Below are 56,338 nucleotides of genomic sequence, written 5' to 3'. Positions count from 1 at the left end.
GTCCCCGACCGGCGTCCGCGTACCGACCACGGTCTTCGCGCCCATCACCATGAACGACATGCAGGCGCTCATCGTCAGCGATGCCTCGGCGAGCGCGCGCGCACCGGCTTCGAGCGTGGGTTCGGCGGAAGCGCAGCCGTTGATGAACACGACGGGCGGCGCCCCGAGCCCGGCCAGCGGCTGAAGCGCGTCCATGTCGATGAGCTTGCGGTTGTGCACCATGAGCCCGGCCGCCCCGGAGGCCCCGGACACATGCCCCGAGTAGTGGAAGAGGTCGTACGGCTCCTCGTCCTCGGCCAGTTCCTGGATCACTCGCGTCAGGGTGGCGTCCCGCCCGGTGAGCACCGTGCACGCGACCCCGTGCCCGGTCAGCCAGCCACTGATCCGCTCGCTCTCCTCGCGGGCGGACGGCAGATCCCCCAGCGTGTCCCCGACGATCAGCGCCCGCCGCACCTGAGTGCACTGCCGCCCGCCCACCACCGGCCGGCTCACGACGGAACGCCGCCCCAGCTCGTGCACGAGCCCGAGGAAACTGTCCCCGTCGTGCAACAACTCCCAAGGAACCAAAGACTCGTTGGTGCTCACCAGGAGCGGCCCGCTCGACTCCTTCAACTGCCGCACCATCTCCGGCCCACCGGAACGCGGAAACAGCGAGTCGAAAAGAAGCCGCCCCTTCTGCTTGAGCACCCGACCGAGCGCCGTGTCACCGTCCCCGGCGTTCTTGAGCGCCTCGTCGATCTCCTTGCACAGGTCCTTGACCAGATCCTGGCTCACATCGACGGCATGTTCCTGCTCCAGCGGCCCCACCACGGAACCCCCGCCGGACTTCAGCCCGTACGAGTACTGCGTGCGCCCCGGACCGTGCGCCGAGGTGCGCACGTCGAGGGTGGTCATCAGCCGTCCCGCCGGTGCAGGTCCAGAAAGCGCGCGATGGCGTCGCTCTGCGCCCGGTCCGACGGATGGGTGATCTCCAGGCGCTGGTCCCCGATGGTGATGACGACGGACGGTACGACGTCGTCCGCCCCGGCGGTGACAGCCCGCCGCGCCGCCGACTCCCGGCGCGCGGCCAGCCAGCCGCGTACCGTCTCGATGATCGACACGACGTTGACCGCGCCGCCGATGATCAGCGTGCACACCTCGACCAGCTCGGCGACGCGCTGGTCGGAGGCGGGCGCCGTGAGCCGCACCCGGTCGACACTGGCGGCCCCCGCGGCCGTCAGCGCCTCGACGAGAGCGGCCAGATCGGGCTCCGGATCCGGCCCGTGCAACGCCAGTTCGATCGTGGAGCCGGCGCCGACCGTGGGTTCTGCCGCCACAACAACCTCCTGTGCCCTGTGGGCAGCGGGAATCTAGTCCCACCAGCCTCGCACCGGGAGCGGCGGCAGACCATCACGTCAGGGCAATTGCCCCTGCCTCAGTGACAGTTGACCCAAGTCCTCACCGGTAGTTCACGAACTGCAGGGCGAAGTCGAAGTCCTGGCCCTTGAGCAGCGCCTGCACGGCCTGCAGGTCGTCCCGGCTCTTCGAGCTGACGCGCAGCTCCTCGCCCTGGACCTGAGCCTTGACGCCCTTGGGGCCCTCGTCGCGGATGATCTTGGCGACCTTCTTGGCGTTCTCCTGGGAGATGCCCTCCTCGATGGAGGCGAAGATCTTGTACTCCTTGCCGGAGAGCTGCGGCTCTCCCGCGTCCAGCGCCTTCAGCGAGATCCCGCGCTTGACCAGCTTGGTCTGGAAGACGTCGAGGATCGCGTTGACGCGGTCCTCGGAGTTGGCCTCCATCAGGATCTTCTCGCCGGACCACGAGATCGAGGCGCCGACGTTCTTGAAGTCGTAGCGCTGCGAGATCTCCTTGGCGGCCTGGTTGAGGGCGTTGTCGACCTCCTGCCGCTCGACCTTCGAGACGATGTCGAAACTGGAGTCGGCCATGTCCTGTGGCTCCTTGTGTTCGGGGTATCTGTCGGGCGTGCATCGGGGTCTGAAACGGCCTGCGCGTACGCGCGCCCCGCACCCGCAAAGCCTAGCCACCGCCCCGCCCCCGGGTCCCGATCAATCGGGTGGCGAAGCACCCCCGTCCATCAGGTATCGTTTACGTCGTTGCCGAGGAGCACCGCCCACAGCGGAGATCCAAAGCGACAAACCCATGGCGGTGTGCCCGAGCGGCCAAAGGGAGCAGACTGTAAATCTGCCGGCTCAGCCTTCCCAGGTTCGAATCCTGGCGCCGCCACTGGAAGGCAAAAGGTCCCTGACCTGCTGATACAGCAGGTCAGGGACCTTTTCTTTTGCTCTCACGGCAGGGTGGGACTGTCTCACTCTCTCTCGGCTTCGAACGCTCCGTCTCGAACTGCGTGGACGGCGCGTGGACGGGGTCTCCCCGACTCCTCAGCCCTGCCGGTTCAGGCGAGCGGAGATCTTGGCGTTCGCGGCCTCATCTCCGTCGGTGAGGAACTTTGCGTACACCCGGAAGAGGACGGCGACGCTGTGGTCGGCGCGCTTGGCTACGAGCTGGGGCTCTACGCCAGAACTGAGCCACGTGGATACCGCAGCGGGGCGAAGGTCGTACGGACGCTTCGCGAGAGTGGAAGCGCGCTGTGCGGGTGTCAGGGCCCGCTGGTGGGCCTCCGCCCAGACTTCCCAGTACCCGGTGTCCTGGATCAGCCCGCCGCGACTCGTACGGAACAGGCGGCCGTCAGGAGCGGCGCCGTACGCCGTGACGTGCCAGCGCAGGAGTGCGACCAGCTCGGGCGGGATGGGGACTGTCCTCACGGTCTTCCGGGGCCGATGCTTCAGGCCCCGCTTGTCGTGGGACTCGCCGGTATCCGTCCACGCGGACCCCGAGCGCGTTGTGGAAGATCGCGCGTTTCCGGCGAATGGATGACGCAGCGGCGGTTGCGCCGTCCAGCTTCTTGGTGAGGGCGTCCAGGGCGGCCCGCACCTTCATCCGGTCGTCGAGCGCAGACGTGGGCAGGGACTTCCGCTCGAACCAGGCGAGTGTCTGGCCACCTCGGGTGGCGGCTCCTCCTTCCAGCGGTTCACGTTGAAGGCCCAGCTGTAGAGCGCCGTCCGGACGACCTGGGCTTCAGGCATACCCCTTGGTGTCCTTGACCAGCGCGGGCGTGACGCTGGCCATGGCTTGGGCCAGCGTCCGTCGCGTGGAGCCTGGGGAGTGGGTCCACTTCATCTCGATGTACCGGCGGGCGTGCTCGTACCAGGTGATGTCTCGGTCCTTGGTGACCAGCGACTTGGGCAGCCCGCTGTCCACCTCGAACGGCTCGCCCTCGCGGGCTGCGGTGATGAGCTGGGCCCGGCGGCTCTCTGCCAGGCCCAGCGTCAGGACCCTCGAAGCGCAGGGCGTGCGCAAGCTCGTGCTCGTCAACGCCCACGGCGGCAACTATGTGCTCTCGAACCGGAGTCATTGGCTTCCCGTCGTACGCAACCGCAGCGAAGGGGCAGGCAGTCTTGGCGAGCCTGGTGGAGGACTTCGCGGCTCATCCCGACGCGCTCGGAGAGGAAATGCTTCCCGATGAGGGGGCACATCGCGAAGAGCTCGGGGGCGAGAAGCGCATGGCCCTTGAGCACGAGGACGGCATCGTCTGGACAGAGGACGCGGAGAGGATGGACTACGTCCGACAGTCCGTTGACCTGTTCGCTACTACGCGCCGCAAGCCCGTGGCTTGGAACGGGAGTGGTCGCAGGGTCGGTTATGCCGTACTGAACCCCGATGCGCCGAGTGGAGATGAGCCCGGCAGGTTCGCCCGGCGGGTCTTCTGGGTGAAGAACTACGACAGGTCCGAGCAGCCGAAGGGCACGTACAGGGACCATGCTCCGAGCGAGGCTGTTGACCCACGGACGGTAGCTCCGGGCGTCTGGGGCGAACTCACTGAACGCGCTTGGGGCTCGCCGCTCTCCGAGGAGTAGCGATTTATCCGGGAGCCAGGGCTCGGCAAAGAGGAAGGCCGCGTCGCCGGGCTCGCGCTATCGCCGGGGCCATGGACATGGCTCTGGTCACGGACTGGGCAAACGTGTCCCGCGGCTTCATGGGACGCGTCACGATCGCTTGCGTGCCTGTTTTCAAGCGACGCCCGAAGCAGCTGGGTCGTCACACTCCGAATCTGTGGCCGATGAGGTGGGTTGTCCCCCTTGCCCTGAGCTTCGTGGGAGCGCTTGCCTACGGCCTTTTCCAGGGCGTTGATGCGCTCCTCTCCGCAGAGGCTGGCAAGGAACCAATCAACGTCCAGGACGTCATCAAGACGACGGTGACGGTTCTGACGTTGGTCGGTGCTGTCCTCGCCGGCCTATACGCGTACCGCAAGCAGTTGCTCGATGAGGGAGCGTCCCATCGTGCCGACGCAGCGCAGCTTGCGGAGCGGTACACCACGGCGGCCGAGCAGCTCGGTCACGAGCAGGCCGCGGTCCGTCTCGCTGGTGTGTACGCGATGGCACGCCTGGCCGACGACTGGCCCGAACAGCGGCAGGTGTGCATCGATGTGCTGTGTGCCTACCTTCGGATGCCCTACGAGACGGATCCGACGGCACCGGGGTTCATGAAGGGTGAGCGGGAGGTCCGCCTCACGATGATCCGCACTATCCGCGATCACCTCCAAGATCCCGCCGCCGGGGTGACTTGGTGTGGGAGTGGCTTGGATTTCACGGGAGCCGTCTTCGACGGTGGTGACTTCAACGGTGCGGTGTTCTCCGGGGGTGTGGTTCGTTTTGACGGTGCGGTGTTCTCCGGCGGTGTGGTTCGTTTTGACGGTGCGGTGTTCTCCGGCGGTGTGGTTCGTTTTGACGGTGCGGTGCTCTCCGGCGGTGTGGTTCGTTTTGACGGTGCGGTGCTCTCCGGCGGTGCGGTTCGTTTTGACGGTGCGGTGCTCTCTGATGGCCGGGTTAGCTTCGATGGCGCGACGTTCTCAGGCGGTGCGGTCCGCTTCGACGAGGTGGTGTTCTCTGGCGGCGCGGTCTACTTCGACAATGCGAGGTTCTCTGGCGGCAGGGTGTACTTCGGTAATGCGATGTTCTCTGGCGGCAGGGTGCATTTCGGCGGTGCGATGTTCTCCGGCGGCAGGGTGTACTTCGGTGGTGCGGTGTTCTCCGGCAGTACGGTCTACCTAGGGGGCGCGGTGTTCTCTGGCGGTACGGTCCACTTCGACGGTGCGGTATTTTCCGGCGGTCCGGTCAGCTTCGTAGGCGCTACAGCGACCGGCGGGCAGGTCCATTTCGCGCACGTACGTGTCCAAGCTGGCACTGCCGTCGACTGGGGACCCTTTCCGGCGATTCCTGTGAACCAGCCCTGACTAGGCATAGTCCTGCGGGTGGTCCCCGACTTCCTTGGACGAGACGTGGACGGTGCGGTCTAGCCGCGGTGACAGTTGACGTGTCTTCGCAGGTCGGACGCCGTATATTCGGTCAAACCCCGGAGGGCTGTAAATCTGCCGGCTCAGCCTTCCCAGGTTCGAATCCTGGCGCCGCCACTGGACCGAAGGGGTCCGTGACCAGCAAATACGCTGGGAACGGGCCCCTTCGGCGTTACCTGGCTACGCGTGATCGTTCAGCGCAGCCTCGATCCGGGCGTTGGCCGCGGCCGCCGCACCCGTGGCCGATCGGCGGGGTCTTTCGCATGGCCGCCGCACCCGTGCACCTCACCTGTCGGCCGCATGAGCCGCTGTCACCCGATCAATCGGCATGTTCAATTCATTCAGATTGCGTCAGGTTCCGTACGTTATCGGAGGCATATCCCGCATCGCCTTCGTCCGGGAGGAACCATGAAATCAGTCCTGCGCGCCGGCCTCGCCGCCATCGCCGCAACGCTGCTCATCGGCACCACCACCGCGTTCACTGCGCCGAGCAACGCGAGTGCGGCACCCGTCGCACCCGCAGCGAAAGCGAACAGTGGAGGGATCGCAACGCTGAATACGCCTGTCAACCTGCCGAACGGCGTCTGGACCGACACCCCGCTCGAGGTCACCCTCCCCAAGCGCGGCACGTACGAACTCGACGCGAACGTCCGCGGACGCCTCGCAGGCAATCCGGCCCTCAACACGTCCATCACCGCGCGGCTGTGGGACGTCAACTCCGGCGCCGAGGTGTCGCAGAGCGAGCGGTTGGTGTACCAGATCATCAACCTGAACGCGGGCGAGGCCACGGCCGGCGGCAACCAGACCGCACCGATCAGCGAGCGGATCAGTGTCACCAAGCCGACAACGATCCGACTGCAGGCTCGACGGCTCGACGCCGTCGGGGCCGCCAGCATCGCGCAGATCTACTCCGACGGCTTTGGCTACACCTCTCTCCGCTACGAGCGGGTCGGTTCCTGACGGCGTCCCTTTCGGAGCGGTGTCGGTCATCAACTCGGGGAACCCCCTCCGCGCTGTGACTTCACAGTGCGGAGGGGGTTTCTTCGTATGTACGGACAATGCGTGCCGCAGACTGGGCGCATGTCGTCCCGTCGCAGGAACTGCCCCGAGTGCCGCCGTGAGATCGCCGTCGTGGCCGGCCGGTACGCCCGGCACGACCCGCCCGGCGCCCGCGCCGCCGGCGAACTCGTGTCCTGCCCCGGCTCCCGCCGCCCCGCCCAGCTCGGCGCCGTACAGCCCTCCCTCGACGGCTACACGGTCCCGATGGTCCCCGGCCAGCTCCCCCTCTTCTGACGATCGGCCCGTTCAGTTCCCCGCGACCGACTTCACCGCCACCGACACCGGCGCCGACCCGGAGACCAGTTCAAGCGTGAGCCCCGCCGTGGCCGGCGTCTCCACCAGTTCCGCCAGCACCGCCGCCACGTCGTCCCGCGGCACCGGCCCCCGCCCGGTCGACGCCTCCAGGCGTACGAGGCCCGTGCCCGCGTCGTCCGTCAGCATCCCGGGACGCAGGATCGTCCAGTCCAGGCCCGACCGGCTCCGTACGGACGCGTCCGCCTCGCCCTTGGCCCGCAGGTACACGTCGAAGATGTCGTCGCCCTGGTGAGCCGGGTCCGCGCCCATCGACGAGACCACGATGTAGCGCCGCACCCCGGCCCGCTCCGCCGCGTCCGCGAACAGCACGGCCGCGCCCCGGTCCACCGTGTCCTTGCGTCCCGCCGTGCTGCCAGGGCCCGCCCCGGCAGCGAATACCGCCGCGTCCGCACCCGTAAGAAGCCCCGCGACGTCCTCGACGCTCGCCGATTCCAGGTCGCACACCAACGGCTCGGCCCCCGCCTGCCGCAGGTCGCCCGCCTGCTCGGCGCGGCGGATGATGCCCGCGACCTCGTCCCCGCGCGCGGCGAGCAGACGCTCGAGCCGCAACGCGATCTGACCATGACCACCAGCGATGACAATGCGCATATTTCGACCGTACGCCGCACCGTGCCCCCTCGCCGCACGACGCACGCCGACCAACCGGTCAGCTATATATGACACACCATCAAAGCTGGCCAGCAGTAAGGGACTTACCCCTCCCGCTCGCCCTCTCCCTTGGCCACCCGCCCCTGACGCGGAAGATCCAGCGCCGCCGCGGAATCGCAGTACTCCCGCACCGCACTCGTGCGCGCCACCACCCGCCCCCGATGCATCACGATCCGGCTGTACGCGAGCGACAGCGCCCCCGCCAGCCGCTCACCTCGTACGGCGATCAGCTCCGCCGGAAAGCCCGCCTCCACCCGCACCTCCGGCAGCCCCAGCGCCGCCCGCGCCTGCCCGCTCACGCAGTCGTACGCGTCCTCCGCGCGAAGCCCGAAGCGCGAGGCCAGCAGATACGCCGCCTCCAGCGGGTCACCGCGCCCCACCGGGTTCGCCACGTCCCGCAGCGCCCCGCTGCCCGCCGCGACCCGCACCCCGGCCGCACGCAGTAGCCGTACGGGAGCGGTGTCGCGCCCGTCGACGCCGGCGCAGCCGCCCTGCGGCAGGCAGACCACCGTGACTCCCGCGGCGGCGAGCTGGTCGGCGGTGCGCGCGGCGACCTCGCGCGGCACCCGCCCGAGCCCGCCGCACGGCCCGATCGTGACCCCGGGCCGCAGCCCGCCCGCCATCGTCGCGATCCGCCCGAGCCGCGCAGGATCGCGCCCGTCCGTGTGCAGGTCGACCGGGCAGCCGTGCTCCGCCGCGATCTCCAGGACCGCCTCCACGTAACCGGTCGGGTCCGGGTCGAGATCCGGGCACCCGCCCACGACGGAGGCGCCCATCTTCACCGCGTCCCGCAGCATCGCGAGCCCGTCGGCCCCGGCCAGGCCCGTCAGTAGCCGGGGCATGGCGACCGCTCGCAGATCGGTGAGCCCGCGCAGCGACCGCCGCGCCTGGAGAACCGCCTCCAGCGGACCGAGCCCCTGCACGTCCCCGATGCGCACGTGCGCGCGCTGCGCGGTGGCGCCGTGCCCGAGCTGCAGCAGCGCGGCCTCGGTCGCCCGCCGCTGCACGTCGGGCCCGTCGTACGAGACCGGACCCTCCGTCTCCGCGGACAGCGCGGTGTCGGCGTGGGCGTGGGGTTCGGCGGGGGCGGGGAGCAGCAGGAAGCCCGCGAGGTCCACGCGCGCGGAGCGGGCGGTGAGGCTGCCGGCCGTACCGACCGCCTCGATGCGCCCGTCGGCGAGCCGCACGTCCACGGTCCGGCCGTCGGTGAGCCGGGCGCCGCACAGAAGAAGGGCGGTGCTCTCGGCGGTCGAGTCGTTGCCGGGGGAGTGGGGGTGCTGCGGCTGGCTGTCGGGCATCGCGCTCCTGGTGCTCGGGGCGTCCGCGTGGGCGGGTGGCGGCCCCGGCGGGGGACGTACAAGATCACGCAGCGCGGGTCGAGCCTAGAGCTGAGGCACGCGCGCTTCGAGGAGGAGCGCAATAGTCGTACCGGGGTCGCGCCGCGGTGCTGATGGGGCGGATGTTGCCGCCAGTCGAGGGGTGCGGCTCTGCCCGTGGAACGTGGCGGCGAAACGGATTTGGGCGATCGGCGGGCGAGCGTGTAATGTCTTCATCGCTCGCCCCAATAGCTCAGTCGGTAGAGCGTCTCCATGGTAAGGAGAAGGTCTACGGTTCGATTCCGTATTGGGGCTCTGGTGAAGGGAATCCCGCCTCCGGGCGGGGCTACCAACATCAAAGCGGTGTAGCTCAGTCGGTAGAGCAAGCGGCTCATAATCGCTGTGTCACCGGTTCAAGTCCGGTCACCGCTACACACAGTAGCCGATTGTGGGGTCGGTCCTCCGGTCGGCTACTATTTGTGCGTTCATCCGTCAATCCGTCCGTCCAAGGAGCACTCACGTGGCTGCCACCGACGTCCGCCCGAAGATCACGCTGGCCTGCGTGGAGTGCAAGGAGCGGAACTACATCACCAAGAAGAACCGGCGTAACAACCCGGACCGTCTTGAGATGAAGAAGCACTGCCCGCGCTGCAACCAGCACACGGCGCACCGCGAAACGCGCTGACTCAGGCTCGTACACGAGGCCGTCCCCTTTATTGGGGGCGGCCTCGTGTCGTTATCGCGTATGTGCCGCCGGCCGTAAGATCCGGCAACATCCGGCAGTCCGGCAACGATCCGGAACAGCGCAAATCCAGGAGGTGCCGAGTCCATGGCGCTCGACCAGTCCTTCGTGGGACGGTCCTACCCGCCCACCGACCCCTATGAGGTCGGCCGGGAGAAGATCCGTGAATTCGCGGAGGCGGTGCGGGACGCCAATCCCGCCTACGTCGATCCGGAGGCGGCCAAGGCGCTCGGCCACCCCGATGTGATCGCTCCGCCGACTTTTGTGTTCGCCATCACGTTCAAGGCCGCCGGCCAGGTGATCGCGGACCCGCAGCTGGGTCTCGACTACAGCCGCGTCGTGCACGGTGACCAGAAGTTCGCCTACACGCGCCCCGTGCGCGCCGGCGACCGGCTCACCGTCACCTCGACCATCGAGGCGATCAAGTCCCTCGCGGGCAACGACATCCTGGACATCCGGGGCGAGGTCCACGACGAGGCGGGCGAGCACGTCGTGACCGCCTGGACCAAGCTCGTGTCCCGCGCGGCCGAGGGGGCGTGACCATGACGACGACCATCCAGTACGCGGACGTGGAGATCGGCACCGAGCTGCCGGCCCAGACGTTCCCCGTGACGCGCGCCACGCTCGTGCAGTACGCGGGCGCCTCCGGTGACTTCAACCCGATCCACTGGAACGAGAAGTTCGCGGTCGAGGTCGGGCTCCCGGACGTCATCGCGCACGGCATGTTCACCATGGCCGAGGCGATCCGCGTCGTGACCGACTGGGTCGGCGACCCGGCCGCGGTCGTGGAGTACGGCGTGCGCTTCACCAAGCCCGTCATCGTCCCGAACGACGACAAGGGTGCCGAGATCCAGGTCAGCGCCAAGGTCGCCGCCAAGCTCGACGACGGCCGCGTGCGCGTCGACCTCACGGCGACGAGCGCGGGCCAGAAGGTCCTCGGGATGTCACGCGCCGTGGTGCAGCTCGCTCAGTAATCGGAGTACGAGCTCGCTCAGTAATAGGTGTACGAGAACGGCCCCGCCACGACCGGCGGGGCCGTTCTCGTACTCTTGAGCCCGTGCAGGAACTCCACGACGCGCCCCTCGCCCCCCTGACCACCTTCCGTCTCGGCGGCCCGGCGACCCGGCTGCTGACGGCGACGACCGACGACGAGGTGATCGCCGCCGTCCGCGAGGCCGACGCGAGCGGTACGCCGTTGCTGATCGTCGGCGGTGGCAGCAACCTCGTCATCGGCGACAAGGGCTTCGCCGGTACGGCCCTGCGGATCGCCACGAAGGGCTTCACCCTCGACGGCACGAGCCTCGAACTGGCGGCCGGAGAGGTGTGGACCGACGCCGTCGCCCGCACCGTCGAGGCCGGCCTCGCGGGCGTCGAGTGCCTGGCCGGCATCCCCGGCTCGGCCGGCGCCACGCCGATCCAGAACGTGGGCGCGTACGGCCAGGAGGTCTCGTCGACGATCACCGAGGTGATCGCGTACGACCGGAAGGCCGACGAGACGGTCACGATTCCGAACGAGGAGTGCGCGTTCTCGTACCGGCACAGCCGTTTCAAGGCCGATCCCGAGCGGTTCGTGGTGCTGCGGGTGCGGTTCGGGCTTGAGGACGCGGGCGGCATGAGCGCCCCGATCAAGTACCCGGAGACGGCCCGCACGCTCGGCGTCGAGGCGGGCGACCGGGTCCCCGCCGCGCTCGCCCGCGAGACCGTCCTGAAGCTGCGCGCCGGGAAGGGCATGGTGCTCGCCCCCGAGGACCACGACACGTGGTCGGCCGGGTCGTTCTTCACGAACCCGATCCTCACCGAGGACGAGTTCGCTGCGTTCCGCGTGCGCGTGGCGGACCGGCTCGGGCCCGACGCCAAGGCGCCAGCGTTCCCTGCCGGGGAGGGCCTGACCAAGACCTCCGCGGCCTGGCTCATCGACAAGGCCGGTTTCACCAAGGGCTACGGCTCCGGGCCCGCCCGTATCTCCACCAAGCACACGCTCGCCCTCACCAACCGGGGCGAGGCCACCACCGACGACCTGCTGGCCCTGGCCCGCGAGGTCGTGGCCGGAGTCCAGGACGCGTTCGGCGTCACCCTGGTCAACGAGCCGGTCACGGTGGGCGTGAGCCTGTAAGACGAGCCTGTGAGGACGGCCAAAGATAGCCGCTAGTACGCGACCCCCACCCCCTGCTTCACGGTGGCCGGGGCGTCGATCATCGCGAGCATCGCGTGGGCCACGTCGGCCCGCGAGATGCTGCGGCCGCTGCGCGGATTCCCGCCGACGACGGTCCGGTACGTGCCGGTGACCGGCTTGTTCGTGAGCTTGGGCGGGCGTACGGACGTCCAGTCCGTGGCGCTGGCCGCGAGTTCGGCCTCCATGGCGCGCAGGTCGTCGTACACGCCCTTGAGCACGGAATTGATCACGCCGAGCATGGCGCGGTCGACGAGCGGTGAGTTCGCGGGCTCGGGGCCGACCGGTGCCGCGCTGACGACGAGCAGGCGTCGTACGTCTTCTGCCTCCATCGCGCGCAGCACCGAGCGGGTCAGTTCGGTCGTGATGCCCGCGTCCGTGCGCTTGCGGGCGCCGAGTCCGGACAGGGTCGCGTCGCGCCCGGCGACGGCGGGGCGCAGCGCCTCCGGATCCCGTACGTCCGCCTGGAACACGTCGAGACCGTCCCCCGTAATGGTGAACCTCGCGGGGTCACGGACCACCGCCGTCACCTGATGTCCCGCTGCCAGGGCCTGTCGGACGATCTCCTGCCCGATGCCGCCCGTCGCTCCGAAAACAGTGAGCCTCATGGCACACCCTCCTAGGGTGGGTAAGTGTTCACTCACCTCTAGGGTGAGTGGATACCCACCTGCCCGTCAACCTTGGCTGGAGCCCGCATGAATCAGAAGCCGGCCCGGGTCCGCATCGTCGACGCGGCCCATGAACTCATGCTGAGCATCGGCCTCGCCCGCGCGACCACCAAGGAGATCGCCAAGGCGGCCGGCTGCTCGGAAGCCGCGCTCTACAAGTACTTCGCGAACAAAGAGGAGCTGTTCGTGACCGTTCTGAGCGAACGGCTGCCCAGACTCGGTCCCCTTCTGACCGCACTTACCGAGGAGCCGGGCGCGCGGACCGTCGAGCAGAACCTCACCGAGATCGCCCGCGAGGCCGCCCTCTTCTACGAGCAGACCTTCCCGATGGCCGCGTCCCTGTACGCGGAACCCCAGCTCAAGCGCCGTCACGAAGAAGCTCTGCGCGAGCTGGGCGCCGGCCCCCACCTGCCCATCCAGGGCCTCGACGCCTATCTCAGGTCCGAGCAGGAAGCCGGCCGCGTCCGCCCCGACGCCGATACCTACGCCGCCGCGTCCCTCCTCCTCGGAGCCTGCGCCCAGCGCGCGTTCGCGTACGACATGGTCCCCGGCCGCAAGCCCCCGACGCCGGTCGACGAGTTCGCCGCGTCGCTGGCCCGCACCCTGCTCGCCGGGATCGCGTAGGGATCACATAGAGTCCCGACGTTTTCACGGAGGGAAATTCCATGCGGTGGGTAAGTGGGCGGCGTGCCGCCATGGCGGTACTGGGCACGGCGCTGGCCGGAGCGCTCGTCACGGGATGCGGCGGCAAAGACGTGTCCAGTACGGACGCCAAGCACGACGCGCCCGAGCGTTTCGCGAACTCGGCGCAGCTGCCCGAGTACCTCGCGGCCGACGGCACGACCGTCGTCGTCGGCTCCGCGAAGGCCGACACCGTCGTACGGCTCTACGAGGACCTGCGCTGCCCGGTGTGCCGGGACTTCGAGGAGGAGGGCGGCGCCGGGGCCCTGCGGAAGATGACCCTCGACGGCGAGGTCAGGACCGAGTACACGCTGGCGTCGTTCCTCGACGACCGGCTCGGCGGAAAGGGCTCCAAGAAGGCGGCCAACGCGCTGCGGGCCGCCCTCGACCAGGGCAAGTTCGTCGAGTACCACGACGTCCTCTTCCACGAGCAGCCCGAGGAGTCCGTCGACGGGTACACCGACGCCTTCCTCCTCCGCATGGCCTCCCGCGTGAAGGGGCTGCGCGGCGACGAGTTCGACACGGCGGTGAAGGACATGAAGTACGGCTCCTTCGTCACCGCGTCCGAGAAGGCCTACGAGCAGGACAAGGTGTCTGGCACGCCGGGCTTCGCCGTGAACGGCACCTTGCTCGGGGACGACATGCGGGGCGGCATGTTCGACCCCAAGTACCTGCCGGTCGTGGTCGCGATGGCCTCCGCGAAGCAGTGACCCGAGGTCAGGGAGCGGCGGTCAGCCAGTCGTCGACCCCCGACAGCAGCTTCGCCTTGATGTCCTCCGGCGCCGCCGAGCCGCGCACCGACTGACGCGCCAGCTCGGCCAGTTCCGCGTCGGTGAAGTCGTGGTACTGGCGCGCGATCTCGTACTGGGCCGCCAGACGCGAGCCGAACAGCAGCGGATCGTCGGCGCCGAGCGCCATCGGCACCCCGGCCTCGAACAAAGTGCGCAGGGGTACGTCCTCGGGCTTCTCGTAGACACCGAGCGCGACATTGGAGGCCGGGCAGACCTCGCAGGTGACCCCGCGCTCGGCGAGGCGCCGCAGCAGGCGCGGGTCCTCGGCGGCCCGCACCCCGTGCCCGATCCGCGAGGCGTCCAGGTCGTCCAGGCAGTCGCGCACGGAGGACGGCCCGGTCAGCTCGCCCCCGTGCGGCGCCGCGAGCAGCCCGCCCTCCCGCGCGATGGCGAAGGCCCGGTCGAAATCCCGCGCCATGCCACGGCGTTCGTCGTTGGAGAGCCCGAAGCCGACGATGCCCCGGTCCGCGTACCGCACCGCGAGGCGGGCCAGCGTGCGGGCGTCCAGCGGGTGCTTCATCCGGTTCGCGGCCACCAGCAACCGGATCCCGAGACCCGTGTCCCGCGATGCGGTCTCGACGGCGTCCAGGATGACTTCGAGCGCCGGGATCAGCCCGCCGAGCCGTGGCGCGTACGACGTCGGGTCGACCTGGATCTCCAGCCAGCCCGATCCGTCCGCGAGATCTTCGAGTGCGGCCTCCCTGACCAGCCGCTGGATGTCCTCGGGCTCGCGCAGGCAGGCGCGGGCGGCGTCGTAGAGGCGCTGGAAGCGGAACCAGCCGCGCTCGTCGGTGGCCCGCAACTTCGGCGGCTCGGCCCCGGTCAGGGCGTCGGGCAGCCTGACCCCGTACTTGTCCGCGAGTTCGAGCAGGGTCGTGGGCCGCATCGACCCGGTGAAGTGCAGATGCAGATGGGCCTTGGGCAGCAGCCTGACGTCACGTGGTACGCGCTCCATCCAAGGATCTTGCCGCACACACCCGCCGCCCGGGAAGCGCCTTTCCACGTTCGTGCCCTCGTCCGAACGAAGAAACGGACGAAAAAGCGGGCCGCCCCCGGAAGACCCCGGGGACGGCCCGCTCACACGCGTGTGGCGCGTCAGTCGCGCGCCTCGGCGAGCAGCTTCTGGATCCGCGAGACACCCTCGACCAGGTCCTCGTCACCCAGCGCGTACGACAGCCGCAGGTAGCCCGGCGTACCGAACGCCTCACCCGGGACGACCGCGACCTCGGCCTCCTCCAGGATGAGCGCGGCCAGCTCGACGGAGTCCTGCGGACGCTGGCCGCGGATCTCCTTGCCGATCAGCTCCTTGACCGACGGGTACGCGTAGAACGCGCCCTCGGGCTCGGGGCAGAACACGCCGTCGATCTCGTTCAGCATCCGCACCATCGTCTTGCGGCGGCGGTCGAAGGCCTCGCGCATCTTCGCCACGGCCGTCAGGTCACCGGAGACGGCGGCGAGCGCGGCCACCTGCGCGACGTTCGACACGTTGGACGTGGCGTGCGACTGCAGGTTGGTGGCCGCCTTCACGACGTCCTTCGGGCCGATGATCCACCCGACACGCCAGCCGGTCATCGCGTACGTCTTGGCGACGCCGTTCACCACGATGCACTTGTCGCGCAGCTCGGGCAGGACCGCCGGCAGGGACGTGAACTTCGCGTCGCCGTAGACCAGGTGCTCGTAGATCTCGTCCGTCATCACCCACAGGCCGTGCTCGACGGCCCAGCGGCCGATCGCCTCGGCGTCGGCCTCGCTGTAGACCGCACCCGTCGGGTTCGACGGCGACACGAACAGGACGACCTTCGTGCGCTCGGTGCGCGCGGCCTCCAGCTGCTCCACCGAGACCCGGTACCCGGTCGTCTCGTCGGCCACGACCTCGACCGGCACGCCACCGGCGAGACGGATCGACTCGGGGTACGTCGTCCAGTACGGAGCCGGGACGATGACCTCGTCGCCCGGGTCGAGGATCGCGGCGAAGGCCTCGTAGATGGCCTGCTTGCCGCCGTTGGTGACCAGGATCTGGGAGGCGTCGACCTCGTAGCCGGAGTCGCGCAGCGTCTTCGCGGCGATCGCGGTCTTCAGCTCGGGCAGACCGCCGGCGGGCGTGTAGCGGTGGTACTTCGGGTTCTTGCAGGCCTCGACGGCCGCTTCGACGATGTAGTCCGGGGTCGGGAAGTCGGGCTCACCCGCGCCGAAACCGATGACCGGGCGCCCGGCGGCCTTGAGGGCCTTGGCCTTGGCGTCGACGGCGAGGGTCGCGGACTCGGAGATCGCGCCGACACGGGCGGAGACCCGGCGGTCGGTGGGCGAGGAGGGAGGAGTTGCAGCGCTCATGAAACCCATCGTTCCAGACAGGAAAGCCGCCCGGCACGCAGGTTTCACGGACCGGACGATCCGGCGTTGATCCACTCAAGAACGTTGTCTGTTCGACGGAGGGCCGCGGACCACGTACACTCACTGCTCGTTGGCCCTCACAGGCCGCGCCCTTACGGCTCACGACGTGCAGCCGGAAGGATGCGGTACGTTGGGGAAGACAAAGGGTCGTAGCTCAATTGGTAGAGCACTGGTCTCCAAAACCAGCGGTTGGGGGTTCAAGTCCCTCCGGCCCTGCTACACACTCCTTCGCCAGGACGTGTGCGCATGTACGTACTGCAAATGCACCGCCGTGCGGCTCAACCGGGCGCGGCACGGCCACGACCCGGAATTCAGGTGAGGACGCGTGACGGACGCCGTGGGCTCCATCGACATGCCTGATGCCCAGGACGAGGCGCCGGAGTCCAAGAAGACCCGTAAGGGTGGCAAGCGCGGCAAGAAGGGCCCCTTCGGGCGTCTCGCGCTGTTCTACCGCCAGATCATCGCGGAGCTCCGCAAGGTCGTCTGGCCCACTCGCCACCAGCTCACCACGTACACCACTGTGGTGATCGTGTTCGTCGTCATCATGATCGCTCTGGTGACCGTGATTGACTATGGCTTCAACCACGCCGTCAAGTACATCTTCGGCTGAGCCGATCGCGAAGGGCGCCGTACCCGGCGCCCCATTTCGCGTGTTCCACCCCTATGTATCCAGGAAGAAGCAGCCACAGTGTCTGACCCGAACCTGAACGAGTCGATCGAGCGTGTCGAGTCCGTTGAGGACGAGCTCGACATCGTCGAGGCGGCGGACGCCGAGGACCCGGACCAGGCCGAGGCTGCCGACGCCGCCGCCGGTGAGGCTGCCGAAGAGGCCGCCGTGCACGTCGAGGACGAGGCCGCCGAGGAGTCCGACGAGGAGTCCGACGAGGAGTCTGAGGAGTCCGACGAGGAGTCTGACGAGTCCGAGGACGCCGCCGACGAGGTCGTCGAGGAGTCCGAGCCGGTCGACCCCATCGCCGCCCTGCGCGAGGAACTCCGCACGCTGCCCGGCGAGTGGTACGTCATCCACACGTACGCCGGTTACGAGAACCGCGTGAAGACCAACCTCGAGCAGCGCGCCGTCTCGCTGAACGTCGAGGACTTCATCTTCCAGGCCGAGGTGCCGCAGGAAGAGGTCGCGCAGATCAAGAACGGCGAGCGCAAGACCATCCGTCAGAACAAGCTCCCCGGCTACGTGCTGGTGCGCATGGACCTGACGAACGAGTCCTGGGGCGTCGTCCGCAACACCCCCGGCGTCACCGGCTTCGTGGGCAACGCCTACGACCCGTACCCGCTGACCCTGGACGAGATCGTCAAGATGCTCGCCCCGGAGGCCGAGGAGAAGGCCGCCCGTGAGGCCGCCGAGGCCGAGGGCAAGCCGGCTCCGTCCCGCAAGGTCGAGGTCCAGGTCCTGGACTTCGAGGTCGGCGACTCGGTCACCGTCACCGACGGTCCCTTCGCGACGCTGCAGGCGACGATCAACGAGATCAACGCCGACTCGAAGAAGGTCAAGGGTCTCGTCGAGATCTTCGGCCGCGAGACCCCGGTCGAGCTCAGCTTCGACCAGATCCAGAAGAACTAGCCCTCACCGGCACCTTCTGGAACAAGCACTTCCGAACAGGTCAGACGGGCTGTGAAAGCCCGTCTGACCTGCTCGGTTTTTGGCCGCACATGGATACCCGTTATCGTGGTGCGGTATGCCTCCATCCGGACGACCGGGTGGTCGGCTGAAAACTCTCACTAGGACCCGGAGAGAGCACATGCCTCCCAAGAAGAAGAAGGTCACGGGGCTTATCAAGCTCCAGATCCAGGCCGGTGCCGCCAACCCGGCCCCGCCGGTCGGTCCCGCGCTGGGCCAGCACGGCGTCAACATCATGGAGTTCTGCAAGGCCTACAACGCCGCGACCGAGTCGCAGCGTGGCTGGGTCATCCCGGTGGAGATCACGGTCTACGAAGACCGCTCCTTCACCTTCGTGACCAAGACGCCCCCGGCCGCCAAGATGATCCTCAAGGCCGCGGGTATCGAGAAGGGCTCCGGCGAGCCCCACAAGACCAAGGTCGCGAAGATCACCGACGCGCAGGTCCGCGAGATCGCCACCACCAAGATGGCCGACCTCAACGCCAACGACCTGGACGCCGCCGCGAAGATCATCGCCGGCACCGCGCGTTCCATGGGCGTGACGGTCGAGGGCTGACCCTCACCCCCGTAAGACCTTTCAGTGGCAGGACCAGCGCTGGTCCGGACCACGAACTCCATACCTGAAACTCAGGAGTAGAAGTGAAGCGCAGCAAGACTCTCCGCGCTGCGGACGCCAAGATCGACCGGGAGAAGCTCTACGCCCCGCTCGAGGCCGTCCGTCTCGCCAAGGAGACCTCCGCGACGAAGTTCGACGGCACCGTCGAGGTCGCCTTCCGTCTGGGTGTCGACCCGCGTAAGGCCGACCAGATGGTCCGTGGCACCGTGAACCTCCCGCACGGCACCGGCAAGACCGCCCGGGTCCTGGTCTTCGCGACCGGTGACCGTGCTGCGGCCGCGGAAGCCGCGGGCGCCGACATCGTCGGCTCCGACGAGCTCATCGACGAGATCTCCAAGGGCAACCGCCTGAACGAGTTCGACGCCGTCGTCGCCACCCCGGACCTCATGGGCAAGGTCGGCCGCCTCGGCCGCGTGCTCGGTCCCCGTGGCCTCATGCCGAACCCGAAGACCGGCACCGTGACCCCGGACGTGGCCAAGGCCGTGAACGAGATCAAGGGCGGCAAGATCGAGTTCCGCGTCGACAAGCACTCGAACCTGCACTTCATCATCGGCAAGGTGTCGTTCGACGACAACCAGCTGGTGGAGAACTACGGCGCGGCCCTGGACGAGATCCTTCGTCTGAAGCCGTCCGCCGCCAAGGGTCGCTACATCAAGAAGGCCGCCATCGCCACCACGATGGGCCCCGGCGTTCCGGTCGACCCGAACCGCACCCGCAACCTCCTCGTCGAGGAGGACCCGGCCGCGGTCTGAGCCTCATAGCTCACCCGAAGTCGGTTCCGGGCCCCGCACCTTTCGAGGTGCGGGGCCCGTTCCCGTTCTCCCCGCGATAGCGTGCGGACCGACCAGGGGCCGGCCGGGCGGGGGAGCGGATGAGCGGCAGGACATGGGTGCGGTACGTGGCGGTCTCGCTGGCGCTGGCCGCGCTGGTGTCGTGCGGCGGCCGACCCGAGGCCGACGAGGGCGTCACCCGCGCGTTACGGGCCGCCGTCGCCGAGGTCGCCGCCGCCGGGTCGGCCAGGATCGACGCGGTGACCACGACCGGCCCGAGCCTGTCCTCGCGGAGCTACGGCGTCCTGCGCTGGACGGGAGGGCTGCGCGGCACGCTGACGGTGACCACGACGGGCGACTCGACGGCCCGTCTCCTCGGCGGCTCACCCTCCCAGTCCCGCTTCCTGCCGGACGCGTACTACACGCGCATGACCGACCGGTTCGCCGCCCTGTCGGACGGCAGGCACTGGATCCGGTACCCGTACGACTCCGGGACCGACCTCTCGCCGGCGGCCTCCCTGAAGCTGCTGCTGTCCGCGGGGGACGTACGCGAGGTGGGCGGCGAGCGCGTACGCGGGGTCCACGGGACGCACTACGCGGGCACGGCGGACGGCCAGCGCGTCGACGTCTGGATCGGCCCCGGCCACCGTCTGCTCAAGCGCGTCCAGCGCTCCCGCACGCCGGCCGGCACCTTCGTCGGCACGGTCCACTACGCCGATTACGGGGCACGAGCCTCGGCCGAGCGCCCGCCCGAGCACGACACCGTCGACTTCGAGGACGTCGTCGCCCGAAAAGACGCGCCCCTCTGACCTGCTCCTTCGAGGTCGGTCGAGGCGGATTTGCCTCGCGCGGACCCGGTCACGTAATCTCCTACAGAAGCCAAAGACCGCTGGTCGTTGCCGTGCCCTCGTAAGAGGAAGCGGCGACCGAAGGATCTGCTGAAAGCGGACGACCTGCGCAGGTGACTGTGGAAAGTTCCCGGACGCTGTTCTTCACCGAACAGAAACTGGTCGAGCTACGCCCCGTGCGCCTGCGCCGGGGCGTTTTGTTTTGCACAGCCCCTTCTGAGCGGTCCTCATCACCCGGAAGGAGGCCGACGCTCTATGCCGACGCCCGACAAGGCTGCCGCGGTAGCCGAGCTCACGGACAAGTTCCGCAGCTCGAACGCCGCCGTGCTGACCGAGTACCGGGGTCTCACCGTGGCCCAGCTCAAGCAGCTGCGCCGTTCGCTCGGTGAGAACTCCGAGTACGCCGTGGTGAAGAACACGCTGACCAAGATCGCGGCCAACGAGGCCGGGATCAACACGCTGGACGACCTGTTCACGGGTCCGACGGCGGTCGCCTTCGTCACCGGTGACCCGGTGGAGTCGGCGAAGGGTCTTCGTGACTTCGCCAAGGAGAACCCGAACCTCGTCATCAAGGGCGGTGTCCTTGATGGCAAGGCACTCTCCGCCGACGAGATCAAGAAGCTCGCGGACCTCGAGTCCCGCGAGGTTCTGCTCGCCAAGCTGGCGGGCGCCTTCAAGGGCAAGCAGACTCAGGCTGCCCAGGTCTTCCAGGCGCTCCCGTCGAAGTTCGTCCGCACCGCGGAGGCGCTTCGTGCCAAGCAGGCCGAGCAGGGCGGTGCCGAGTAATTCGGCTCGCGCATTGATCGCCGCCCACTAGGGCGACGGTCGCAGCGGGCCGAACGTACGCCCGCCTACATATACATCGGCACCAGCCGAATTAGTGGAAGGACGCCATCATGGCGAAGCTGTCCCAGGACGACCTGCTCGCGCAGTTCGAAGAGATGACCCTCATCGAGCTCTCCGAGTTCGTTAAGGCCTTCGAGGAGAAGTTCGACGTCACCGCCGCCGCGGCCGTCGCCGTTGCCGCCCCGGGTGCCGCTGGTGGCGCCGGTGCCGCCGAGGCCGCCGAGGAGCAGGACGAGTTCGACGTCATCCTCACGGGCGCCGGCGAGAAGAAGATCCAGGTCATCAAGGTCGTGCGCGAGCTCACCTCCCTGGGCCTCAAGGAGGCCAAGGACCTCGTCGACGGCACCCCGAAGCCGGTCCTCGAGAAGGTCGCCAAGGAGGCCGCTGAGAAGGCTGCCGAGTCCCTCAAGGCTGCCGGCGCCTCCGTCGAGGTCAAGTAACACCTCGCGAGTCCTTTGACTCGCTGCTGAGCGGCCTTCGTAAGAGGGCTGTAACGCGAACGTACTGAAGGGCGATCACCCATCTGGGTGGTCGCCCTTCGGCGTTCCCGGGGGTGCCCGAGGCGGCTGCCTTGCACTGACGGTTGCGACGAGTATGGTGATCTTCGTTGTGCCCGGAGGCGGTGCGAATCGGTCACTGTCGGTCACGGCGACCGAGCCCCACAGGGGTGGGGCCTTGACGAACCGCACGCCGCGCGCAATTCTCAGGACGCGTCGTCACAAGGATCCGGATCCGAGGCATGGATCGACGGCGAAGAGGGCAGTAAGGATGTGCGCTCTGTAAGTGACGTGTCGCAGATGTTGAGAACAACGAGGGTCTGACGAGGGTCGTTGAGGACAACGAGGGTCTCAAAAAACCCGCACTGGACATCAGTGGGCCAAGTGGCTACACTGACCCTTTGCGCTGCCTGTTAGCTGCTCCCTGCCCGTCACCAGGGGCATACCCTCGCTCGAGCACCGTGGACTGAAGCCTCCCTGAAAAGGGATTTCCGTCCCCGTGCCGGCTTGGGACCGGTACGCGCGTAGTGAGTCCGAGCCCTCGGAAGGACCCCCTCTTGGCCGCCTCGCGCACTGCCTCGACCGCGAATACGAACAACGGCGCAAGCACCGCCCCGCTGCGCATCTCCTTTGCAAAGATCAAGGAGCCCCTCGAGGTTCCCAACCTGCTCGCGCTGCAGACCGAGAGCTTCGACTGGCTGCTCGGCAACACCGCCTGGCAGAGTCGGGTCGAGGCGGCTCTGGAGTCCGGTCAGGACGTCCCCACCAAGTCCGGTCTGGAGGAGATCTTCGAGGAGATCTCTCCGATCGAGGACTTCTCCGGGTCGATGTCGCTGACGTTCCGCGACCACCGTTTCGAGCCTCCGAAGAACTCCATCGACGAGTGCAAGGAGCGCGACTTCACGTTCGCCGCCCCGCTCTTCGTCACCGCTGAGTTCACCAACAACGAGACCGGCGAGATCAAGTCCCAGACGGTCTTCATGGGCGACTTCCCGCTCATGACGAACAAGGGCACCTTCGTCATCAACGGCACCGAGCGTGTCGTGGTGTCGCAGCTCGTCCGCTCGCCGGGTGTCTACTTCGACTCCTCCATCGACAAGACGTCCGACAAGGACATCTTCTCGGCCAAGGTCATCCCCTCGCGTGGTGCCTGGCTGGAGATGGAGATCGACAAGCGCGACATGGTCGGTGTGCGCATCGACCGTAAGCGCAAGCAGTCCGTGACCGTCCTGCTCAAGGCTCTCGGTTGGACGACCGAGCAGATCCTCGAGGAGTTCGGCGAGTACGAGTCCATGCGCGCCACCCTGGAGAAGGACCACACCCAGGGCCAGGACGACGCGCTGCTCGACATCTACCGCAAGCTGCGTCCGGGCGAGCCGCCGACCCGTGAGGCCGCGCAGACGCTGCTCGAGAACCTCTACTTCAACCCCAAGCGCTACGACCTCGCGAAGGTCGGCCGCTACAAGGTCAACAAGAAGCTGGGCGCCGAGGCCCCGCTGGACGCCGGCATCCTGACCGTCGAGGACATCATCTCGACGATCAAGTACCTGGTGAAGCTGCACGCCGGTGAGACCGAGACCGTGGGCGACAGCGGCGTCTCGATCGTCGTCGAGACCGACGACATCGACCACTTCGGCAACCGTCGTCTGCGTAACGTCGGCGAGCTCATCCAGAACCAGGTCCGCACGGGTCTGGCTCGTATGGAGCGCGTCGTGCGTGAGCGCATGACGACTCAGGACGTCGAGGCGATCACGCCGCAGACCCTGATCAACATCCGGCCGGTCGTCGCCTCCATCAAGGAGTTCTTCGGCACCAGCCAGCTGTCGCAGTTCATGGACCAGAACAACCCGCTGTCGGGTCTCACCCACAAGCGCCGTCTGTCGGCTCTTGGTCCGGGTGGTCTCTCCCGTGAGCGGGCCGGCTTCGAGGTCCGTGACGTGCACCCGTCTCACTACGGCCGCATGTGCCCGATCGAGACGCCCGAAGGCCCGAACATCGGTCTGATCGGTTCGCTCGCCTCGTACGGCCGGGTCAACGCGTTCGGCTTCGTCGAGACGCCGTACCGCAAGGTCGTCGAGGGTGTCGTCACCGACGATGTCGACTACCTGACCGCCGACGAGGAGGACCGCTTCGTCATCGCCCAGGCCAACGCCGGCCTGTCCGACGACATGCGCTTCACCGAGAACCGCGTCCTGGTCCGCCGTCGTGGCGGCGAGATCGACTACATCCCGGGCGACGACGTCGACTACATGGACGTCTCGCCGCGCCAGATGGTGTCGGTCGCGACGGCCATGATCCCGTTCCTCGAGCACGACGACGCCAACCGTGCCCTCATGGGCGCGAACATGATGCGTCAGGCCGTCCCGCTCATCAAGAGCGAGGCGCCGCTCGTCGGCACCGGCATGGAGTACCGCTGCGCCACCGACGCCGGCGACGTGCTCAAGGCCGAGAAGGACGGTGTGGTCCAGGAGGTCTCCGCGGACTACATCACCACCGCCAACGACGACGGCACGTACACCACGTACCGCCTGGCCAAGTTCTCCCGCTCCAACCAGGGCACCTCCGTCAACCAGAAGGTTGTCGTGGACGAGGGCGCCCGCGTGATCGACGGTCAGGTCCTGGCCGACGGTCCCGCGACCGAGAACGGCGAGATGGCGCTCGGCAAGAACCTGCTCGTGGCGTTCATGCCGTGGGAGGGTCACAACTACGAGGACGCGATCATCCTGTCGCAGCGCCTCGTGCAGGACGACGTCCTCTCCTCGATCCACATCGAGGAGCACGAGGTCGACGCCCGTGACACCAAGCTCGGCCCGGAGGAGATCACCCGGGACATCCCGAACGTCTCCGAAGAGGTCCTCGCCGACCTCGACGAGCGCGGCATCATCCGTATCGGTGCCGAGGTCGTCGCCGGTGACATCCTCGTCGGCAAGGTCACGCCCAAGGGTGAGACCGAGCTGACCCCCGAGGAGCGCCTGCTCCGCGCGATCTTCGGTGAGAAGGCGCGCGAGGTCCGTGACACCTCGCTGAAGGTGCCGCACGGCGAGATCGGCAAGGTCATCGGCGTCCGCGTCTTCGACCGTGAAGAGGGCGACGAGCTGCCGCCGGGCGTGAACCAGCTGGTTCGTGTCTACGTGGCGCAGAAGCGCAAGATCACGGACGGTGACAAGCTCGCCGGCCGCCACGGCAACAAGGGTGTCATCTCGAAGATCCTTCCGATCGAGGACATGCCGTTCCTCGAGGACGGAACTCCGGTCGACATCATCCTCAACCCGCTGGGTGTCCCGTCCCGAATGAACCCGGGACAGGTCCTGGAGATCCACCTCGGCTGGCTCGCCAGCCGCGGCTGGGACGTCTCCGGCCTCGGTGACGAGTGGGCCCAGCGCCTGCAGGCCATCGGCGCCGACCAGGTTGCCCCCGGCACCAACGTCGCGACCCCGGTCTTCGACGGTGCCCGCGAGGACGAGATCTCCGGTCTCTTCGAGGCCACGATCCCGAACCGCGACGGTGACCGCCTGGTCCAGCCGTCCGGCAAGGCCAAGCTGTTCGACGGCCGCTCCGGCGAGCCGTTCCCGGACCCGATCTCGGTCGGGTACATGTACATCCTCAAGCTGCACCACCTGGTCGACGACAAGCTGCACGCGCGCTCGACCGGCCCGTACTCCATGATCACCCAGCAGCCGCTGGGTGGTAAGGCTCAGTTCGGTGGACAGCGATTCGGTGAGATGGAGGTGTGGGCGCTTGAGGCATACGGCGCCGCGTACGCACTCCAGGAGCTCCTGACGATCAAGTCCGACGACGTGACCGGCCGCGTGAAGGTCTACGAGGCCATCGTCAAGGGCGAGAACATCCCGGAGCCGGGTATTCCCGAGTCCTTCAAGGTGCTCATCAAGGAAATGCAGTCGCTCTGCCTCAACGTGGAGGTGCTGTCCTCGGACGGCATGTCCATCGAGATGCGCGACACCGACGAGGACGTCTTCCGCGCGGCGGAGGAGCTCGGTATCGACCTGTCCCGGCGCGAGCCGAGCAGCGTCGAAGAGGTCTGACGGGCCTGGCCGGGGGCTCCCAGCGGAGCCCCCGGCCATCCCCGGGACCGTTCAGACCATGATTGAGACACGACCCCGAAAGAGGGATTGACGCACAGTGCTCGACGTCAACTTCTTCGACGAGCTGCGGATCGGCCTGGCCACCGCGGACGACATCCGGACCTGGTCCCACGGCGAGGTCAAGAAGCCTGAGACCATCAACTACCGCACCCTCAAGCCCGAGAAGGACGGACTCTTCTGCGAGAAGATCTTCGGTCCGACCCGGGACTGGGAGTGCTACTGCGGTAAGTACAAGCGTGTCCGCTTCAAGGGCATCATCTGCGAGCGCTGCGGCGTCGAGGTCACTCGCGCCAAGGTGCGCCGTGAGCGGATGGGCCACATCGAGCTGGCCGCCCCTGTCACGCACATCTGGTACTTCAAGGGCGTTCCGTCGCGCCTCGGCTACCTGCTCGATCTCGCCCCGAAGGACCTCGAGAAGGTCATCTACTTCGCGGCGTACATGATCACGTTCGTGGACGAGGAGCGCCGTACCCGCGACCTGCCCTCCCTCGAGGCGCACGTCCAGGTCGAGCGTCAGCAGATCGAGAACCGTCGCGACTCCGACCTGGAGAACCGCGCCAAGAAGCTCGAGACCGACCTGGCCGAGCTCGAGGCCGAGGGTGCCAAGGCCGACGTGCGCCGCAAGGTGCGCGAGGGTGCCGAGCGCGAGATGAAGCAGCTCCGTGACCGCGCCCAGCGCGAGATCGACCGTCTCGACGAGGTGTGGAACCGCTTCAAGAACCTCAAGGTCCAGGACCTCGAGGGCGACGAGCTGCTCTACCGCGAGCTGCGTGACCGCTTCGGCACGTACTTCGACGGCTCCATGGGTGCCGCTGCCCTGCAGAAGCGCCTCGAGTCCTTCGACCTCGACGAGGAGGCCGAGCGCCTCCGCGAGATCATCCGTACCGGCAAGGGCCAGAAGAAGACCCGTGCGCTCAAGCGCCTCAAGGTCGTCTCCGCGTTCCTGCAGACCAGCAACAGCCCCAAGGGCATGGTGCTCGACTGCGTGCCGGTCATCCCGCCGGACCTGCGTCCGATGGTGCAGCTGGACGGTGGCCGCTTCGCGACCTCCGACCTGAACGACCTGTACCGCCGCGTGATCAACCGCAACAACCGCCTGAAGCGCCTTCTCGACCTCGGTGCCCCCGAGATCATCGTGAACAACGAGAAGCGGATGCTTCAGGAGGCCGTCGACGCGCTCTTCGACAACGGCCGTCGTGGTCGCCCGGTCACGGGCCCCGGCAACCGTCCGCTGAAGTCGCTGTCCGACATGCTCAAGGGCAAGCAGGGTCGCTTCCGTCAGAACCTGCTCGGTAAGCGAGTCGACTACTCGGCGCGTTCCGTCATCGTCGTCGGCCCGCAGCTCAAGCTGCACCAGTGTGGTCTGCCCAAGGCCATGGCGCTGGAGCTCTTCAAGCCGTTCGTGATGAAGCGCCTGGTCGACCTGAACCACGCGCAGAACATCAAGTCGGCGAAGCGCATGGTCGAGCGCGGCCGCACGGTCGTGTACGACGTGCTCGAAGAGGTCATCGCCGAGCACCCGGTTCTGCTGAACCGTGCGCCCACGCTGCACCGCCTCGGCATCCAGGCCTTCGAGCCGCAGCTGGTCGAGGGCAAGGCCATCCAGATCCACCCGCTCGTCTGCACCGCGTTCAACGCGGACTTCGACGGTGACCAGATGGCCGTCCACCTGCCGCTCTCCGCGGAGGCGCAGGCCGAGGCCCGCATCCTGATGCTGTCCTCGAACAACATCCTCAAGCCGGCCGACGGCCGTCCGGTCACGATGCCGACCCAGGACATGGTCCTCGGTCTGTTCTTCCTGACCACCGACGGTGAGCTCCGTGACGTCAAGGGTGAGGGCCGCGCGTTCGGTTCCGTCGCCGAGGCGATCATGGCGTTCGACGCCGGCGAGCTCGCGCTGCAGTCGCGCGTGGACATCCGCTTCCCGGTGGGCACCATCCCGCCGCGCGGCTGGACCCCGCCGGTCGCTGAAGAGGGCGAGCCGGAGTACCAGACGGGCGACAGCTTCCGTCTGCGTACGACGCTGGGCCGCGCGCTCTTCAACGAGCTGCTGCCCGAGGACTACCCGTTCGTCGACTACTCGGTGGGCAAGAAGCAGCTCTCCGAGATCGTCAACGACCTGGCCGAGCGCTACCCCAAGGTCATCGTGGCGGCGACGCTCGACAACCTGAAGGCGGCCGGCTTCTTCTGGGCGACCCGTTCCGGTGTCACCGTGGCCATCTCCGACGTCGTCGTTCCCGAGGCGAAGAAGGAGATCGTCGCGGGTTACGAGGCGCAGGACGAGAAGGTCCAGAAGCAGTACGAGCGCGGTCTCATCACGAAGGAAGAGCGCACTCAGGAGCTCATCGCGATCTGGACCAAGGCGACCAACGAGGTTGCCGAGGCGATGAACGCGAACTTCCCGAAGACCAACCCCATCTTCATGATGGTTGACTCGGGTGCCCGAGGAAACATGATGCAGATGCGTCAGATCGCCGGTATGCGTGGTCTGGTGTCGAACGCCAAGAACGAGACGATCCCGCGTCCGATCAAGGCCTCCTTCCGTGAGGGCCTGTCGGTGCTGGAGTACTTCATCTCGACTCACGGTGCTCGTAAGGGTCTCGCTGACACCGCCCTTCGTACCGCCGACTCCGGTTACCTCACCCGTCGTCTGGTCGACGTCTCGCAGGACGTCATCATTCGCGAGGAGGACTGCGGCACCGAGCGCGGCCTCAAGCTCGACATCGCCACGCGCGGCGCCGACGGCGTCCTGCGCAAGGCGGACGACGTCGAGACCAGCGTGTACGCGCGCTGCCTGGCCGAGGACATCGTCGTCGACGGCAAGGTGCTCGCCCCGGCGGGCGTCGACCTCGGTGACGTGCTCATCGACGTGCTGGTCAAGGCCGGCGTCGAGCAGGTCAAGACCCGCTCGGTCCTGACCTGTGAGTCCGCCGTCGGCACCTGCGCCATGTGCTACGGCCGCTCGCTGGCCACCGGCAAGCTGGTCGACATCGGTGAGGCGGTCGGCATCATCGCCGCCCAGTCCATCGGTGAGCCCGGTACCCAGCTGACGATGCGTACCTTCCACACCGGTGGTGTGGCCGGTGACGACATCACCCAGGGTCTGCCCCGTGTCGTCGAGCTCTTCGAGGCTCGTACGCCCAAGGGTGTCGCCCCGATCTCCGAGGCCGCGGGCCGTGTCCGCATCGAGGAGACCGAGAAGACCAAGAAGCTCGTCGTCACCCCGGACGACGGCAGCGACGAGACGGCGTTCCCGATCTCGAAGCGTGCCCGTCTGCTCGTGGGCGAGGGCGACCACGTCGAGGTGGGCCAGAAGCTCACCGTGGGTGCCACCAACCCGCACGACGTGCTGCGCATCCTGGGTCAGCGTGCCGTCCAGGTCCACCTGGTCGGCGAGGTCCAGAAGGTCTACAACTCGCAGGGTGTGTCGATCCACGACAAGCACATCGAGATCATCATCCGGCAGATGCTGCGCCGCGTGACGATCATCGAGTCCGGCGACGCGGAGCTGCTGCCGGGCGAGCTCGTCGAGCGCTCGAAGTTCGAGACCGAGAACCGTCGGGTCGTGACGGAGGGTGGCCACCCGGCCTCCGGCCGTCCGCAGCTGATGGGTATCACCAAGGCCTCGCTGGCGACGGAATCCTGGCTGTCGGCCGCCTCCTTCCAGGAGACGACCCGAGTCCTGACGGACGCGGCGATCAACGCCAAGTCCGACAGCCTCATCGGCCTCAAGGAGAACGTCATCATCGGTAAGCTCATCCCGGCCGGTACGGGCCTGTCCCGCTACCGCAACATCCGGGTCGAGCCGACCGAGGAGGCCAAGGCCGCGATGTACTCGGCCGTCGGCTACGACGACATCGACTACTCGCCGTTCGGCACGGGCTCCGGCCAGGCCGTCCCGCTGGAGGACTACGACTACGGTCCGTACAACCAGTAAGGCGTCTACGTCTGACTGAAGGGCGCCCACTCCGCTTGCGCGGGGTGGGCGCCCTTCGGGGTTTTCAGCGGCCGGACGGCTGGAGGTAGCGCTGGAGGCGCTGCAGGCGCGTGTGGTGGTCGGGGTGTGAGGAGAGCAGCGAAGGCGCGGGAACGAGCCGGTCGTGCCGGTCCGAGGCGGGCCGCCCTGTGGTTTCCGCTTCGGTGATGAACCGCTGGAGTACGGCGGCCAACTCGGGGCCGAAGCCGTGCCGGGCCGCGGCCCGGTCCGCGCGCAGCTCGGCGCGTCTGCTCACCGCGGCGATCAGCCAGGGTGTGACGAGCACCAGGAGCAGCCACGGGAACAGGAGCAGCGCCACCACCGCGATAACGACGGCGACCAGCACGAGCCGGCGTCCGGCTTTCTTCTCCGAGCGTGTCCGCCAGGGGAGCCGGCGCTGGTGCAGGAACCGCAGCGCCCGCCACACGAGTTGACCGGGCAGGGCGTACCAGAAGCTCAGCAGGGACGACCAGGAGTGCCCGGCCAGGTGGTGGCTGAGTTCGTGGGCGAGTACGGCCGCGAGTTGGTCGGGCGGCAGCCGCAGCGAGGCGGTGGTGACGGCCACGATGTGACCGGCGGCGGCCTCCGCGTTGAGGTCGTCGCTCTCGTTGATCCAGAGCTGATACGCGGTGGAGTCCGCCCCGAAACGGGCTGCCACGCCGCGCCAGACCGGTCCGAGCCGGTCCGTCTCGACGAGGGACGGCGGCCGGTGGTGGAAGACGTAGCGCGCCAGAAAGGCCTCGGTGGGGTGGTGGAAGACCAGCGCGCCACTGAACAGCCATCCGGTGACCGTGGCCCACAGGGGGAGGCCGGTGCCGAGCTTCAGCGCGTACCCGACGGCCGCGACGACGGCGAGGCTGGCCACGGCGTGCGGCAGGTGCAGGGCGAGGGAGCCGACGGCGAGGACGTCGGCGCCTCTGCGGCGGGCCGCTATGTGGACTCGGCCGGTGTCGGGCTTGTACTCCTCGACGTCGGTGGGTGGTTGCTGCGGGGGCAGTGCCCCGGACTTGGTGGGGTGGTCGGGCCACGGGGCGGGCTCGTGCTCGGGGTACTCGGGCTCGTACGGCTGGGGCATGGTGCTCCCTCCTTCGACGGCGGCGGGCTCAGCCCAGCAGCAGGGCTGTGGGCAGCAGGAGCGCCGCCGAGCCGAGGGCCGCGAGTCCGACGCGCAGCCACAGGTTCTTGCGGGCGGCGATCCGGCTGGTGGCCGCGAGTGCGGTCATGAGCGAGGGCGCGGGGTCGCGGTCGGCCGTTTCCAGGGCCTGCGCGAGGTGCCCCGCGTCGGCGGCGCGCCGGATGTCGCCGAAGTAGCCGAGCGGCAGCCCCGGCTCCCAGGTGCTCCTGCCGTAACGCGGTACGACGGTGAGGAGCAGCGCGAGCAGGGAGGCGGCCAGCGCGGCGATCCCGGCCCACCAGACGACGCTTCCGGGCAGGGACAACCGGGCCGGGTCCCAGCCGCGCCCCGCCAGAAGACCGCCGAGCAGTCCGACGGCCATGCCGATGGCACCCACGAGTACGGCCGCCTTGCTGTCGGCGCGGCCGATCTCGGCCCGTATCTCGGCCAGCAGGCGTGTCCCGGACCGGGTGTCCTGGCCGTTCATACGGAGTCGCTCCGCTTGCCGGAGTCCTGCTGCGGGGGCACGGCCGGCTTCCGCAGCCGATCCTCCTGGTCCGCCGTGGGCGAGTCGGTCGCCGCCTGTGCCAGGGCGGACCTGAACAGGGCGAGTACGAGTTCCTGCGGCTCCGCCAGCTGGTACTTCTCCAGGGCGTCGGTCGGCAGGACCTTGTCGATGAGCTGGAGCTGGTGCTCGACCTTCCTGACCTCGTCGGCGCGCAGGTTCTCCACGACGAGGTGGGTGTCCTGGGGGTGCTGGGACAGGTGGAGGAGCAGGGCGTCGAGGCCGCCCTCGGCCAGATGGTGACGGTAGAACTGGATCTTCTGGGCGTTGAGTTGCTGTTGCTGGCTCAGCAGCAGCAATTCCACGTTCTGTTCGGGCAGTGCGGCCGCGGCCTCGTAGCGGGCCGCACGCAGCCGGTCCTCCTGCGCCCGTGCGCCGGCGTCGCGCCTCACCTGCGCCGTGCCGGACCAGATGAGCCCCTGGCGTGCCACGAGATCCGTGGACGCGTCGAGGAGTTCCTGTACGGAGGCTTCGGCGTCGGCGCTCATGGCGGCGGAGAACTTCCGGGTCACCGGACGCAGCAGGCGCTGGAGCACGCGGTGCAGCAGGGCCGGGACATCGCGTTCGTGACTCGTGACGAAGAGCTCGGGATCGGTGACCTGCCAGGTGAGATCGAAGGCCGTCTCGAACTCGAAGCTGTCGTTGTCGCTGGGCAGTCGGATGTCCAGACGCAGGGGATGAACGCCCAGATCGACCTCGTACACGGCGGTACAGCCGCGAAGGCTCGGCGGGCGCCAGGGAGGTACGTACGTCTCGTACGAGCCGCCGCCCGCGGCGAGGACGAGGGCGCAGTCGGCGCGGCCCAGGTACCGGCGGCCCGGGATCTCGTACCGCGACAACTGGCGGACGGCGAGGACGGGGTCGGTCAGCCGGGTCGGCCGGGCGGACGGCTCCGGGGGAGATGAGGGGGATGCCTGGAATTCAGTGTGGTCCTGACTGTTCGCCATGGGGTTTCTCCTCAGGCTCAGGAACGTTCGTGAACGTGCAGCGAGACAGCGGTCTCCAGCCGTTGCGCGACGCTCAGGTGGCTGCCGTCGGCGTCGTGCGCGGTCCGCAGCAGGTGGCTGATCCGGTGGCGGTCGGTGACCCTGGCCGCGAGGGCCGTCAGCAGCAGCGTCAGTGACTGTTCGGTGTGCGGGTCGTCCTCCGCCACATGGACCCACCGCTGCAAGGTCTCCAGCGCCTTGTCGGTGTGGGCGCGGTCGCCGAGCACCGCGTGCCACAGCTCGAGCAGAAGCGAGTCGTCGAGGCTGTCGGGGGTGGCCTGCGCGTCCGCGTACCACTTCAGGACGAGCGGATGGTCGGTGCCTTCCTCCGTCTCACGGCAGGCGAGACGGAAGGCCCGTAACGCGTGGTCGTGCAGGGGCGGGTCCTCCTTGACCAGGGGCGCGAGTCTGGCGAGCACCGGGCTGCGGGCGGTGAGCAGCAACAGCTGTGTGGCCTCGGCGAGTTGCTCGACCTCGTCCTCGTCCTCGCTGTCCAGACGCACGGTGTCGAGCAGTGCGTCCAGCGCTTCCTCGGAGTCCGTGGGGCCGAAGAGCCCGTAGACGCGGATGGCGGTCCACCGGCGGCCGGCGTGCTCGCCGGTGCACCAGGTGTGCAGGATCCGGGACACCCCCGGCACCTTCAGAAGCCTGGCCAGGCTCAGGGCGTTGGCGGCGGTCAGCCAGCCGTTGGACGACCGGTCGCCGGCCCATGGCTCGATCAGGTGGGCCATGGCTGACGGCAGGTCGGCCTCGGCGAGGAACGCTGCGGCGGCCGCGGCCCGGGCCCGGACGAGGGGCCGGCCGTCCTTCGCGAGCTGCTGGATCCAGAGCACCAGGGCCGGGCGCGCCGACGGATGCACGTTCCAGACCTCGTGCAGCAGCCGTTGCGCGGTCCGCGCGTCCTGGAACTCGGTCATGTACTGCGGGACCGGGCCCCATTCGGTGACCTCGTCCCGCATACGGCCCACCGCGTGGGCGAGTTCCAGACGTGAGGCGACAGACCTTCCGAAGATGGGGATCCGGGGCGCCTCGCCGGGGTTGGCCGTCAGCTGGAGTTCGGCGAAGAGGCTGTCACCGAGTTCGGCGGCGACCGCGTACGGAGCCTTGTCGAAGACGCCGAGAGAGATGAGGAAAGCCTTGTCGCGCAACTCGTCCCCGCGCTCGGTCTCGCGTTCGGTGAGCCATCCGTTGATCCGGTGCGCCAGCGCCGACTGGGAGAAGGCTGCCAGCGTGTCCGCGTCGAGGTCGCCCCGGTGGTGAGCGGCGAGCTGCTCCGCGAACATCTTGATCTCACCCGGCTGTTGGGTGCGCCCCAGGAATTCGTCGACGGGCGGGAGCCGGCGTAGCGCTTCCCACGCCTCCTCGCCCACCAGGTGCGACACATGGGCGGCGAGCATCTCCTCGACAGGAGGCGGCTCCCACGGCACGCAGGAGACGTCGCCCAGCACGGCCGATGTCTCCACGGTGATCACGAACCGGCCGCCGTGCCGCCGCAGCCTCTCCCGGATGCCCAGCACATGAGGTTCGAGGAGCGGACGGCTGCGGCTGGTCAGCAGGTTGTGCACGAGGAAACCGGGCGAGCTGTCCAGGGCGTCCGGCAGCGCGGCGGGGGCCGTGTTCGGATCGAACGACCGGATGGGGTGGGCGCCCAGCTTCCGCAGGAGCATGAGCGCCGCGGACTGGCGTCCCGTGCCACGGCTTCCGGAGAGGACGATGACGTGCTCGTCGCGGAGCCGCGCCAGCGCCTCCCCGAAGCTGGGTCCGCTCTGGAACACGGCTGCCAGGTCGTCGAGGTGATTCGTGGAGAACAACCCGGAAGCCGAGACGGTGCTACTCGGGCCTTGAGCGCCGAAATTGAAGTTGACGTCGCCCGCGACATGGCCGCCCGCCACGCCGAACTGGTCACGGAGGACGAGGCTGCCCATGAGTTCGGGGACGTGGTCGATGAGATCGCGCCGGGCGGCCCACGCGGGCTGGCGCTGCTCGGGCTCCGGCTCCTCGCCGCGGCCGCCTTCGCCGGTGGCTTCGTCCGCCGGGGCGGAGTCCTTGTCGGGCTTCTCGTTTTCAGGCTTCTCCTGCTTGCCGGGCTTCCAGGGCTTCTCGTTCTTCCCGGGCCGCTCGCCCTTCACCGGCCGCTCGCCCCTGGCCGGCCGCTCGGGCTTGGCGGCGTCAGCGGGGCTCACGCCTGCTCCCCCCGGTTGGTGCCGCGGAAGTCGAAGTTGAGGTCGCCCGTGGCGTGGCCCCCGGCGACTCCGTACTGCGAGCCCATGATCTGAGGGCTGCCTACAGGGGAGTTGGGGCTGTCGTCGATGGCCGGCGCGGGAGGTGCCTTGTCCAGGGCCGGCTCGGGCGACGCCACCCGGTAGAGCCACGCGGTGGTGGGTCCCTCCTTGGCCTCCACGGTGACCTCGTGGAATTCCTCCGGGCGCACACCGAGGTGACCGTGGCGTACGACGCCCTGGTACACGGTGTCGGAGACGCAGAGGACGCTGCTGTCCGCAGAGCCCCGGAGGGCCTCGCGCAGGGGCTCGGCGTCCAGCAGACGGAAGGCGTGGTTGAGGTCCGAGCCGACCCAGCCCTTGTCGTCCACCATGACGAATCCGGCGGCCAGCACGATGCGCAGGCGCATCCGGGCGCTGCTCGCGAGCAGCCGGTTCCTGGCGTGGACCAGCATCGGCGTCTCATTGAGCAGCGCCTTCACCAGCGCCGAGATCGGCACGTTGGCGTCGATGAGTTCGACGACGGAGTCACCGCGGTCGGCACGGAGCCGGGCCGTCTCACTGATGCCCGCGGCGCTGAGAGTGCCGTCCGCCACGTCGTACAGAACCCGCCGCAGAGACGCCTGTTCCACGTCGTCGCGCTTGCCGAACTGTTCGATGTCGAAGAGCAGGATGGTGCGGTGCACGCTGTCGGTCATGGCTGCCTCTCGTCGCTTCGGGTGCTGACCCGGACGACGATGACGGCTCCGGAGGAAGCTTCAGAGGGCCGATGACACGGTCGGACTGTGACCGTGTGCACAGAGCGGCGCGCGGCGCAGGCGGCTCAAGGGGCCTGGGCGGCGCCGATGATGCGGCGTAAGAGGTCCGGGCGTACGACGACGATGCTGCGGCGGCCGGTGACGACGACCTGGCGGTCGCGCAGTTCCTTGAGGAGCCGCGCGACGGCCTCGCGCGAGGCGCCGACGGAACCCGCGAATTCCTGCTGGCTGAGCGGGACCGAGAGCTCGATGCCTTCGTCGGTCCGCGTGCCGTGGGTCCGTACGAGGTCGAGGAGGAGTACGGCGAGCCGCTCGCGGACGGTGAGTGCCGCCCATTCGAGGCGCCGGCGGTCGGTCGAGCGCTGTCGGTCGGTGGCCAGCCCCAGGAGCTTGAGCGCCACCTCAGGGCTGCGGCCCAGGAAATCGGTGAAGCGGCTCTGCTCGATGGCGACGGCCTCGACCTCTTCCAGCGCGGTCACCGTGGCCGACCGGCCGCGTCCGCTGAGGGCCGCGCCCTCGCCGACGATGTCGCCGGGGCCGCGCAGCGCGAGCAGGGCCTCGTAGCCGTTGGCCGCGATGGCGGTGACCTTGGTCCAGCCGCGCAGGAGCAGCAGTACATGGGTGGACGGCTCGTCCTGGCGCATCATGACGCCGCGCGACGGATACCGCAGGGGCCGGCCGATGGCGAGCAGCGCGTCGCGGTCGGGCTTCTCCAGGCGGGCGAGGAACGGCACCCGGTCGTCGAGGCCGTCGTCGCCCCATGCGTGCGTCTGCGTCCTGGCCATCCCGCTGCCCCCGTGTTCACATGCGCCGATGCCGTCGGTCCAGAGGCCTGTCAACGTACTTCAGGTGATCGTCGGGGAAAGCGGCGGAAATCGGCCGCGTGGCTGGGGGCCGGCCGTCCGCAGTCCGTGAAGCCCGGCGTGTCGGGGCTCATCGCATTTGTTTTGACCGAACCCGATGAGGTAGGTACGCTCAGACCTTGTGCCTGGGGTGTGCCTGGGCTCCTGTGCGTGTCGTCAGCCGCTGCGGGAGCCGAGATGGGCCGCCGCAATCTGCGCTCTTCCCGCTTGGCGGCGGGAGTCCACAGTATTCGACACACCCGACCGCGTGGGTCGGGGAACGTTCCAGGTTAGCTTTACTATTCGGCACACAGAAACCGGAGAAGTAGTGCCTACGATCCAGCAGCTGGTCCGGAAGGGCCGGCAGGACAAGGTCGAGAAGAACAAGACGCCCGCACTCGAGGGTTCGCCCCAGCGTCGCGGCGTCTGCACGCGTGTGTTCACGACCACCCCGAAGAAGCCGAACTCGGCCCTCCGTAAGGTCGCGCGTGTGCGTCTGACCAGCGGCATCGAGGTCACGGCCTACATCCCGGGTGAGGGACACAACCTGCAGGAGCACTCCATCGTGCTCGTGCGTGGCGGCCGTGTGAAGGACCTGCCTGGTGTTCGTTACAAGATCATCCGCGGCTCGCTCGACACCCAGGGTGTCAAGAACCGCAAGCAGGCCCGCAGCCGCTACGGCGCCAAGAAGGAGAAGTAAGAATGCCTCGTAAGGGCCCCGCCCCGAAGCGCCCGGTCATCATCGACCCGGTCTACGGTTCTCCTCTGGTGACCTCCCTCATCAACAAGGTGCTGCTGAACGGCAAGCGCTCCACCGCCGAGCGCATCGTGTACGGCGCCATGGAGGGTCTGCGCGAGAAGTCGGGCAACGACCCGGTCATCACGCTGAAGCGCGCGCTGGAGAACATCAAGCCGACCCTCGAGGTCAAGTCCCGCCGTGTCGGTGGCGCCACCTACCAGGTGCCGATCGAGGTCAAGCCCGGTCGCGCCAACACGCTCGCGCTGCGCTGGCTCGTGGGTTACTCCCGCGCCCGCCGTGAGAAGACCATGACCGAGCGCCTCATGAACGAGCTGCTCGACGCCTCGAACGGTCTTGGCGCTGCCGTCAAGAAGCGTGAGGACACCCACAAGATGGCCGAGTCCAACAAGGCCTTCGCGCACTACCGCTGGTAGTCGCAACCCACATCGAGACCGAGAGAAGACTGAGCCGATATGGCTACCACTTCACTTGACCTGGCCAAGGTCCGCAACATCGGGATCATGGCCCACATCGACGCGGGCAAGACGACCACCACCGAGCGCATCCTGTTCTACACCGGTGTGTCGTACAAGATCGGTGAGGTTCACGACGGCGCCGCCACGATGGACTGGATGGAGCAGGAGCAGGAGCGTGGCATCACGATCACCTCTGCTGCCACCACCTGTCACTGGCCGCTGAACGACGTCGACCACACGATCAACATCATCGACACCCCCGGTCACGTGGACTTCACCGTCGAGGTGGAGCGTTCGCTCCGCGTCCTCGACGGTGCCGTGACGGTGTTCGACGGTGTTGCCGGTGTTGAGCCCCAGTCCGAGACCGTCTGGCGTCAGGCGGACCGCTACGGCGTTCCGCGTATCTGCTTCGTCAACAAGCTCGACCGTACGGGCGCCGAGTTCCACCGCTGCGTTGACATGATCGTCAACCGCCTCGGTGCGACCCCGCTCGTCATGCAGCTGCCCATCGGTGCAGAGGCCGACTTCCAGGGTGTCGTCGACCTCGTCACGATGAAGGCGTTCGTCTGGTCCGCCGAGGCGGCCAAGGGCGAGGCGTACGACATCGTCGACATCCCGGCCACGCACACCGAGGCTGCCGAGGAGTACCGCGGCAAGCTGCTCGAGGCCGTCGCGGAGAACGACGAAGAGATGATGGAGCTGTTCCTGGAGGGCACCGAGCCCACCGTGGACCAGCTGTACGCGGCCGTCCGCCGCATCACCATCGCCTCCGGCAAGGGCGGCGACACCACCGTCACCCCCGTGTTCTGCGGCACCGCGTTCAAGAACAAGGGCGTTCAGCCCCTGCTCGACGCCGTCGTGCGTTACCTGCCCTCCCCCCTGGACGTCGAGGCCATCGAGGGCCACGACGTCAAGGACCCGGAGACGGTCGTCAAGCGCAAGCCGTCCGACGAGGAGCCCCTCTCGGCGCTGGCGTTCAAGATCATGAGCGACCCGCACCTCGGCAAGCTCACCTTCGTCCGGGTTTACTCGGGCCGCCTGGAGTCCGGCACCGCCGTGCTGAACTCCGTCAAGGGCAAGAAGGAGCGCATCGGCAAGATCTACCGTATGCACGCGAACAAGCGTGAGGAGATCGAGTCGGTGGGCGCCGGTGACATCGTCGCCGTCATGGGTCTGAAGCAGACCACCACGGGCGAGACGCTCTGTGACGACAAGAGCCCGGTGATCCTGGAGTCCATGGACTTCCCGGCGCCGGTCATCCAGGTCGCCATCGAGCCGAAGTCCAAGGGTGACCAGGAGAAGCTGGGTGTCGCCATCCAGCGTCTCTCGGAGGAGGACCCCTCCTTCCAGGTTCACTCGGACGAGGAGACCGGCCAGACCATCATCGGTGGTATGGGCGAGCTTCACCTCGAGGTGCTCGTCGACCGCATGAAGCGCGAGTTCCGCGTCGAGGCGAACGTCGGCAAGCCGCAGGTCGCTTACCGCGAGACGATCCGTCAGGCCGTCGAGCGTGTGGACTACACCCACAAGAAGCAGACCGGTGGTACGGGTCAGTTCGCCAAGGTGCAGATCGCGATCGAGCCGATCGACTCTGGCGACGCCACCTACGAGTTCGTGAACAAGGTCACCGGTGGCCGCATCCCCCGGGAGTACATCCCGTCGGTGGACGCGGGTGCGCAGGAGGCCATGCAGTTCGGCATCCTGGCCGGCTACGAGATGACGGGCGTCCGCGTCACGCTTCTCGATGGTGCCTACCACGAGGTCGACTCCTCCGAGCTCGCGTTCAAGATCGCCGGTTCGCAGGCCTTCAAGGAGGCCGCGCGCAAGGCCAAGCCCGTGCTGCTCGAGCCGATGATGGCCGTTGAGGTCACCACGCCCGAGGACTACATGGGCGATGTCATCGGCGACATCAACTCCCGCCGTGGCCAGATCCAGGCCATGGAGGAGCGCAGCGGCGCTCGCGTCGTGAAGGGCCTCGTGCCCCTCTCGGAGATGTTCGGCTACGTCGGAGACCTCCGCAGCAAGACGTCGGGTCGCGCAAGCTACTCGATGCAGTTCGACTCCTACGCCGAGGTTCCGCGGAACGTCGCCGAGGAGATCATCGCGAAGGCCAAGGGCGAGTAACCCACCCCGTTACACGCTTTAGGCTTGACTCCGGAGTCACCGGGGCATTCCGGCCCTTCTCGGGCCGGGTGCCCCGGGACCCCGGGCATTCCAGCAAAGATCACCTGGCGCCGATGAAGCAAGGCGTTCAGAACCACTCCACAGGAGGACCCCAGTGGCGAAGGCGAAGTTCGAGCGGACTAAGCCGCACGTCAACATCGGCACCATCGGTCACATCGACCACGGTAAGACGACCCTCACGGCCGCCATTACCAAGGTGCTGCACGACGCGTACCCGGACCTGAACGAGGCCTCGGCCTTCGACCAGATCGACAAGGCTCCTGAGGAGCGCCAGCGCGGTATCACGATCTCGATCGCGCACGTCGAGTACCAGACGGAGACGCGTCACTACGCGCACGTCGACTGCCCCGGTCACGCGGACTACATCAAGAACATGATCACGGGTGCCGCGCAGATGGACGGCGCCATCCTCGTGGTCGCCGCCACCGACGGCCCGATGCCGCAGACCAAGGAGCACGTGCTCCTGGCCCGCCAGGTCGGCGTTCCGTACATCGTCGTCGCCCTGAACAAGGCCGACATGGTGGACGACGAGGAGATCCTGGAGCTCGTCGAGCTCGAGGTCCGTGAGCTCCTCTCCGAGTACGAGTTCCCGGGCGACGACCTGCCGGTCGTCAAGGTCTCGGCGCTCAAGGCGCTCGAGGGCGACAAGGAGTGGGGTCAGTCGATCCTGAACCTCATGGCCGCCGTCGACGAGTCGATCCCGCAGCCCGAGCGCGACGTCGACAAGCCGTTCCTGATGCCGATCGAGGACGTCTTCACGATCACCGGTCGTGGCACCGTCGTCACCGGCCGCATCGAGCGTGGTGTCCTCAAGGTCAACGAGACCGTCGACATCGTCGGTATCAAGGAAGCCAAGACCACCACCACGGTCACCGGCATCGAGATGTTCCGCAAGCTGCTCGACGAGGGCCAGGCCGGTGAGAACGTCGGTCTGCTGCTCCGCGGCATCAAGCGCGAGGACGTCGAGCGCGGCCAGGTCATCATCAAGCCCGGTTCGGTCACGCCGCACACCGAGTTCGAGGCCCAGGCCTACATCCTGTCCAAGGACGAGGGTGGCCGCCACACGCCGTTCTTCAACAACTACCGTCCGCAGTTCTACTTCCGTACGACGGACGTGACCGGCGTTGTGACCCTCCCCGAGGGCACCGAGATGGTCATGCCGGGTGACAACACCGAGATGAAGGTGGAGCTCATCCAGCCCGTCGCCATGGAAGAGGGCCTGAAGTTCGCCATCCGTGAGGGTGGCCGGACCGTGGGCGCCGGCCAGGTCACCAAGATCGTCAAGTAAGTTTTGACGGTTTGACCTGGTAGCTCCAGCGAGCACCTGAAGGGGCCCGTACGACTTCGGTCGTACGGGTCCTTTTCGTTTGGGTGGGGGAGCCGAGTGCGGCCCGCTCATCACCTCCTGCTGGCTCGCCGGATCAGTAGGTGGCGCTGTCGCTGTCTCCCGTCCGCCTCGGCGGACGGCCGGTGAGGTGATCGACGAGCCGGTCGGCGAGCCAGGGTCCACAGGGGACGCTTTCGCCCAGGACGACGATGCGGCCGTCCACGAGCGGGGCCGCGGCGACGACGGCCAGTGTGGCGTTCCGGGAAGCCAGGACCGGAGCGAGCCGGTCGTGCAGCCCGAGCAACTGGACCGCGCCGCGCCGGATCACCTCGCTGTCGACGTGCCAGTCGGGCTCGTCCTCGCAGAACCCGATCAGCTCCGCCAGGAACGTGCCGGTCTGCGCGGGGGCCCAGGTGTCCGGGCCGTTGTGCAGAGCGCCGAGGCGGTCGTCGGCTGCGCCTTGGGCCGGAGGTAGGGCGGCGGCGAGGGCGGGCAGGGCGGTGTCCAGAGGTTGCTGGTCCAGGACGGTGTAGAAAAGCACGCGAGTCATGGCCGCGAGCCCCAGGGCGGCGATCTCGCTGAACGGCTTGAGCTCCCAGCCGGGCTCGTCGCAGGCGCGCTGGACCAGGGTCTCGAACCGGTTCAGCGCGTGCGTCGTCATGTTGGACCGCGGCGCCCGCGGATGCTTCTGGGCTCCTTCGGCCGCCGCTGCGGTTGCCCTCCACGCGAGGTGGTAGGTCTCGCCGAGTGAACGCGAGCCGGCCACCCGGTACGCCGCGTCCTTGAGCCGGGCGGCCTGGTTGTCCGGAACCTCCGGGAGATTCAGCTCGTCGAGGCGGTGGGTGAAGTAGCGGAGGGTCTCCTCGGCAATGAGTTCCGTGGCGAGGGCGAGCAGGTCCGCCTGCTGCGCGGTGGTCAGGCCGGCGGGATCGAGCGCGCCGACGAGGTGACTGTCGAGGAGCTCGGCGGCGGTGCCCATGCTGCTGCCGCAGGGAGCGTAGAAGCGAGCCCGGGACGGGTAGTAGCCGTCACCGAGAGCGGGGTCGGGGAGGCCGTCGAGATCGCCTCCGGCGTCTTGCAGGGCGGCTTCGAAGGACGCGGGTTCCCAGAGGAACGCGTGGTGAGGGCTGTCGGGGTGCACCCGGAGGAGTCCGGCGGTGTGGGCCTCATGAAGTAGGTTGCCGGCGGTCCCGAGGTCGGGGTGCAGCGGGCCGGTCCAGGCGGACAGCGCGGTGAGCGGTGTCGCGGTGTGTGCGTACCGCAGGAACGCGAGAGTACCGAGCATGTGCCGCACCCCCGCCGTGCGGAGCACGCCGGGCAGCGCGGCCTCTCCGTCGAGCTCCAGCGGGTATCGGTCCGCCAGGGCCTCTCGCCGCAGCTGCTCCCAGGACGTGCGGGCCTCCTCGTACGCGGACTGCCTGCGGGCGGCTGCCCTGGCGGCTTCGCGCCTGGTGTTGCGCGCCGGGTCGGTCAGTTGCCGGACGTTCTCCGCGAGCGACGGGGTGCAGTCGGCGCAGGGTGGCGCCACGGCGTCTTCCAGGCAGAGCTGCTGCAGGGTCGTGCGCGATACGAGGCTGAGTGTGCCCCCGCACTCCGGGCACGCGTGACCATCCAGGTAGGCCCGGGTTCCGGCCGCCGCGATCACGTAGTGGCGGCGGCCCCAGCCGGTGGTGTCGATGTCCTTGGTTCTCTCGCTCCACACCGGCAGCCCGGTCTCCGCGTCGAACCCGGCGAGCGACCAGTAGCGCTCGCCGAGTGCTATGAGTTCGGCGTCGGCGCCTTCGCGCGGTTCGATCCGGGGGAACAGGTGCGTCTCTGTAGCCACACGGTCACCCTATGGGGTGGGTCGGGTGGTCGAGTGCCTGAAGTCCCTTGTCCAGATGGGTAGTTCACGCTACTGAGGGATGGTCACCCAGCGCACGACGGCGACTGCCAGAAGGGCCGCGGCAGGGGTCACCCAGGGCCACCTCATGACGCGGCGCACCGAGGGAAGCAGCCACAGCAGGGCGGCCAGGCCGGCGAAGAAGACCGCGGCGAGGCAGCCGGCCTCGATGCCTCGGTAGGCGTCTTCGTCCCCTGGGTATCCCGGTCTCGTCGTCACCGCCATCCAGCAGAACGCGGCCGCGGCCAGCGTGAGCAGGATGAGCGGGACGGCGAGGGCCACGCGCAGGCAGCCGCGGTCTGCGTCGTCCGGGTGCGGGACGGGGTCGCTCATGGGTCCAGGGCCCTCCTTGCGTTGTCGAGGTTGTCGGCGAAGTCTCCCCCGTACCGCTGGGCTTTGTCGGACTGCCAGTAGGGGCCGCCGTTGTACCGCGCGGCCAGCTCCTGCTTCTGTGCCGTGGTCATCTCCTCGGGCGGTACGTCCGCGAAATCGCTCTCCGCCTTCAGCTGGGCCAGGTATTCGGAGGCGATGAAGATGTTCTGCCCCGGGTCCTGGAGGGATTCCTCGACCGTTGCGCGTTGCTGGTCGGTGAGGTGGTCGGGGTCATAGCCGAGGACCTCCGCGCCGCGCCGGACCTGGATCGCGATGGGGCCGAAGGAGGTGTTGTCCGGGTCGCCCCCCAGGCGCCCGGGCAGGCTCTCCGGGGCAATGGGGCTGAGCGGGGAGTCGGCCTGTTCGCGGATCAGGTCGGTGACGTCGTCGCCGATGCCGGGCTGCCCCGCGACCTCCTTCCAGGCGATACCGGCGACCATGTCCGGCGGCAGCCCCGAATTACGGGCCGCCGCGCTGATGGTCTCGCGGTTCGCGGTGATCCACTCGCCGCGTTCTTTGTCGTTCGAGGGCGGGTCCCAGTAGTTGTCGCGCGCGCCGGGCAGATTCGCGACCTGGAGCCGGATGTCGCGCAGCGTCGGGGAGACGAGCCGGTCGCCGGCGATGGGGTAGTAGTCCTGCTTGGGGCCGCTGCCCGGCAGGTGGGTGATCGGGTTGCTGCTCGCCTCGGCGGCCTCTCTGCGCAGCTCGGGTATGGCGTGGACGAGATCGGTGCGGTCCGCGTACGTACGGAACTCCGGCAGCATGTCGTATGCCTGCTTCAGCCGGTGCACGCAGAGGTCGCGGGCCTCCTTCTCGACGGTCAGCGCCAGGTGGAAGTCACCGCCGGCGGCGTCGTGCAGCCGGTTCGCTTCGTCCTTGATGTCGTCGACGTCCATGGTGAGTTCGGCGAAGAAGTCCATGACGCCCGTGGTGGCCCGCATGTCCTCCCACTGGCGCATCGGCTCGGCCTCCTGCGCCTCCCGGGTGATGGCCGTTCCCTTGGTGTGAATGAGGGTGGCGAGGGCCTGCTCGTTGCGCTTGCCGTTGGAGTAGTGAGCCTTGGCCGCTTCGAGCGCGGTGCCGTAGTCGCTCAGTGCCTTGGCCGCTTTGTCGTAGCCGTCGGCGAGCTGGGACAGGAGCTTGCGGGCTTCGCCGAGGCGGGCCTCGTAGTGGGTGCTGCCCTCGCTCTGCCACCGCGTGTGCTTCTCGGCGCGCTCGGCGGACGGGTCGACCGAGGTGAGCAGGGTGTGCAGGCGCTGGAACTCGGCGGCGTTGCGTTCGACCAGCGGCGGGCTGCAGTTCTCCAGGAACTCGACGTCCTTGCGGTGGCTGATGCCGGTGCTCACCGTGCCTCCGGCGAGAGGTAGCGGCCTTCCAGGACCTGCTCGAGGAAGTGTCGCGCGGTGTCGTCCTCGATCTTCGTGAATGTGCCGCCCGCGGCCCTGAGCTTGGTGGAGAGGGCGGCGAACAGGGCGACCGCGTCCAGGTACTGGTCGCCCGCGAAGGAGGCGAAGCGGATCACCTTCGAGGCGACGTCCTCGTGCGATCGGGGGTCGCGGGCCATGGTGGTCAGCTCCGCGTCGGGCCGGCCTTCCTGGAGGAAGCCCGCGATCTCGATCAGCAGGTTCGAATTGCCGTTGATGGACTCGGTTTTGGCGATCAGCTTGCCGGGCGCCGGGCCGGTCGGGCCGGAACTGCCGGCGTCGGCGGGCAGCTGGTTCAGTCGCATTCCCGTCGAACGGCGCTCCAGGGCCGCGGCCTTTAACTCTGCCCACTCCTCGTCGAATGACATATGGATCCCCCTTGTGTCCGCCCCGTGACGGACTCTCAGTCGATCCTGCCAGCGGCGCTCCGAGCTGAGGAGTGCGCGTTCGGTCACCCTTTCGTCGCAGGGTGTGTACCGCAGGTCAGGCTTTCGCCTCGGTCGGGCGCCACAGCCAGGGGTGGGCGCCGGGGGACAGGCCCGCGAGCGTGAGGCCGTGGGCGTCGACCGTGAGGGTCGGGGTGTCGATGGGGGCCGGGAGGTCTGCGGGGTGGGTGAGCCGGCCCGCGTGCAGGAGCTGGACGCGGCCGTCCGTGGCGCGGCCCAGGAGGTAGCCGTCGGCAGCGGTCACCGGGCCGTAACCGGGGAAGTTGACCGGGGGGCTGACGGGCAGGCCGCCGTTTCGGGCGTCGAGGGAGAGCAACTGGTCGGAGGCGGGCGGCCGGTAGTAGAGGTGGCCGTCTGCCGCGGCTATCGAGCCCGCGGGCGTGGGCAGGCCGGTGAGTGGGGACGGGCCGTTCGGGGTCCAGTGGTGGACCGTGTCGCGGCCCGGGGCGTAGACGTGGACGTCGCCGTCCTCGCCCACGACCGCGGTCAGCCCGTCCTGTACGGGCCCGCCGCCGAGGCGGCGCCATGGGGACCAGCGTCCGTCTTGGCCGCGTATGCGCGTGCTGATGCCTTGTTCCGCGTCGCGTACGAAGAGGTGGACGCGGGCGTCGGGGGTCGTGACGGCGACGGGTGTGCCGATCCGGCGGCCCCTTACGGGATCGGTCTCCGGGTTGCCGAGGCTCGTCCATGCCCTGAACTTCCCACCGGGCGTGCGCTGTTCGAGGAGCGCGATCTCGCGGGCGTCGGAGCCGCCGCGCCCGTCTAGGGCCGTGAGTCGCAGGCCGAACAGCAGGTGCCGACCGTCGGGGAGGGCTGCGGACCCGAGGGCCGGGGCGAGCGGGCCGCCGCCCAGGTCCGTCGGCCGGCCGAAGACACCTTCCGTGGTCTCACGCCAGCGCACCGCGCGCAGGCCGAGTACTCCGTAGCCGGTCAGGGTGCCGTCGGGCTCGTGGGCCAGGGCTATGCGTGGGCCCGGGTAGCGGTAGTGGGTGGAGCGGACCCAGCCCTTGCGGTTGGTGAGGGGGCGGTCGCCGCCGACGTTGTAGTCGCCGCAGCCGGACGGGTTGCCGCACTGCCAGTTCGGGGCTGCCCCGTAGGGGACGAGTGCCTCGGCCTTGGCGTGCAGCACGGCTTCGGGGAGGTTGTCCGGCCAGTGGTGGTTGTAGTAACCGCGGAAGGCGGTCACCGCGAACGGGGGTGGCCCGCCGGCCGAGCTCCCCGCCCAGCGGATCAGCGCCGCCCAGGTGAACGAGGCCACCGCCGTGTGGTCGGCATGGTCGGAGTAACCGGCCTGCTCACTGTCACGGATGCGCGTGCGCAGATCGCTGTGCTGGATGTCCGGGTCGGGGTCGAGGGTGTGCACGAGGGTGGGCCGGTACCGCTCGAAGAGGGCCACAAGTACGTCGACCAGTCCGCCGTAGTCGTACGTCTGTGTCCGGCGCAGTGGTGACCCGGCGACGGCGACCGTGCTCAGCGCGAGACCGGGTTCCCGCCACAGGGCCGGGGCGCCCATGTGGCCGGCCGGTGTGTGCATCGCGAGGTCGAGGAACACGAGTTCGACGCGGCGCCCGCCGCGCTCCAGGGTGTTCACCTCGGCCTGGTGGCCGCCCGCGAGTGTGGTGACCTCGGTGCGCCAGCGGGTGAAGACGGGCAGGCCGAGCTGGGCCGCGTAGGACTGGCGGAGCCCCTGGTGACGGGCGGAGGCGTACGCGGATTTGTCGGCCGGGGGGTGTGGCTGACCTGGGATCTTGTTGACGCCGTCGGCCTCGCCGGCGGTGACGTACACGCACACCAGCGGGACGCCGGCGGCGAGGGCCTGCGCGGTGTCCGGGTTCATGAAGTACAGGTCGTCGTCGGGGTGGGCGAGGACCTGGAGCAGGAGCGCGTGCGCTCCCTCGGCGGCGGGGCGGCCGGAGGCGGGGGAGGGGGCGGTGGTGCGGGGTGGGGGTGCGGTGGTCGTACGGCTGAGGACGGTTGCCGTGGCGGCGGTCGCAGCGAGGGTGGCAGCGGAGCCGATGAGTACGGCCCGCCGCGTCGGGCGGCGCCCGGCACTCCGTATTCGACCGTCGCCGCCGCCGTCGCCGTTCCTGGTCTGAGCAGGTTCATGCCCCACGAGCCCGTCCTCCGTCCGCCGCCGCTCGCAGCGGTCGGAATGGGCGCTGCTTCTCGGTCCTTCAACCGGAAAGAGGCTTGTCAGGGGGGGCAGGTTCCGTAGGTGGTCATGTTCTGTTCACGTGGAGTGGGGGGACTGGTGGGGGTCAGCGGGGGTGTGCAACCGGGGCAGCAGCCGGGTTCGGCGGCCGGTCACGGATCCGAAGCAAGAGCAGCTACAGCAGCAGTGGTGACGGCAACGACTGCGTCGAGGTCGCCACCATGCCCGGCGTGGTCCACGTACGCGACTCGAAGAACGCCGACGGTCCCCGCTTCGCCGTACGCGAGGTCGCCTGGTCGGACTTCGTGACGTACGCGACAGGCAGCTGACCTGACCTGACCTGACCTGCAGCGCATTGCGCGTCCGTGGTGACCGTTTGACCCCCGCTTGAATCGCCTCCCCTAGTGTCGTGAGTCGCACGCGCGAACGACGGGGGGATGCGTCGCATGGGTGACGGCAAAGACGACGGCAAGGTGCTCGACATCAAGACCGCGGACATCAAGGCCTCCGCGCCGGTGTTCCACGAGCAGGCCAAGAACCTCAGCAAGGCACTGACCACCCTCGTCACCACCCTGGACAACCTGGGCAAGCCCTGGGGCGACGACAAGCAGGGCAAGGAATTCGGGGACGCCTACTCGCCGCAGCAGAAGAAGATCGAGAGCTCGGCGGGGATCCTGGTCCTGGGCCTGACCAGCATCCACGAGGCGCTGGTCGACCTGTCCGACGGGCACGTCGACAACGACGACCTCATCGCCGGGATGTTCACCAAGGTGAAGCCTCCGAAGAAGGACGGCGACAGCGAGGGCTCCCGGTGAGCATCGAGGACGAGGCCAAGAAGATCCTCCTTCACCTGGGCCTGTGGTGGCCGGACGCGGACTCCGATTCCCTGCGCTCGGCAGCCACGGCGTGGCGGACGTTCGCCGACGCCGTCGACGACGTACGCGCACCGGTGCACAAGAGCGCGTCCTCCCTCATCCATCACAACAAGGGTGAGTCGATCGACGCGTTCGAGAAGTTCTGGGGAAAGTACGCCAAGGGCCAGGACGCGGGCTGGCTGAGCGACCTGGCCGAAGCGGCGCGGGGCATGGCGAAGGCGCTGGACAAGTTCGCGGACGCCATCGACGACGCGATCAACAAACTCTGGACGCAGATCGGCATCGACGCGGCCGTGATCGCCGGCGGCATCGCGCTGTCCTTCGTCACCGCGGGCCTGGCCTCGGGCGCGGCCGTCGCCGCCGCCGACATCATCATCGAACTCGGCGCCACCATGGGCGTCGCGGTCTCGACCACGGTCGCGGAGATCGCCGCCGGCACCCTGATCGCGGCCGCGTTCGGCGGGGTCGAGTCGGTCACCGTCGACGCCGCCATCGCCCAGCCGCTGAAGATGATCACGGGCCTGCAGAAGGGCTTCAGCCTCGACGAGGTCAACCAGGCGGCCACGGACGGCATGATCTACGGCGGTGCGTTCGGTGCGGGCAGCGGCGTTCTGAAGGCGGGTGCGGAAGGGGCGTTCTCCAGCAGCACGCCACTGATGCTGCGCCCGCCGTCCCTGCGGCCCGACCTCGTGGAGCTGGGGCCGGCCGCCCGTAACGCGGAGCGCACCCCGTGCGTGGGCGAGCCGATCGACGTGGCGACCGGCGCGATGCTGATGACGCAGACGGACCTGACGCTGCCGGCTTCCCTCCCGCTCCTCTTCCAGCGCACGCACCTGTCGTCGTACCGCGGGGGAGTGTGCTTCGGCCCGACCTGGATATCGACGCTCGACGAGTGCGTACAGATCGACGGCGAGGGCGTCGTGTTCGCGGCGGCGGACGGTATGAGGCTGGTCTATCCGGTCCCGGAACCGGATGTGCCCGCACTTCCCGTCAAGGGTGCGCGCTGGCCGCTGGAGTGGGACGGCAAGCCGGACGGCGTGATGACGATCACCGACCCGGACACGGGAGTCACCCGCACCTTCAGCACGCCTCTTCCGTCCGGTTCGTTCGGCGTGTTCCACCTGCCGGTGGACTCGTGGAGCGACCGCAACGGGATGCGCATCGACGTGGAGCGTGACGATCAGGGCATCCCCGTGGGGCTGCGCCACTCCGGTGGCTACTACGTCGCCGTGGACACGGACGGCCCCCGCATCACGTCCCTGCGCCTGCTCGACCAGGCCCCGGACGCGTACGCCGCCGACGCCTCCCGCGAGGGCGGCACGACCGTCATGAGCTACGGCTACGACGAGGCGGGCAACCTCACCGAGGTCATCAACTCCAGCGACCTGCCCCTGCGGTTCGATTACGACGACCAGGGCCGCATCACCAAGTGGACCGACCGCAACGGGACTTGGTTCTCGTACGAGTACGACACCCGTGGCCGGGTAACCCGCACGGAGGGCGTCGACGGCGTCCTCTCCGGGAGCCTGACCTACGACGACGCGACCCGCACCACGACGTACACGGACTCCCTGGGCCACATCTCCACCCACCGCTACAACGCGGAGGGCCTGGTAGAGGAAGAGACCGACCAGCTCGGCCACACGACCCGCACCCAGTGGGACGAACGCGGCGACAAGCCCCTCGCGGTCACTGATCCTCTGGGGCGTACGTCCCGATACCGGTACGACGGCGACGGGAATCTCACCGAGGTCACACTGCCGGACGGATCGACGGCCCGGGCGACGTACAACAGGTACGGGCAGCCGGTCGAGGTCGTGGAGCCCGGCGGGGCGACCTGGCGCCACACCTATGACGAACGCGGCAACCTGCACACCACGCTCGATCCGCTCGATGCCGAAACCCGCATCTCCTACAACGAGTCGGGTCATCCGACCTCCGTCACGGACGCACTGGGACACGCGCGAAGCGTGACGCCGAACGCGGCCGGACTGCCTGTCGCCGTGACCGATGAGCTCGGCCACGTCACGACGGTGCGCCGGGACGCTTTCGGCCGGGTGGCGGAAGCCACCGACCCCCTGGGCCACACCACCCGCACGGGCTGGACGACGGAGGGCAAGCCCGAGTGGCGCGAGCACCCCGACGGCACCCGCGAGACCTGGTCGTGGGACGGCGAGGGCAACCTCCTCACCCACACCGACCAGGCAGGCAACGTCACCCGCCACACACCCACCCACTTCGACGTCCCCGCCACCCGAGTCGACCCCGACGGCACGACGTACGCCTTCGCATACGACACCGAACGACGGCTCACAGGCGTCACCAACCCACAGGGTCTGACCTGGTCGTACAGCTACGACCAGGCCGGGCGGCTGGCCGCGGAGACCGACTTCAACGGCCGCACCCTGACCTATACGCATGACTCAGCCGGCGGCCTGACATCGCGCACGAACGGCGCCGGCGAGACCCTGCGCTTCACGCGCGACGCGCTCGGCAGGGTGACCGAGCAGCACGCCGACACGGGCGAGGTGACGACGTACGAATACGGTGCGACGGGCGAGCTGATCCGTGCCGTGAACGCAGATGCGGAGATCATCACCGCATACGACGCACTTGGCCGCACGCTGTCGGAGACGGTCAACGGACGGGCGACGACCTACACCTATGACGCGCTAGGCCGCCGAACCCGACGCACGACGCCGTCCGGCCTCACCTCGAACTGGACGTACGACCCGGCGGGCCGGGCCACGGAGCTCCGCTCTGACGCCGGGACGCTGACCTTCGCCTACGACGCGGCAGGCCGCGAGACGCACCGCCGCATCGGCGACGGGGTGACCCTCACCCAGACCTGGGACACGACGAACCGCCTCACCACGCAGTCCCTGACGTCATCACAGAGCGGCGGAGAGGCAGACCGCCTCCTCCAGCACCGCGACTATGCCTACCGCGCGGACGGCTACCTCACCGAGATACGTGAACTCACCTCGGGAACGAGGAAGTTCGACCTGGACCCGACGGGCCGGGTCACGGGCGTACGTGCCTACGGCTGGACCGAGACGTACGCCTACGACACAACGGGCAACCTCACCCACGCCACCGCCCCTGCCCACGAGACGCCCGGAGATCGCGAGTTCGAGGGCACCCTCATCCGTCGCGCGGGCACCACCAGGTACGAACATGATGCGCAGGGGCGGCTAGTCCGCAAGACGTGCAAGCTGCTCAACGGCCAGCGGCGGACCTGGACGTACACCTGGAACGCTGAGGACCGGCTCACCGATGCGATCACCCCGGACGGCGAGCGTTGGCGCTATGCGTACGACGCCCTGGGCCGGCGCATATCCAAGTCTCTTCTGAACGATGACGGTTCAGAGGCATCTCGTACTGACTTTGCCTGGGACGACACCCGTCTTGCAGAGCAGACAGCACCCGACGGTCGTGCCATTACGTGGGACTACGCCCCGGGCACCCACCGGCCCGTTACCCAGACCGACCATCGGCCGGCGCGGCACACCCCGGGAACGTCCTTCCTCGCCAAGCTGGCGGAGGACACATCGGCCGACCACACCACCCGCCTCCACGCGATCATCACGGACGCCTCGGGCGCACCCGCCGAACTCGTCACCGGTGAAGGGGGCGTGGCCTGGCAGCGACGCGCCACCTTGTGGGGCACTCACTTTCCCGCCCCGGCGGACGAAGGTGCGACGACCGTGGACTGCCCACTTCGTTTCCGGGGCCAGTACGCAGACTCCGAGACCGGGCTGCACTACAACTACTTCCGCTATTACGACCCCCGAACGGCTCGGTACATCAGCCCGGACCCGTTGGGCCTGGCACCGGCGGACAACCAGCATGCGTATGTGAGCACGCCCCTGACCGTGTGCGATCCTCTGGGACTCGCTCCGTGTGTGGACGCACTCTCGAAAACTGGCCAGCGTCCAGCGAAGGGGAAGCTCACCCATGCGGGACGCGAATATCAGAAGCATATGAATCGCGGAGACTTGGACGTCGTGCCAGGTAAGCAACTGGACTCGTCCGGTCAGGATCTCCTTGATGATATCCTCACCAATCCCAATGCTACACAGGTCCCCGTGAATTCTGGAAACTTCGCGGGTGGCACGCGTTACATCATGCCTGACCCCGCAGGTGGACGAGGGTTCGGCGCAACATTTGATTCCAGTGGAAATTTCCAGTACTTCGGACGGTACTAGTGAAGAGAGTTATCAAGCCCTGGCTGGGGCAGACACGCTTGGCAGGGGAGCTGGCGGAGTTTGAGGCGCAGTTGTCAGGAGTGGGCGTGGCAGCGGTCCGCTACGGAGTGCTCGCCGGAGAATCTTGGCCCGAAGAGCACAGGTCCGTGGGCGCCCATGAAGTCGACATGGCTGTCGAACTCGGCATGAGTGACAACTCCACACTGGCTGTCTATTGGGACATGGACGGCCTCAATGAAGGATTGACGATTGAAATGCGCCCCGCCAAGGCGGCTTCTTCCCCTCCCGTCGAAACGGTGGATGTGAGCAACCGGTCCGAATGGACGGATTACCTGGGCTCATCGATCAGCAGCATCAGCCCTGCCTGGCACATTCCCAACGAAGGGTGCCCGCAGATGCCATGGGCTTACCGATTCGACTTCTCCAACGGTCGGAATTTCGTGATTGCTCTCGGGGAATCGCAAGGGGCTGGATTTACCTATATGCCGGACTCCCTGCTGGTCCTCTTCAGTGACTCAATGGCGGCGGAGTACAGAATCCCCGCCAGTCGCACTTCGGCACTGGGGGAAGACTAGAAGTGAATTCCAACTGGGTGTCCGAACTCGCCGCAGGAGTGAACGGTCCGTCCCCCGTCGCCCTCGCCGTCTTCCTTCTCGCCGGGCTCGTCTGCGTCTGGGCCGGGCTGAACTGGGCGTTCGACGTACGCGGCATCACGACTCGCCGTTCTGAGCGGATCCGGCGGAAGACCGCGGACAGGTGGGCGGCGCTGGGGCACCTCGAGGGTTCCCCGACCATCTTCGGGACCGTGGGGTATCTGAGGTTCCTGGGCGCGCTCATGACGCTCGCCGGCCTGGTGCTGCTGCTCGTGACGTACGTCCTGTGGCACCTCAACTGACCATGGAATTCGTCAAGGTGGAGTGGGACTCCAGCGGAGTCAAACTGGATCCGAGGGCGTATCTCGCCGAGCTTCCCCGGCTCGAGGCGCTGCTGCCACCCGGGGCCTGGGCCTATGTCTCCGACATTGAGCACTACTCCCCGCCCCTGAGCAGGTCCGTCAAGGATCTGGAGCTGACCGGCATTGATGTGGCCACGGACAAGAGCGGCAGTCTGACGCTGAGCTTCGCGCCCAACCGGTGGAAGCATGACCGGGGGCTTCGTATTCGGTACGCGGGTGTGTCGCACTTCTCCATCGACTACGACGCGGAGGCTGACCGGATGCGAGTCGACACGGTCCTGCTGGATGAGGTGCTCCCGCGCGAGAGCGGCGGATGTCTGCATGAGATCGAGCTGACCGGCGCATCGATCGTTGTCCATTGCAGCGACCTGGAGGCGGTCTGGGTCAGCCCCTGACTCAGCCCTCCCGTCAGCCCCTATGACCCACGCCACACACCCCCACGCCCCCCGGTTTGACCTGGGTCACTCCCCGGGTACTCTCTACGGCTTCGATTGGCCAGGGGCCGTCGCGCTGTGGCAGACTGTCGGGGTTGCTCGGTTGAGTGCCGATGCTGCGCGCCTCCCGCCGGGAGGACCGGAAGCGAGTCCCACAGTACTCGTCGCCCCATCTGCCGAACGGTTGTAAGACCGCCGGCAGCGCTAGGGCGGACGTACGGGAATCTTCCGGGAAGTGCAGTGGGGTGCCTCAGCCAGGCGCCCGGTGGGTTTCTTCCCCCGGCTTCGCGGTCCCAGCGGCCGCAGTCCCTCGCAGGGAATCCGTAAGGAAATTTCTGCAGTGCGACTGCGACACGCCCGACCGCGTGGGTCGGAGGAGGGCGGAATAGGACCCACCAGGTTCCAGAGCGTTTCGAGAGACAGGACTACTAGTAGCCATGGCGGGACAGAAGATCCGCATCCGGCTCAAGGCCTACGACCACGAGGTCATCGACTCCTCGGCGAAGAAGATCGTCGAGACGGTGACCCGCACTGGTGCGTCGGTCGCAGGCCCGGTGCCGCTGCCCACTGAGAAGAACGTGTACTGCGTCATCAAGTCGCCGCACAAGTACAAGGACTCTCGCGAGCACTTCGAGATGCGCACGCACAAGCGCCTCATCGACATCCTCGACCCGACGCCCAAGACCGTTGACTCGCTGATGCGCCTGGACCTTCCGGCCGGCGTTGACATCGAGATCAAGCTCTGAGAGGCGCGGAAGAGATGGCTAAGCAGATCAAGGGCATCCTGGGCGAGAAGCTCGGCATGACCCAGGTCTGGGACGACAACAACCGTGTCGTCCCGGTCACCGTGGTCAAGGCCGGTCCGAACGTCGTGACCCAGGTCCGTACGAACGACGTCGACGGCTACGAGTCGGTCCAGATCGCCTTCGGCGAGATCGACCCGCGCAAGGTGAACAAGCCCCTCAAGGGCCACTTCGCCAAGGCCGATGTAACCCCGCGCCGCCACCTGGTGGAGCTCCGTACCTCCGGCGCCAGCGAGTACACGCTGGGCCAGGAGATCACTGCCGAGACCTTCGAGGCGGGCGTCAAGGTCGACGTCACCGCGAAGAGCAAGGGCAAGGGCTTCGCCGGTGTCATGAAGCGCCACAACTTCAAGGGTGGCAAGGCGTCCCACGGTGCCCACCGTGTGCACCGTATGCCCGGTTCCATCGGTGGCTGTGCCACCCCCGGCCGTGTCTTCAAGGGCATGCGCATGGCGGGTCGCATGGGCAACGAGCGGGTCACCACCCAGAACCTGACCGTTCACGCCGTTGACGCGGAGAAGGGTCTGCTCCTCATCAAGGGCGCAGTTCCCGGTCCGAACGGTGGCCTCGTCCTGGTCCGCACCGCGGCCAAGGGGGTTTGAGGAACCGATGAGCACCATTGACATCCTTTCGCCTGCAGGCGACAAGGCCGGGACGGTCGAGCTCCCCGCGGAGATCTTCGACGTAGAGAAGATCAGCATCCCGCTTCTCCACCAGGTCGTCGTCGCCCAGCTGGCCGCTGCCCGTCAGGGCACGCACAAGACCAAGCGCCGTGGCGAAGTCCGCGGTGGTGGCAAGAAGCCTTACCGCCAGAAGGGCACCGGCCGCGCGCGCCAGGGTTCGACCCGTGCGCCGCAGTTCGCCGGCGGTGGCGTCGTCCACGGCCCGCAGCCGCGTGACTACTCGCAGCGGACCCCGAAGAAGATGAAGGCCGCGGCCCTGCGCCACGCCCTCACCGACCGGGCCCGCAACGCTCGCATCCACGTCGTCACCGGCGTGGTCGACGGCGGAGTCTCCACCAAGGCCGCCAAGTCGCTGCTCGGCAAGATCTCGGAGCGCAAGAACCTGCTCCTGGTCATCGACCGTGCCGACGAGGCCTCGCTGCTCTCCGCGCGCAACCTGCCCCAGGTCCACATCCTGGAGCCGGGCCAGCTGAACACGTACGACGTTCTCGTCTCGGACGACGTGGTCTTCACCCAGGCCGCCTTCGAGTCCTTCGTGTCCGGCCCGAAGGCCACTGACACCGAAGGGAGCGAAGCCTGATGGCTACGCGTCACCCGAGCATTGCCTCCAAGGCGGCCAAGGCCGCCAAGGCCGCGCGCGTCGCCAAGGCGAAGCGCCACGAGGCCGAGGGCAAGAACACTGTCGAGACGCCGCTGAGCAAGAGCTTCACGGACCCCCGTGACGTCCTCCTCAAGCCGGTCGTCTCCGAGAAGAGCTACGCGCTTCTGGACGAGGGCAAGTACACCTTCGTCGTCGACCCGCGGGCCAACAAGACCCAGATCAAGCAGGCCGTCCAGGCGGTCTTCTCGGTCAAGGTCACCGGAGTCAACACGATCAACCGTCAGGGCAAGCGCAAGCGGACCAAGACGGGCTTCGGCAAGCGTGCTGACAGCAAGCGCGCGATCGTGACCCTCGCTGAGGGCGACCGTATCGACATCTTCGGCCAGGCCTCCTAACGGAGCGCCTTGGTCCGAATATCGGACGAGGACTGAGAAATGGGAATCCGCAAGTACAAGCCGACTACGCCGGGCCGTCGTGGCTCCAGCGTCGCCGACTTCGTCGAGGTCACGCGGTCCACGCCGGAGAAGTCGCTGGTCCGCCCGCTGCACAGCAAGGGCGGCCGTAACAACGCCGGTCGTGTGACCGTTCGCCACCAGGGTGGCGGACACAAGCGCGCCTACCGTGTGATCGACTTCCGTCGTCACGACAAGGACGGCGTGCCGGCGAAGGTCGCGCACATCGAGTACGACCCCAACCGCACCGCGCGCATCGCGCTGCTGCACTACGCCGACGGCGAGAAGCGTTACATCGTCGCTCCGCGTGGCCTGTCGCAGGGTGACCGCGTCGAGAACGGTCCCGGGGCCGACATCAAGCCGGGCAACAACCTGGCGCTCCGCAACATCCCGGTCGGTACCACGATCCACGCGATC

The 56,338-nt window shown here is 68.2% G+C and carries 55 protein-coding genes and 4 tRNA genes (2 of these 59 cut by a window edge); 38 read left to right on the top strand and 21 right to left on the bottom strand.

All coding sequences use genetic code 11. The features are described 5' to 3' along the window. The 3 genes from ABZ893_RS25200 to ABZ893_RS25190 all read right to left on the bottom strand — a co-directional run. Positions 1–894, bottom strand: partial view of a CHAT domain-containing protein gene (locus tag ABZ893_RS25200; protein ID WP_361407525.1) — the 5' end (the start) only. Its footprint begins 1,083 nt before the window's first position; only the first 894 of its 1,977 coding nucleotides appear in the window; it begins with the start codon at positions 892–894; the stop codon falls past the left edge of the window. Beyond that, on the bottom strand, positions 894–1,316 hold the full coding sequence (locus tag ABZ893_RS25195; RefSeq protein ID WP_361407523.1) for a hypothetical protein: 423 nt from the start codon (positions 1,314–1,316) through the stop codon (positions 894–896). Before ABZ893_RS25195 ends, ABZ893_RS25200 begins: the two co-directional genes overlap by 1 nt. Before the next feature lie 121 nt (positions 1,317–1,437). After that, a complete protein-coding gene (locus ABZ893_RS25190; protein WP_361407521.1) occupies positions 1,438–1,926 on the bottom strand; it encodes a YajQ family cyclic di-GMP-binding protein in 489 nt (162 codons plus the stop codon). 216 nt (positions 1,927–2,142) lie between these two features. Here ABZ893_RS25190 and ABZ893_RS25185 point away from each other — a divergent pair. After that, a tRNA-Tyr gene (locus ABZ893_RS25185) sits at positions 2,143–2,224 on the top strand. 155 nt (positions 2,225–2,379) lie between these two features. Here the strand turns inward: ABZ893_RS25185 and ABZ893_RS25180 are convergent. Both ABZ893_RS25180 and ABZ893_RS25175 read right to left on the bottom strand, forming a co-directional pair. After that, the gene (locus ABZ893_RS25180) at positions 2,380–2,763 is read right to left on the bottom strand and encodes a hypothetical protein (RefSeq protein WP_361407519.1); all 384 of its coding nucleotides are present in this window, start codon (positions 2,761–2,763) and stop codon (positions 2,380–2,382) included. A 313-nt stretch (positions 2,764–3,076) separates the two neighbouring features. Continuing rightward, positions 3,077–3,358 carry a hypothetical protein gene (locus tag ABZ893_RS25175; protein ID WP_361407517.1) on the bottom strand — a complete coding sequence of 94 codons (282 nt, stop codon included), beginning with the start codon at positions 3,356–3,358 and terminating at the stop codon, positions 3,077–3,079. Positions 3,359–3,456: 98 nt separating this feature from the next. Between ABZ893_RS25175 and ABZ893_RS25170 the strand changes: the two genes are divergently transcribed. From ABZ893_RS25170 to ABZ893_RS25155, 4 genes are all read left to right on the top strand, one after another. Further along, entirely contained in the window at positions 3,457–3,915 is a 459-nt protein-coding gene (locus ABZ893_RS25170) for a DUF6009 family protein (protein ID WP_361407515.1), read from the top strand. Between the two features lie 71 nt (positions 3,916–3,986). Beyond that, positions 3,987–5,291, top strand: coding sequence for a pentapeptide repeat-containing protein (locus tag ABZ893_RS25165; protein WP_361407513.1), 1,305 nt, complete (start codon positions 3,987–3,989; stop codon positions 5,289–5,291). A gap of 468 nt (positions 5,292–5,759) precedes the next feature. Next, positions 5,760–6,311 carry a hypothetical protein gene (locus tag ABZ893_RS25160; protein ID WP_361407511.1) on the top strand — a complete coding sequence of 184 codons (552 nt, stop codon included), beginning with the start codon at positions 5,760–5,762 and terminating at the stop codon, positions 6,309–6,311. A 120-nt stretch (positions 6,312–6,431) separates the two neighbouring features. Next, positions 6,432–6,644 (top strand): hypothetical protein, encoded by a 213-nt coding sequence (locus tag ABZ893_RS25155; protein ID WP_361407509.1) that lies wholly within the window; start codon positions 6,432–6,434, stop codon positions 6,642–6,644. 12 nt (positions 6,645–6,656) lie between these two features. On the opposite strand, the gene ABZ893_RS25150 is transcribed toward ABZ893_RS25155, so the two are convergent. Together ABZ893_RS25150 and ABZ893_RS25145 are read right to left on the bottom strand one after the other, a co-directional pair. Then, complete coding sequence (locus ABZ893_RS25150) at positions 6,657–7,313, bottom strand: SDR family oxidoreductase (RefSeq protein ID WP_361407507.1); 657 nt, start codon at positions 7,311–7,313, stop codon at positions 6,657–6,659. A 104-nt stretch (positions 7,314–7,417) separates the two neighbouring features. Next, positions 7,418–8,671 (bottom strand): amidohydrolase family protein, encoded by a 1,254-nt coding sequence (locus ABZ893_RS25145; protein WP_361407505.1) that lies wholly within the window; start codon positions 8,669–8,671, stop codon positions 7,418–7,420. A 260-nt stretch (positions 8,672–8,931) separates the two neighbouring features. Between ABZ893_RS25145 and ABZ893_RS25140 the strand changes: the two genes are divergently transcribed. The 6 genes from ABZ893_RS25140 (at position 8,932) to ABZ893_RS25115 (ending at position 11,544) form a co-directional block, all read left to right on the top strand. Continuing rightward, positions 8,932–9,004: transfer RNA gene (locus ABZ893_RS25140), tRNA-Thr, on the top strand. A gap of 44 nt (positions 9,005–9,048) precedes the next feature. Further along, positions 9,049–9,121: transfer RNA gene (locus ABZ893_RS25135), tRNA-Met, on the top strand. Between the two features lie 88 nt (positions 9,122–9,209). Further along, on the top strand, positions 9,210–9,374 hold the full coding sequence (gene rpmG / locus ABZ893_RS25130) for a 50S ribosomal protein L33 (protein ID WP_028427720.1): 165 nt from the start codon (positions 9,210–9,212) through the stop codon (positions 9,372–9,374). 144 nt (positions 9,375–9,518) lie between these two features. Then, the gene (locus tag ABZ893_RS25125; protein WP_361407503.1) at positions 9,519–9,971 is read left to right on the top strand and encodes a MaoC family dehydratase N-terminal domain-containing protein; all 453 of its coding nucleotides are present in this window, start codon (positions 9,519–9,521) and stop codon (positions 9,969–9,971) included. A 2-nt stretch (positions 9,972–9,973) separates the two neighbouring features. Further along, positions 9,974–10,405, top strand: coding sequence for a MaoC family dehydratase (locus ABZ893_RS25120; RefSeq protein WP_361407501.1), 432 nt, complete (start codon positions 9,974–9,976; stop codon positions 10,403–10,405). Between the two features lie 23 nt (positions 10,406–10,428). Next, the gene (locus ABZ893_RS25115; RefSeq protein ID WP_361407797.1) at positions 10,429–11,544 is read left to right on the top strand and encodes a UDP-N-acetylmuramate dehydrogenase; all 1,116 of its coding nucleotides are present in this window, start codon (positions 10,429–10,431) and stop codon (positions 11,542–11,544) included. A 32-nt stretch (positions 11,545–11,576) separates the two neighbouring features. Here the strand turns inward: ABZ893_RS25115 and ABZ893_RS25110 are convergent, their stop codons facing one another. Beyond that, the gene (locus tag ABZ893_RS25110; RefSeq protein ID WP_361407500.1) at positions 11,577–12,209 is read right to left on the bottom strand and encodes an SDR family oxidoreductase; all 633 of its coding nucleotides are present in this window, start codon (positions 12,207–12,209) and stop codon (positions 11,577–11,579) included. 87 nt (positions 12,210–12,296) lie between these two features. Between ABZ893_RS25110 and ABZ893_RS25105 the strand changes: the two genes are divergently transcribed. After that, the gene (locus ABZ893_RS25105; protein WP_361407498.1) at positions 12,297–12,893 is read left to right on the top strand and encodes a TetR/AcrR family transcriptional regulator; all 597 of its coding nucleotides are present in this window, start codon (positions 12,297–12,299) and stop codon (positions 12,891–12,893) included. A 41-nt stretch (positions 12,894–12,934) separates the two neighbouring features. Next, the gene (locus ABZ893_RS25100) at positions 12,935–13,660 is read left to right on the top strand and encodes a thioredoxin domain-containing protein (protein ID WP_361407493.1); all 726 of its coding nucleotides are present in this window, start codon (positions 12,935–12,937) and stop codon (positions 13,658–13,660) included. A 7-nt stretch (positions 13,661–13,667) separates the two neighbouring features. Here the strand turns inward: ABZ893_RS25100 and ABZ893_RS25095 are convergent, their stop codons facing one another. Both ABZ893_RS25095 and ABZ893_RS25090 read right to left on the bottom strand, forming a co-directional pair. After that, positions 13,668–14,696: an adenosine deaminase gene (locus ABZ893_RS25095; RefSeq protein WP_361407491.1), complete on the bottom strand. Its 1,029-nt coding sequence runs from the start codon at positions 14,694–14,696 to the stop codon at positions 13,668–13,670. Between the two features lie 140 nt (positions 14,697–14,836). After that, complete coding sequence (locus ABZ893_RS25090; RefSeq protein WP_361407489.1) at positions 14,837–16,072, bottom strand: pyridoxal phosphate-dependent aminotransferase; 1,236 nt, start codon at positions 16,070–16,072, stop codon at positions 14,837–14,839. A gap of 203 nt (positions 16,073–16,275) precedes the next feature. Between ABZ893_RS25090 and ABZ893_RS25085 the strand changes: the two genes are divergently transcribed. The 10 genes from ABZ893_RS25085 (at position 16,276) to ABZ893_RS25040 (ending at position 29,385) form a co-directional block, all read left to right on the top strand. After that, a tRNA-Trp gene (locus ABZ893_RS25085) sits at positions 16,276–16,348 on the top strand. A gap of 109 nt (positions 16,349–16,457) precedes the next feature. Then, positions 16,458–16,742, top strand: a complete 285-nt coding sequence (gene secE / locus ABZ893_RS25080; RefSeq protein ID WP_361407487.1) for a preprotein translocase subunit SecE — start codon at positions 16,458–16,460, stop codon at positions 16,740–16,742. Between the two features lie 78 nt (positions 16,743–16,820). After that, positions 16,821–17,711 carry a transcription termination/antitermination protein NusG gene (gene nusG / locus ABZ893_RS25075; protein WP_361407485.1) on the top strand — a complete coding sequence of 297 codons (891 nt, stop codon included), beginning with the start codon at positions 16,821–16,823 and terminating at the stop codon, positions 17,709–17,711. 178 nt (positions 17,712–17,889) lie between these two features. Further along, positions 17,890–18,324 carry a 50S ribosomal protein L11 gene (gene rplK, locus ABZ893_RS25070; protein WP_127832100.1) on the top strand — a complete coding sequence of 145 codons (435 nt, stop codon included), beginning with the start codon at positions 17,890–17,892 and terminating at the stop codon, positions 18,322–18,324. An 83-nt stretch (positions 18,325–18,407) separates the two neighbouring features. Continuing rightward, on the top strand, positions 18,408–19,136 hold the full coding sequence (gene rplA, locus ABZ893_RS25065) for a 50S ribosomal protein L1 (protein WP_361407483.1): 729 nt from the start codon (positions 18,408–18,410) through the stop codon (positions 19,134–19,136). A gap of 119 nt (positions 19,137–19,255) precedes the next feature. Continuing rightward, positions 19,256–19,963, top strand: coding sequence for a hypothetical protein (locus ABZ893_RS25060; RefSeq protein ID WP_361407481.1), 708 nt, complete (start codon positions 19,256–19,258; stop codon positions 19,961–19,963). Positions 19,964–20,257: 294 nt separating this feature from the next. Then, on the top strand, positions 20,258–20,788 hold the full coding sequence (rplJ, locus tag ABZ893_RS25055) for a 50S ribosomal protein L10 (protein WP_361407479.1): 531 nt from the start codon (positions 20,258–20,260) through the stop codon (positions 20,786–20,788). 110 nt (positions 20,789–20,898) lie between these two features. Then, on the top strand, positions 20,899–21,288 hold the full coding sequence (gene rplL, locus ABZ893_RS25050; protein ID WP_361407477.1) for a 50S ribosomal protein L7/L12: 390 nt from the start codon (positions 20,899–20,901) through the stop codon (positions 21,286–21,288). Positions 21,289–21,902: 614 nt separating this feature from the next. Further along, the gene (gene rpoB, locus ABZ893_RS25045) at positions 21,903–25,388 is read left to right on the top strand and encodes a DNA-directed RNA polymerase subunit beta (RefSeq protein ID WP_361407475.1); all 3,486 of its coding nucleotides are present in this window, start codon (positions 21,903–21,905) and stop codon (positions 25,386–25,388) included. 97 nt (positions 25,389–25,485) lie between these two features. Continuing rightward, positions 25,486–29,385: a DNA-directed RNA polymerase subunit beta' gene (locus ABZ893_RS25040; protein ID WP_361407473.1), complete on the top strand. Its 3,900-nt coding sequence runs from the start codon at positions 25,486–25,488 to the stop codon at positions 29,383–29,385. A 64-nt stretch (positions 29,386–29,449) separates the two neighbouring features. On the opposite strand, the gene ABZ893_RS25035 is transcribed toward ABZ893_RS25040, so the two are convergent. The 6 genes from ABZ893_RS25035 to ABZ893_RS25010 all read right to left on the bottom strand — a co-directional run bounded on the left by ABZ893_RS25035 (position 29,450) and on the right by ABZ893_RS25010 (position 35,851). Then, a complete protein-coding gene (locus ABZ893_RS25035) occupies positions 29,450–30,499 on the bottom strand; it encodes a M48 family metalloprotease (RefSeq protein WP_361407471.1) in 1,050 nt (349 codons plus the stop codon). Positions 30,500–30,527: 28 nt separating this feature from the next. Beyond that, the gene (locus ABZ893_RS25030; RefSeq protein ID WP_361407469.1) at positions 30,528–31,025 is read right to left on the bottom strand and encodes a Pycsar system effector family protein; all 498 of its coding nucleotides are present in this window, start codon (positions 31,023–31,025) and stop codon (positions 30,528–30,530) included. Next, positions 31,022–32,050 carry a hypothetical protein gene (locus ABZ893_RS25025; RefSeq protein WP_361407467.1) on the bottom strand — a complete coding sequence of 343 codons (1,029 nt, stop codon included), beginning with the start codon at positions 32,048–32,050 and terminating at the stop codon, positions 31,022–31,024. The genes ABZ893_RS25030 and ABZ893_RS25025 overlap by 4 nt, the downstream gene beginning before the upstream one ends. 17 nt (positions 32,051–32,067) lie before the next feature. Next, entirely contained in the window at positions 32,068–34,272 is a 2,205-nt protein-coding gene (locus ABZ893_RS25020; RefSeq protein ID WP_361407465.1) for a hypothetical protein, read from the bottom strand. Next, positions 34,269–35,006: a hypothetical protein gene (locus ABZ893_RS25015; protein WP_361407463.1), complete on the bottom strand. Its 738-nt coding sequence runs from the start codon at positions 35,004–35,006 to the stop codon at positions 34,269–34,271. Before ABZ893_RS25015 ends, ABZ893_RS25020 begins: the two co-directional genes overlap by 4 nt. 125 nt (positions 35,007–35,131) lie before the next feature. After that, positions 35,132–35,851, bottom strand: coding sequence for a Crp/Fnr family transcriptional regulator (locus ABZ893_RS25010; RefSeq protein WP_361407461.1), 720 nt, complete (start codon positions 35,849–35,851; stop codon positions 35,132–35,134). Positions 35,852–36,236: 385 nt separating this feature from the next. On the opposite strand from ABZ893_RS25010, the gene rpsL reads away from it, so the two are divergent. The 4 genes from rpsL to tuf all read left to right on the top strand — a co-directional run bounded on the left by rpsL (position 36,237) and on the right by tuf (position 40,595). After that, positions 36,237–36,608, top strand: a complete 372-nt coding sequence (gene rpsL / locus ABZ893_RS25005; protein ID WP_003948652.1) for a 30S ribosomal protein S12 — start codon at positions 36,237–36,239, stop codon at positions 36,606–36,608. 2 nt (positions 36,609–36,610) lie between these two features. Then, on the top strand, positions 36,611–37,081 hold the full coding sequence (gene rpsG, locus ABZ893_RS25000) for a 30S ribosomal protein S7 (protein ID WP_116511074.1): 471 nt from the start codon (positions 36,611–36,613) through the stop codon (positions 37,079–37,081). A 39-nt stretch (positions 37,082–37,120) separates the two neighbouring features. Continuing rightward, the gene (gene fusA, locus ABZ893_RS24995; RefSeq protein ID WP_361407459.1) at positions 37,121–39,247 is read left to right on the top strand and encodes an elongation factor G; all 2,127 of its coding nucleotides are present in this window, start codon (positions 37,121–37,123) and stop codon (positions 39,245–39,247) included. Positions 39,248–39,401: 154 nt separating this feature from the next. Next, a complete protein-coding gene (tuf, locus tag ABZ893_RS24990; protein WP_361407458.1) occupies positions 39,402–40,595 on the top strand; it encodes an elongation factor Tu in 1,194 nt (397 codons plus the stop codon). Between the two features lie 133 nt (positions 40,596–40,728). On the opposite strand, the gene ABZ893_RS24985 is transcribed toward tuf, so the two are convergent. The 5 genes from ABZ893_RS24985 to ABZ893_RS24965 form a co-directional block, all read right to left on the bottom strand. Further along, positions 40,729–42,459, bottom strand: a complete 1,731-nt coding sequence (locus ABZ893_RS24985) for a hypothetical protein (RefSeq protein ID WP_361407457.1) — start codon at positions 42,457–42,459, stop codon at positions 40,729–40,731. 69 nt (positions 42,460–42,528) lie between these two features. Further along, entirely contained in the window at positions 42,529–42,849 is a 321-nt protein-coding gene (locus ABZ893_RS24980; protein ID WP_361407455.1) for a hypothetical protein, read from the bottom strand. Then, positions 42,846–44,234: a hypothetical protein gene (locus ABZ893_RS24975; protein ID WP_361407454.1), complete on the bottom strand. Its 1,389-nt coding sequence runs from the start codon at positions 44,232–44,234 to the stop codon at positions 42,846–42,848. Before ABZ893_RS24975 ends, ABZ893_RS24980 begins: the two co-directional genes overlap by 4 nt. Continuing rightward, entirely contained in the window at positions 44,231–44,680 is a 450-nt protein-coding gene (locus ABZ893_RS24970) for a hypothetical protein (protein WP_361407453.1), read from the bottom strand. The genes ABZ893_RS24975 and ABZ893_RS24970 overlap by 4 nt, the downstream gene beginning before the upstream one ends. Before the next feature lie 115 nt (positions 44,681–44,795). Further along, a complete protein-coding gene (locus ABZ893_RS24965; protein WP_361407795.1) occupies positions 44,796–46,817 on the bottom strand; it encodes a PIG-L family deacetylase in 2,022 nt (673 codons plus the stop codon). Between the two features lie 251 nt (positions 46,818–47,068). Here ABZ893_RS24965 and ABZ893_RS24960 point away from each other — a divergent pair, with 251 nt between their 5' ends. The 11 genes from ABZ893_RS24960 to rplB all read left to right on the top strand — a co-directional run. Next, complete coding sequence (locus ABZ893_RS24960; protein WP_361407793.1) at positions 47,069–47,239, top strand: DUF397 domain-containing protein; 171 nt, start codon at positions 47,069–47,071, stop codon at positions 47,237–47,239. Between the two features lie 117 nt (positions 47,240–47,356). After that, positions 47,357–47,725 (top strand): hypothetical protein, encoded by a 369-nt coding sequence (locus ABZ893_RS24955; protein ID WP_361407451.1) that lies wholly within the window; start codon positions 47,357–47,359, stop codon positions 47,723–47,725. Beyond that, entirely contained in the window at positions 47,722–51,993 is a 4,272-nt protein-coding gene (locus ABZ893_RS24950; RefSeq protein ID WP_361407449.1) for a DUF6531 domain-containing protein, read from the top strand. The genes ABZ893_RS24955 and ABZ893_RS24950 overlap by 4 nt, the downstream gene beginning before the upstream one ends. A 167-nt stretch (positions 51,994–52,160) precedes the next feature. After that, the gene (locus ABZ893_RS24945) at positions 52,161–52,568 is read left to right on the top strand and encodes a hypothetical protein (protein WP_361407447.1); all 408 of its coding nucleotides are present in this window, start codon (positions 52,161–52,163) and stop codon (positions 52,566–52,568) included. A gap of 2 nt (positions 52,569–52,570) precedes the next feature. Beyond that, positions 52,571–52,888 carry a hypothetical protein gene (locus tag ABZ893_RS24940; RefSeq protein WP_361407445.1) on the top strand — a complete coding sequence of 106 codons (318 nt, stop codon included), beginning with the start codon at positions 52,571–52,573 and terminating at the stop codon, positions 52,886–52,888. Between the two features lie 2 nt (positions 52,889–52,890). Beyond that, a complete protein-coding gene (locus tag ABZ893_RS24935; protein ID WP_361407443.1) occupies positions 52,891–53,343 on the top strand; it encodes a hypothetical protein in 453 nt (150 codons plus the stop codon). Positions 53,344–53,819: 476 nt separating this feature from the next. Next, the gene (rpsJ, locus tag ABZ893_RS24930) at positions 53,820–54,128 is read left to right on the top strand and encodes a 30S ribosomal protein S10 (protein WP_003948644.1); all 309 of its coding nucleotides are present in this window, start codon (positions 53,820–53,822) and stop codon (positions 54,126–54,128) included. Positions 54,129–54,142: 14 nt separating this feature from the next. Then, entirely contained in the window at positions 54,143–54,787 is a 645-nt protein-coding gene (rplC, locus tag ABZ893_RS24925; protein WP_361407441.1) for a 50S ribosomal protein L3, read from the top strand. 7 nt (positions 54,788–54,794) lie between these two features. Next, positions 54,795–55,448 carry a 50S ribosomal protein L4 gene (gene rplD, locus ABZ893_RS24920; protein ID WP_361407439.1) on the top strand — a complete coding sequence of 218 codons (654 nt, stop codon included), beginning with the start codon at positions 54,795–54,797 and terminating at the stop codon, positions 55,446–55,448. Then, positions 55,448–55,864 carry a 50S ribosomal protein L23 gene (gene rplW / locus ABZ893_RS24915; protein ID WP_037626998.1) on the top strand — a complete coding sequence of 139 codons (417 nt, stop codon included), beginning with the start codon at positions 55,448–55,450 and terminating at the stop codon, positions 55,862–55,864. Before rplD ends, rplW begins: the two co-directional genes overlap by 1 nt. A gap of 39 nt (positions 55,865–55,903) precedes the next feature. Continuing rightward, positions 55,904–56,338, top strand: the 5' portion of a protein-coding gene (rplB, locus tag ABZ893_RS24910) for a 50S ribosomal protein L2 (protein WP_116511060.1). The gene runs 402 nt beyond the window's last position; the window shows 435 of its 837 coding nt (coding positions 1–435); its start codon is at positions 55,904–55,906; its stop codon lies off the right edge, out of view.

Source organism: Streptomyces sp. NPDC046821 (assembly GCF_040645335.1).
Classification (GTDB): domain Bacteria; phylum Actinomycetota; class Actinomycetes; order Streptomycetales; family Streptomycetaceae; genus Streptomyces.
The sequence above is the reverse complement of the archived record's forward strand: the minus strand, read 5'-3'. Positions and strand labels throughout refer to the sequence as shown.

What these genes read in the sequence shown, in the direction of transcription:
- ABZ893_RS25190 (WP_361407521.1), bottom strand. Translation starts at nt 1,926, where the DNA reads ATGGCCGACTCCAGTTTCGACATCGTCTCGAAGGTCGAGCGGCAGGAG.
- ABZ893_RS25165 (WP_361407513.1), top strand. Translation starts at nt 3,987, where the DNA reads ATGGACATGGCTCTGGTCACGGACTGGGCAAACGTGTCCCGCGGCTTC.
- ABZ893_RS25160 (WP_361407511.1), top strand. Translation starts at nt 5,760, where the DNA reads ATGAAATCAGTCCTGCGCGCCGGCCTCGCCGCCATCGCCGCAACGCTG.
- ABZ893_RS25155 (WP_361407509.1), top strand. Translation starts at nt 6,432, where the DNA reads ATGTCGTCCCGTCGCAGGAACTGCCCCGAGTGCCGCCGTGAGATCGCC.
- ABZ893_RS25150 (WP_361407507.1), bottom strand. Translation starts at nt 7,313, where the DNA reads ATGCGCATTGTCATCGCTGGTGGTCATGGTCAGATCGCGTTGCGGCTC.
- ABZ893_RS25145 (WP_361407505.1), bottom strand. Translation starts at nt 8,671, where the DNA reads ATGCCCGACAGCCAGCCGCAGCACCCCCACTCCCCCGGCAACGACTCG.
- ABZ893_RS25125 (WP_361407503.1), top strand. Translation starts at nt 9,519, where the DNA reads ATGGCGCTCGACCAGTCCTTCGTGGGACGGTCCTACCCGCCCACCGAC.
- ABZ893_RS25120 (WP_361407501.1), top strand. Translation starts at nt 9,974, where the DNA reads ATGACGACGACCATCCAGTACGCGGACGTGGAGATCGGCACCGAGCTG.
- ABZ893_RS25110 (WP_361407500.1), bottom strand. Translation starts at nt 12,209, where the DNA reads ATGAGGCTCACTGTTTTCGGAGCGACGGGCGGCATCGGGCAGGAGATC.
- ABZ893_RS25105 (WP_361407498.1), top strand. Translation starts at nt 12,297, where the DNA reads ATGAATCAGAAGCCGGCCCGGGTCCGCATCGTCGACGCGGCCCATGAA.
- ABZ893_RS25100 (WP_361407493.1), top strand. Translation starts at nt 12,935, where the DNA reads ATGCGGTGGGTAAGTGGGCGGCGTGCCGCCATGGCGGTACTGGGCACG.
- ABZ893_RS25095 (WP_361407491.1), bottom strand. Translation starts at nt 14,696, where the DNA reads ATGGAGCGCGTACCACGTGACGTCAGGCTGCTGCCCAAGGCCCATCTG.
- ABZ893_RS25090 (WP_361407489.1), bottom strand. Translation starts at nt 16,072, where the DNA reads ATGAGCGCTGCAACTCCTCCCTCCTCGCCCACCGACCGCCGGGTCTCC.
- rplK (WP_127832100.1), top strand. Translation starts at nt 17,890, where the DNA reads ATGCCTCCCAAGAAGAAGAAGGTCACGGGGCTTATCAAGCTCCAGATC.
- ABZ893_RS25060 (WP_361407481.1), top strand. Translation starts at nt 19,256, where the DNA reads ATGAGCGGCAGGACATGGGTGCGGTACGTGGCGGTCTCGCTGGCGCTG.
- rplJ (WP_361407479.1), top strand. Translation starts at nt 20,258, where the DNA reads ATGCCGACGCCCGACAAGGCTGCCGCGGTAGCCGAGCTCACGGACAAG.
- rplL (WP_361407477.1), top strand. Translation starts at nt 20,899, where the DNA reads ATGGCGAAGCTGTCCCAGGACGACCTGCTCGCGCAGTTCGAAGAGATG.
- ABZ893_RS25035 (WP_361407471.1), bottom strand. Translation starts at nt 30,499, where the DNA reads ATGCCCCAGCCGTACGAGCCCGAGTACCCCGAGCACGAGCCCGCCCCG.
- ABZ893_RS25030 (WP_361407469.1), bottom strand. Translation starts at nt 31,025, where the DNA reads ATGAACGGCCAGGACACCCGGTCCGGGACACGCCTGCTGGCCGAGATA.
- ABZ893_RS25025 (WP_361407467.1), bottom strand. Translation starts at nt 32,050, where the DNA reads ATGGCGAACAGTCAGGACCACACTGAATTCCAGGCATCCCCCTCATCT.
- ABZ893_RS25015 (WP_361407463.1), bottom strand. Translation starts at nt 35,006, where the DNA reads ATGACCGACAGCGTGCACCGCACCATCCTGCTCTTCGACATCGAACAG.
- ABZ893_RS25010 (WP_361407461.1), bottom strand. Translation starts at nt 35,851, where the DNA reads ATGGCCAGGACGCAGACGCACGCATGGGGCGACGACGGCCTCGACGAC.
- rpsG (WP_116511074.1), top strand. Translation starts at nt 36,611, where the DNA reads ATGCCTCGTAAGGGCCCCGCCCCGAAGCGCCCGGTCATCATCGACCCG.
- fusA (WP_361407459.1), top strand. Translation starts at nt 37,121, where the DNA reads ATGGCTACCACTTCACTTGACCTGGCCAAGGTCCGCAACATCGGGATC.
- ABZ893_RS24980 (WP_361407455.1), bottom strand. Translation starts at nt 42,849, where the DNA reads ATGAGCGACCCCGTCCCGCACCCGGACGACGCAGACCGCGGCTGCCTG.
- ABZ893_RS24970 (WP_361407453.1), bottom strand. Translation starts at nt 44,680, where the DNA reads ATGTCATTCGACGAGGAGTGGGCAGAGTTAAAGGCCGCGGCCCTGGAG.
- ABZ893_RS24955 (WP_361407451.1), top strand. Translation starts at nt 47,357, where the DNA reads ATGGGTGACGGCAAAGACGACGGCAAGGTGCTCGACATCAAGACCGCG.
- ABZ893_RS24945 (WP_361407447.1), top strand. Translation starts at nt 52,161, where the DNA reads ATGGCTGTCGAACTCGGCATGAGTGACAACTCCACACTGGCTGTCTAT.
- ABZ893_RS24935 (WP_361407443.1), top strand. Translation starts at nt 52,891, where the DNA reads ATGGAATTCGTCAAGGTGGAGTGGGACTCCAGCGGAGTCAAACTGGAT.
- rpsJ (WP_003948644.1), top strand. Translation starts at nt 53,820, where the DNA reads ATGGCGGGACAGAAGATCCGCATCCGGCTCAAGGCCTACGACCACGAG.
- rplC (WP_361407441.1), top strand. Translation starts at nt 54,143, where the DNA reads ATGGCTAAGCAGATCAAGGGCATCCTGGGCGAGAAGCTCGGCATGACC.
- rplD (WP_361407439.1), top strand. Translation starts at nt 54,795, where the DNA reads ATGAGCACCATTGACATCCTTTCGCCTGCAGGCGACAAGGCCGGGACG.
- rplW (WP_037626998.1), top strand. Translation starts at nt 55,448, where the DNA reads ATGGCTACGCGTCACCCGAGCATTGCCTCCAAGGCGGCCAAGGCCGCC.